Origin of the sequence: Paenibacillus hodogayensis (assembly GCF_039536325.1) — a bacterium.
Lineage (GTDB): Bacteria > Bacillota > Bacilli > Paenibacillales > NBRC-103111 > Paenibacillus_AB > Paenibacillus_AB hodogayensis.
Genome location: NZ_BAAAYO010000008.1, coordinates 345,631 through 403,301 on the forward strand (window position 1 = coordinate 345,631; position 57,671 = coordinate 403,301).

Annotated in this window: 47 protein-coding genes (2 of these 47 only partly in view); 9 read left to right on the forward strand and 38 right to left on the reverse strand. The window is 56.1% G+C overall.

Annotated features, from left to right (window positions below):
• The 20 genes from ABD796_RS17385 to ABD796_RS17480 all read right to left on the reverse strand — a co-directional run.
• A protein-coding gene (locus tag ABD796_RS17385; protein WP_344910303.1) for an ABC transporter ATP-binding protein crosses the window boundary here: on the reverse strand, positions 1–975 show its 5' portion. It extends 756 nt beyond the left edge of the window; only the first 975 of its 1,731 coding nucleotides appear in the window; the start codon lies at positions 973–975; the stop codon falls past the left edge of the window.
• Positions 976–1,259: 284 nt separating this feature from the next.
• Positions 1,260–2,579, reverse strand: coding sequence for an ABC transporter substrate-binding protein (locus tag ABD796_RS17390; protein ID WP_344909791.1), 1,320 nt, complete (start codon positions 2,577–2,579; stop codon positions 1,260–1,262).
• Positions 2,580–2,674: 95 nt separating this feature from the next.
• The gene (locus ABD796_RS17395; protein WP_344909794.1) at positions 2,675–3,769 is read right to left on the reverse strand and encodes a sialidase family protein; all 1,095 of its coding nucleotides are present in this window, start codon (positions 3,767–3,769) and stop codon (positions 2,675–2,677) included.
• A 181-nt stretch (positions 3,770–3,950) separates the two neighbouring features.
• Positions 3,951–4,199: a hypothetical protein gene (locus ABD796_RS17400; RefSeq protein ID WP_344909798.1), complete on the reverse strand. Its 249-nt coding sequence runs from the start codon at positions 4,197–4,199 to the stop codon at positions 3,951–3,953.
• A 23-nt stretch (positions 4,200–4,222) separates the two neighbouring features.
• Positions 4,223–5,803 (reverse strand): exo-alpha-sialidase, encoded by a 1,581-nt coding sequence (locus ABD796_RS17405; RefSeq protein ID WP_344909801.1) that lies wholly within the window; start codon positions 5,801–5,803, stop codon positions 4,223–4,225.
• Positions 5,804–6,143: 340 nt separating this feature from the next.
• Complete coding sequence (locus ABD796_RS17410; RefSeq protein ID WP_344909804.1) at positions 6,144–9,137, reverse strand: transglycosylase domain-containing protein; 2,994 nt, start codon at positions 9,135–9,137, stop codon at positions 6,144–6,146.
• Between the two features lie 146 nt (positions 9,138–9,283).
• Positions 9,284–9,526: an RNA chaperone Hfq gene (hfq, locus tag ABD796_RS17415; protein ID WP_344909807.1), complete on the reverse strand. Its 243-nt coding sequence runs from the start codon at positions 9,524–9,526 to the stop codon at positions 9,284–9,286.
• Positions 9,527–9,594: 68 nt separating this feature from the next.
• Positions 9,595–10,554 (reverse strand): tRNA (adenosine(37)-N6)-dimethylallyltransferase MiaA, encoded by a 960-nt coding sequence (gene miaA, locus ABD796_RS17420; protein ID WP_344909809.1) that lies wholly within the window; start codon positions 10,552–10,554, stop codon positions 9,595–9,597.
• A complete protein-coding gene (locus ABD796_RS17425) occupies positions 10,551–11,324 on the reverse strand; it encodes a class I SAM-dependent methyltransferase (protein WP_344909812.1) in 774 nt (257 codons plus the stop codon). The genes miaA and ABD796_RS17425 overlap by 4 nt, the downstream gene beginning before the upstream one ends.
• Positions 11,324–13,471 carry a DNA mismatch repair endonuclease MutL gene (mutL, locus tag ABD796_RS17430; protein WP_344909814.1) on the reverse strand — a complete coding sequence of 716 codons (2,148 nt, stop codon included), beginning with the start codon at positions 13,469–13,471 and terminating at the stop codon, positions 11,324–11,326. The genes ABD796_RS17425 and mutL overlap by 1 nt, the downstream gene beginning before the upstream one ends.
• Positions 13,471–14,943 carry a S41 family peptidase gene (locus ABD796_RS17435; protein WP_344909816.1) on the reverse strand — a complete coding sequence of 491 codons (1,473 nt, stop codon included), beginning with the start codon at positions 14,941–14,943 and terminating at the stop codon, positions 13,471–13,473. The genes mutL and ABD796_RS17435 overlap by 1 nt, the downstream gene beginning before the upstream one ends.
• The gene (mutS, locus tag ABD796_RS17440; RefSeq protein WP_344909819.1) at positions 14,940–17,693 is read right to left on the reverse strand and encodes a DNA mismatch repair protein MutS; all 2,754 of its coding nucleotides are present in this window, start codon (positions 17,691–17,693) and stop codon (positions 14,940–14,942) included. The genes ABD796_RS17435 and mutS overlap by 4 nt, the downstream gene beginning before the upstream one ends.
• A gap of 233 nt (positions 17,694–17,926) precedes the next feature.
• On the reverse strand, positions 17,927–19,264 hold the full coding sequence (locus ABD796_RS17445) for a putative amidoligase domain-containing protein (protein ID WP_344909821.1): 1,338 nt from the start codon (positions 19,262–19,264) through the stop codon (positions 17,927–17,929).
• Positions 19,265–19,357: 93 nt separating this feature from the next.
• The gene (locus ABD796_RS17450; RefSeq protein ID WP_344909823.1) at positions 19,358–19,924 is read right to left on the reverse strand and encodes an outer spore coat protein CotE; all 567 of its coding nucleotides are present in this window, start codon (positions 19,922–19,924) and stop codon (positions 19,358–19,360) included.
• Between the two features lie 435 nt (positions 19,925–20,359).
• A complete protein-coding gene (locus ABD796_RS17455; protein ID WP_344909825.1) occupies positions 20,360–20,608 on the reverse strand; it encodes a glycine zipper domain-containing protein in 249 nt (82 codons plus the stop codon).
• Between the two features lie 159 nt (positions 20,609–20,767).
• The gene (locus ABD796_RS17460) at positions 20,768–21,724 is read right to left on the reverse strand and encodes an aromatic acid exporter family protein (RefSeq protein WP_344909827.1); all 957 of its coding nucleotides are present in this window, start codon (positions 21,722–21,724) and stop codon (positions 20,768–20,770) included.
• Positions 21,725–21,921: 197 nt separating this feature from the next.
• Positions 21,922–22,761 (reverse strand): ABC transporter permease, encoded by an 840-nt coding sequence (locus ABD796_RS17465; protein WP_344909830.1) that lies wholly within the window; start codon positions 22,759–22,761, stop codon positions 21,922–21,924.
• The gene (locus ABD796_RS17470; protein ID WP_344909831.1) at positions 22,758–23,552 is read right to left on the reverse strand and encodes an ABC transporter ATP-binding protein; all 795 of its coding nucleotides are present in this window, start codon (positions 23,550–23,552) and stop codon (positions 22,758–22,760) included. Before ABD796_RS17470 ends, ABD796_RS17465 begins: the two co-directional genes overlap by 4 nt.
• Positions 23,553–23,574: 22 nt before the next feature.
• Positions 23,575–24,585, reverse strand: coding sequence for an ABC transporter substrate-binding protein (locus tag ABD796_RS17475; protein WP_344909833.1), 1,011 nt, complete (start codon positions 24,583–24,585; stop codon positions 23,575–23,577).
• A gap of 179 nt (positions 24,586–24,764) precedes the next feature.
• The gene (locus ABD796_RS17480) at positions 24,765–26,282 is read right to left on the reverse strand and encodes a carboxypeptidase M32 (protein ID WP_344909835.1); all 1,518 of its coding nucleotides are present in this window, start codon (positions 26,280–26,282) and stop codon (positions 24,765–24,767) included.
• A gap of 128 nt (positions 26,283–26,410) precedes the next feature.
• On the opposite strand from ABD796_RS17480, the gene ABD796_RS17485 reads away from it, so the two are divergent.
• On the forward strand, positions 26,411–26,776 hold the full coding sequence (locus ABD796_RS17485; protein WP_344909837.1) for an iron-sulfur cluster biosynthesis family protein: 366 nt from the start codon (positions 26,411–26,413) through the stop codon (positions 26,774–26,776).
• A gap of 92 nt (positions 26,777–26,868) precedes the next feature.
• Here the strand turns inward: ABD796_RS17485 and ABD796_RS17490 are convergent, their stop codons facing one another.
• The 3 genes from ABD796_RS17490 to ABD796_RS17500 are packed head-to-tail and all read right to left on the reverse strand — an operon-like array spanning position 26,869 to position 28,632.
• Positions 26,869–27,432, reverse strand: coding sequence for a beta-class carbonic anhydrase (locus ABD796_RS17490; RefSeq protein WP_344909839.1), 564 nt, complete (start codon positions 27,430–27,432; stop codon positions 26,869–26,871).
• A gap of 4 nt (positions 27,433–27,436) precedes the next feature.
• Entirely contained in the window at positions 27,437–28,036 is a 600-nt protein-coding gene (locus tag ABD796_RS17495; protein ID WP_344909841.1) for an HD domain-containing protein, read from the reverse strand.
• 35 nt (positions 28,037–28,071) lie between these two features.
• Positions 28,072–28,632, reverse strand: coding sequence for a DUF309 domain-containing protein (locus tag ABD796_RS17500; protein WP_379119680.1), 561 nt, complete (start codon positions 28,630–28,632; stop codon positions 28,072–28,074).
• Between the two features lie 231 nt (positions 28,633–28,863).
• On the opposite strand from ABD796_RS17500, the gene ABD796_RS17505 reads away from it, so the two are divergent.
• Positions 28,864–29,286 (forward strand): hypothetical protein, encoded by a 423-nt coding sequence (locus tag ABD796_RS17505; protein WP_344909845.1) that lies wholly within the window; start codon positions 28,864–28,866, stop codon positions 29,284–29,286.
• Positions 29,283–29,564 (forward strand): DUF2653 family protein, encoded by a 282-nt coding sequence (locus ABD796_RS17510; protein WP_344909848.1) that lies wholly within the window; start codon positions 29,283–29,285, stop codon positions 29,562–29,564. The genes ABD796_RS17505 and ABD796_RS17510 overlap by 4 nt, the downstream gene beginning before the upstream one ends.
• Before the next feature lie 117 nt (positions 29,565–29,681).
• Here the strand turns inward: ABD796_RS17510 and ABD796_RS17515 are convergent, their stop codons facing one another.
• Positions 29,682–30,797 (reverse strand): Gfo/Idh/MocA family protein, encoded by a 1,116-nt coding sequence (locus ABD796_RS17515; RefSeq protein WP_344909850.1) that lies wholly within the window; start codon positions 30,795–30,797, stop codon positions 29,682–29,684.
• A 15-nt stretch (positions 30,798–30,812) separates the two neighbouring features.
• Positions 30,813–32,009: a purple acid phosphatase family protein gene (locus tag ABD796_RS17520; protein WP_344909852.1), complete on the reverse strand. Its 1,197-nt coding sequence runs from the start codon at positions 32,007–32,009 to the stop codon at positions 30,813–30,815.
• A 216-nt stretch (positions 32,010–32,225) separates the two neighbouring features.
• On the opposite strand from ABD796_RS17520, the gene ABD796_RS17525 reads away from it, so the two are divergent.
• Together ABD796_RS17525 and ABD796_RS17530 are read left to right on the forward strand one after the other, a co-directional pair.
• A complete protein-coding gene (locus ABD796_RS17525) occupies positions 32,226–34,136 on the forward strand; it encodes a glycosyl hydrolase family 18 protein (RefSeq protein WP_344909855.1) in 1,911 nt (636 codons plus the stop codon).
• A 12-nt stretch (positions 34,137–34,148) separates the two neighbouring features.
• Complete coding sequence (locus ABD796_RS17530; protein ID WP_344909858.1) at positions 34,149–34,622, forward strand: GNAT family N-acetyltransferase; 474 nt, start codon at positions 34,149–34,151, stop codon at positions 34,620–34,622.
• Between the two features lie 84 nt (positions 34,623–34,706).
• Here the strand turns inward: ABD796_RS17530 and ABD796_RS17535 are convergent, their stop codons facing one another.
• The 9 genes from ABD796_RS17535 to ABD796_RS17575 form a co-directional block, all read right to left on the reverse strand.
• On the reverse strand, positions 34,707–35,243 hold the full coding sequence (locus ABD796_RS17535) for a GNAT family N-acetyltransferase (RefSeq protein WP_344909860.1): 537 nt from the start codon (positions 35,241–35,243) through the stop codon (positions 34,707–34,709).
• 54 nt (positions 35,244–35,297) lie between these two features.
• Complete coding sequence (gene nikE, locus ABD796_RS17540; protein ID WP_344909862.1) at positions 35,298–36,953, reverse strand: nickel ABC transporter ATP-binding protein NikE; 1,656 nt, start codon at positions 36,951–36,953, stop codon at positions 35,298–35,300.
• A 16-nt stretch (positions 36,954–36,969) separates the two neighbouring features.
• Positions 36,970–37,806 (reverse strand): ABC transporter permease, encoded by an 837-nt coding sequence (locus ABD796_RS17545; RefSeq protein ID WP_344909864.1) that lies wholly within the window; start codon positions 37,804–37,806, stop codon positions 36,970–36,972.
• On the reverse strand, positions 37,790–38,761 hold the full coding sequence (locus ABD796_RS17550; RefSeq protein WP_344909866.1) for an ABC transporter permease: 972 nt from the start codon (positions 38,759–38,761) through the stop codon (positions 37,790–37,792). Before ABD796_RS17550 ends, ABD796_RS17545 begins: the two co-directional genes overlap by 17 nt.
• Before the next feature lie 9 nt (positions 38,762–38,770).
• A complete protein-coding gene (locus tag ABD796_RS17555; protein WP_344909868.1) occupies positions 38,771–40,336 on the reverse strand; it encodes an ABC transporter substrate-binding protein in 1,566 nt (521 codons plus the stop codon).
• Positions 40,337–41,069: 733 nt separating this feature from the next.
• The gene (locus ABD796_RS17560) at positions 41,070–43,154 is read right to left on the reverse strand and encodes a thioredoxin domain-containing protein (protein WP_344909870.1); all 2,085 of its coding nucleotides are present in this window, start codon (positions 43,152–43,154) and stop codon (positions 41,070–41,072) included.
• A gap of 256 nt (positions 43,155–43,410) precedes the next feature.
• Complete coding sequence (locus ABD796_RS17565) at positions 43,411–45,234, reverse strand: cyclic nucleotide-binding domain-containing protein (RefSeq protein ID WP_344909872.1); 1,824 nt, start codon at positions 45,232–45,234, stop codon at positions 43,411–43,413.
• Between the two features lie 367 nt (positions 45,235–45,601).
• On the reverse strand, positions 45,602–46,036 hold the full coding sequence (locus tag ABD796_RS17570) for an RNA recognition motif domain-containing protein (RefSeq protein ID WP_344909875.1): 435 nt from the start codon (positions 46,034–46,036) through the stop codon (positions 45,602–45,604).
• A 157-nt stretch (positions 46,037–46,193) separates the two neighbouring features.
• Positions 46,194–46,442, reverse strand: a complete 249-nt coding sequence (locus ABD796_RS17575; RefSeq protein ID WP_344909877.1) for a DUF5071 domain-containing protein — start codon at positions 46,440–46,442, stop codon at positions 46,194–46,196.
• 193 nt (positions 46,443–46,635) lie between these two features.
• On the opposite strand from ABD796_RS17575, the gene ABD796_RS17580 reads away from it, so the two are divergent.
• Positions 46,636–47,082, forward strand: a complete 447-nt coding sequence (locus tag ABD796_RS17580) for an oxidoreductase (RefSeq protein WP_344909879.1) — start codon at positions 46,636–46,638, stop codon at positions 47,080–47,082.
• A 32-nt stretch (positions 47,083–47,114) separates the two neighbouring features.
• On the forward strand, positions 47,115–47,657 hold the full coding sequence (locus ABD796_RS17585) for a hypothetical protein (RefSeq protein ID WP_344909881.1): 543 nt from the start codon (positions 47,115–47,117) through the stop codon (positions 47,655–47,657).
• A gap of 68 nt (positions 47,658–47,725) precedes the next feature.
• Here ABD796_RS17585 and ABD796_RS17590 read toward each other — a convergent pair whose 3' ends face one another.
• Together ABD796_RS17590 and ABD796_RS17595 are read right to left on the reverse strand one after the other, a co-directional pair.
• On the reverse strand, positions 47,726–48,514 hold the full coding sequence (locus ABD796_RS17590) for an alpha/beta hydrolase (RefSeq protein WP_344909884.1): 789 nt from the start codon (positions 48,512–48,514) through the stop codon (positions 47,726–47,728).
• A 152-nt stretch (positions 48,515–48,666) separates the two neighbouring features.
• On the reverse strand, positions 48,667–49,683 hold the full coding sequence (locus ABD796_RS17595; RefSeq protein WP_344909886.1) for a phosphotransferase enzyme family protein: 1,017 nt from the start codon (positions 49,681–49,683) through the stop codon (positions 48,667–48,669).
• A gap of 472 nt (positions 49,684–50,155) precedes the next feature.
• Here ABD796_RS17595 and ABD796_RS17600 point away from each other — a divergent pair, with 472 nt between their 5' ends.
• Entirely contained in the window at positions 50,156–50,755 is a 600-nt protein-coding gene (locus tag ABD796_RS17600; protein ID WP_344909888.1) for an Imm50 family immunity protein, read from the forward strand.
• A 78-nt stretch (positions 50,756–50,833) separates the two neighbouring features.
• Here the strand turns inward: ABD796_RS17600 and ABD796_RS17605 are convergent, their stop codons facing one another.
• The gene (locus ABD796_RS17605; RefSeq protein ID WP_344909890.1) at positions 50,834–52,144 is read right to left on the reverse strand and encodes a type 2 periplasmic-binding domain-containing protein; all 1,311 of its coding nucleotides are present in this window, start codon (positions 52,142–52,144) and stop codon (positions 50,834–50,836) included.
• Positions 52,145–52,173: 29 nt separating this feature from the next.
• Complete coding sequence (locus ABD796_RS17610; protein ID WP_344909892.1) at positions 52,174–57,138, reverse strand: Ig-like domain-containing protein; 4,965 nt, start codon at positions 57,136–57,138, stop codon at positions 52,174–52,176.
• A 260-nt stretch (positions 57,139–57,398) separates the two neighbouring features.
• On the opposite strand from ABD796_RS17610, the gene ABD796_RS17615 reads away from it, so the two are divergent.
• A protein-coding gene (locus ABD796_RS17615; RefSeq protein ID WP_344909894.1) for a nucleotide sugar dehydrogenase crosses the window boundary here: on the forward strand, positions 57,399–57,671 show its beginning. 1,017 nt of this gene lie beyond the right edge of the window; only the first 273 of its 1,290 coding nucleotides appear in the window; it begins with the start codon at positions 57,399–57,401; its stop codon lies off the right edge, out of view.

A 57,671-nucleotide genomic window follows, 5' to 3' on the forward strand; every position in this document is an offset into this window, starting at 1 on the left:
CGGTTCGCGGGTTTCCGGAGCGTCGACGATGGACGGCGAGGCATCCAGAACTTCATTGATCCGTACGGCGGATGCCGACGCGCGCGGAATCATGATGAACATCATGGAAACCATCGTCAGCGAGAACAAAATTTGCGACGCATACTGGGTGAAAGCGATCAGATCGCCCACCTGCATATGGTTGTTGTCAATGCGAATGCCGCCGAACCACATGATGGCGACGAGGGACAGGTTAAGCAGCAGCAGCATAACCGGAAAAACGACCGACATGATCCGCGTCACCCGGATCGCGGTATCCGTCAGGTCGGTATTGGCCGAGCCGAAACGTTCCCGTTCCCGCTCCGTGCGGTTGAAGGCGCGGACGACGCGAATGCCGATCAAGTTTTCGCGCAGCACGAGATTGAGTCTGTCCAGCTTCTTCTGCATCGCGCGAAACAGCGGAACGCCCTTCGAAGCGACCAGCGTAATGACGCCGGCCAGCAGCGGAATGACCGCCACGAGCACGAGCGACAGCTTCGCGTCCTTGGAGACGGCCATCACGATGCCGCCGACAATCATTAACGGGGCGTTCAGAAACATGCGCAGGAGCATAAACAGCACCTGCTGAACTTGGGTAATATCGTTCGTGGTACGGGTAATCAGCGAAGCGGTGCCGAACTTATCGAACTCCTGCAGCGAGAAACGTTCCACGTGGCCGAATACGTTGCCGCGAACGATTTGGCCAAAGCCTGCGGCCGTTCTGGACGAGTAATAGGCAGCCGCCACGTTGCACAGCGTCCCGACTGCGGCGATCAGCAGCATAAGCCCGCCAATGCGCAAAATGTAGCCGGTGTTGCCCTCCATAACGCCAACGTTGACGATATCCGCCATCAGAGTCGGCAAGTAAAGCTGCGAAATCGATTGCAAAAACATGAGTACGACGACCACGGCAATCCACGCGCGGTAAGGCTTCAAAAAGCGAAACAGCTTAAGCAAACCCATTCACACTCCTATTCGTTATCCGAAAAACGCGGAAACAAGCCCTATACGATACTCGCCAAATCGTCGGCAAAGGCTGCGGTCGGAATCCATATGCAATTCAAGCATATCAGGCCGGAAAACGGGACATCCCCCTTCTTTTCTTTATAACACTTTACCGCTTACTATAAACCGTCGATAACAAAAAAAAATCGGTCGACGGACCGATTCCTTTTGCCAGCTTTTTTGCTTTTTTTGTTCGGCTCGAGCGGATTCCGCTTCGCTGCCTGTTCAAGATCGGATTATTTCGTTTTTTCCTCGGCTATTTTCTTGTTGGCCGTTTCTTCCGCCAAGCGCAGCGCCGTATTGATGTCGACCTTCTTGTTTACGACTTCCCAGAAGGCGGCATCCAGCTGCTGGGCGGCGATGACGTCATACTTGGAGACGAACGGCGGAGACGGGGCGATATCGTTCGCCAGAAACGCTCCTACGTTTTTCCCCTTCAAATAGTTGCGGTCCGCGCCGAACTGCTGCTTGATGTCCGTATTGGTCAACACCGGAGGCTCTCCTCCCCGGGCCCGCTGAAGCTGCACTTCGTCGGACAGAAACTGGGCGATGACGGAGAACGCCTCTTCCTTATGCTTGCTCGTGGAGGATACGTACAAAATCGGGCCGAAAACCTGCATGCCTTTGCGCGGAGCTTGCGAAAATGTCGGCATCGTCACCATATCCCAATTCATATCCAAAGTTCCCAAGGTACTCATAATATTCGTCACCGAATACATGGCCAGCGTTCTATCCTTCAGGAAGGCATCGGAGGCGTTGCTCTTCAAGTTCTGCATGCCTTCGAGCTCGTAAAACCGCTTCATCGTATCGAACCAGTTTTTCCAGCCATCCGTATTGAAGACGGCCTGATCGTTTTTCACTAGCGGCAGCGACAGCTGATTGTACTGCAGCTGGATGCCGGAGGCGAACTCGAATCCGCGATATTGCACGCCGCCCTCTTCCCGGGTCAGTTTTCTGGCCAATTCGTATACTTCATCGTAGGTGATGCCGTCTTTCGGATAAGCGACCCCGAACTTGTCGAAAATGTCTTTGTTGTAATAAAGCGAGGCGTTATTCATCGTAATCGGCAGACCGTATATTTTGTTATTGTTGAAATAAGGCTTGAGTCCTTCCATAGCAAGCGGAGCGATCCGGTTCAGGTCGAACTTCCGGCTCTGGATCAGCGGCGCCATATCGTACAGCAGGCCCAGCTGTTCCAAATCGAACGTAAACTTTGCCCCAGAACCTTGAATGAGGTCGGGGGCGTTCCCCGAGGCGACCAGTTCCTTGAGCGTGGAGCCTTTTTCGTTCTTCACATTCACGAGCGTAATGTGGGGAAACTTTTTTTTCATCGGCGCGACCCACAGATCGTTCCATAAAATGTCCGCATAGTTATTCGGATTGAATACCCGGAGCGTGACCGGCTCGGGCTCTTTTTGCACATTCGCGCCCTGCTCGGGCCTCGTCTCCTTGACCTCGCCGGTCTTCTGTCCGCACGCTCCCGCCAGTAGGGCCAGCGTGACGAGACCGACTGCGGCCAAATGTCTCCGGCGCCCTTTTCCCCTTGCATGCTTCATTTGCAATCCCCCCATATATGTAAGTCCGTATCAAAAGCGCACGACGACCTCCCGACGCTTGCAGGCAGCGCAAAGGCCGACGGCATGCGGTTTGGCTATGCGCCGCCCTTGTCCACGGCAACCTTCAATCGGGCACCGGGAGTCACGCATCGCCCGGCGAGTACGTCCTCTTCCTTAAACACCGCCATCAAAATGTCCATATCCAGCTTTCTTTCGCGATCATAGATGATGTAAATCGTACCGTCCGCGGCTTCCGTACCGTCCGGGTAGGATACATTCTCCCGTTCGTCCAGCAGCAGCCCTTCGGTCCAGGTCATCCCATCGTCCTCGGATACTTGCGCCGTCAAGTGGCTTCGTCCGTTAAAACCGTAATGGTTGACGAGCAGCAATCGTCCGGAGCGGAGACGACGTATATAGAAGCGCGAATTCGGTCCGCCCAGCCGGGTCGGCTTTCCCCGGCTCCAGGTTAAGCCCTTATCCGTCGAGTGGCTCTCCCCGATGCCGTACGTGGTGCGGACGAGCATCCGCAAGCTCTCGTCTTCATGCTCGACGATCATATGCTCGTCGAAGAAACGGTTGGGAACGTTCGCTTGGCCCCGCAATGCGAAGCTCTCCCCCTGGTCTGTCGATACGTATACGTTGGAAAAGCGCTCCTCGGGCAAGCTGTCCATGCCCGAAAGACGGATAGCCCATTGGACCGCCCATACCGCCGTCGGGAACAGCCACTCCCCAGAGCGGAGCACAGTCGGCTTATTCATCATAATGCCGTTGGCGATTCGTCGGGGCGCGCTCCAGATGCCGTCCGGCTCGTCCGGGTCGTCAAGCAGGGAAGCCCACACGCCGCACCGCCCGTCGTACATCTCGAAGCTTTGCGCCCAACACAGCCAAAGCCGGCCGAGCGGGTCGATCCATAGACAAGGATCGAAAGCGCGCACTTTTCCAGGCGGATCGATCACGAGCCAGGGAACGGACCAGGTGCGTCCATCGTCGCCGCTGTGGACGAGCACCACATAATTGTCCGGGCCCTCCCCGTCGCCTCCGCTGTAATAGGCGGCCCAGAGCCTCCCCCCGGGAGCGCGTTCTATCGTAGGAATTCCCTGAAACTTGCGGGATTTCGCTGCATACTTTTCCCCGGGCGCCAGATTCGGCTCCACAGGCTGCAGCGCAAGCTCCCGTTCCTGCAATTGCATATTCGATACATCCTTCCCGATTTGATCGATGCGCTCATCAGGGCAATCGCAGTAGAAAAACGGCGGCAAATCGAGGCTGCCCACCCGCTGCCTTCACTCGCTAGCTCCGAGCGCTCCAGCCGGTTCGTTTCCGTTCCGGCCTTTTGCAGCTTTAGTATAGCAACTGTTTCGCCGGCCGTATTTAATCGGTTCGAGCAATCTGGTGTGCAGTATCGCGCATCCTTTTTCGAACCCCCTCATAAACGGACTGGCACATCGTCACGACCGAATAGCCGATTTCGACGAACGGCCCATCGAACAGGGCCGTGCGGAAATCGACTGTCGTCGGGAAGGCGGGCTTGTCCCAGCTTTTCCATGAAGATCCGATCTGTCGGCAATCCAAGCAGCGCGACGAACTGCCTGCTGCGGCAAGGGACATGCGGCTGTTCACTACAACCCAAAACGTCCAGCTCCTTAATCGTGAACAGGCAGTGCGGCTGCGGACGCCTCGCAAGTTTCTTTATGCTTGCGGACGTATTGTAGGGGAGACAGACCTGTGGCCTTGCGGAACGCCCGGCTGAACGTGTGAATCGACTCGTATTGCATCATTGAAGCGACCTTCGTTACCGTTCCGGACCCTTCCTCCAGCAGTTCCATCGCTTTCAGCCATTTGCGCTTCGTGTAAAAACCGCGTAGATTATCGCCGAGCTCCTTCACGAACAGTCTGGACAGATGGGGCAGACTGTAGCCCGACACTTCGGAAACCTCCTTGAGGTCCTGAATGTACAGCAGCCGCTCGTCGATATAGCGGACAGCGAGGTATACCGCTTTCTTCGCGCTGTCCTCGCCCGTTTCGCGATCCGGGTGTCTCTCCAGATCCTCGATCTTTTTAAGCAGCGCATGCTGGTTCCACTTGCTGCCGAGATAGAAATCGCTGGGCGCCGCCGCAGGCAAACCCGGGGTACCTCCCGATTCCAGTCCCGCTTTGTCCACGATGACCCTGAACCGCGCTGCGGCCGTAACACCGCGTTCGGCCAGTACATCCTCCTCCGTGAAGACGGCCATCACGATTTCCATATCCCGGTTGCGCTCGCGGTCATAAATGACATAAATCGTTCCGTCCGCCGCTTCCGTCCCGTCGGGATACGATACGTCGCTTCGCCCGTCGAGCAGCAGGCCGTCCGTCCATGTAGCCCCGTCGTCCTCCGACAATTGCGCCGTCAGGTGGCTGCGGCCGTGGAAGCCGTAATGATTGACGAGCAGCAATCGTCCCGAGCGCAGCCGGCGAATGAAAAAGCGCGAGTTCGGTCCGCCGAGCCGCGTCGGTCTGCCGGGACTCCAGGTGCGACCTCGATCCAGGGAGAAGCTTTCTCCGATGCCGTAAGTCGTTCGGACGAGCATCCACAGGCTGCCGTCGCAGCGCTCGACAATCATATGCTCGTCATAGTGGCGCTGGGGCACGTCGGCCCGACCGCGAAGCTCGAAGGTTTCTCCTTGATCCGCGGTAGCCAGCACGTTGGAAAAGCGCTCCTCCGGCAAATGATTCAGGTACGAATTTTTGTTTTCCCATAATGCGACCGGAAACAGCCATTCTCCCGTCGACAGCACGGTCGGCTTGTTCAGCATGACGCCGTTGCCCAGCCGTCTCGGCTTCGACCAGCGCGGCCGCGCTTCCTCCGGATTGTCGCATAACGCCGCCCATACCCCGCATCTGCCGTCGTAAAGGCCGTAGCTTTGCGCCCAGCACAGCCACAGTCTGCCCAACGGATCGATCCAGAGGCAAGGATCGAAAGCGCGCACTTTCCCGACCGGGTCTACCGCCAGACAAGGGCTATCCCAGGTCGTTCCGTCATCGCCGCTCGTAGCGAGCAGCACGTAATTGTCCGGGCCTTCGCCCTTGCCGCCGCTGTAAAAAGCCGCCCACAACCGACCGCCCGGGGTACGCTCGATCGCGGGTATTCCCTGAAACATGCGATGGGCGGCCGAATATCGCTCCGCCGGGCCGGTTTCCAGCTCCACAGGCTGAAGTGCAAGTTCCTTCATATCGATATCCATGTCTCAAGCTTCAGCCCCTTTTTGATAACGCTTTCCTTTATTGGTGACGTGGAAGCCGGCGCGGCTGGCCTCCTGTAAGCGCGTCTTTTTTGCAACAGTATACCATATCCGGGGCTCCGCGTATTTGACCGTATCGTTCAACTCATTGTGCAGCAAGCGGCAGGCTTGCGCTTTGCGAGCTCCCGACATCACGGGTATGGAAGTCCGATCATTCGATTCGCCTGAGGTTCGCAGGAACTTCAGGCAAAACGGGCCTGCAGCGTTGCGGCAAGCAAAAAGAACCGGTCCGTGGGACCGATTCATTTGCAAAGCCATTTAGTTCCTATGGAAGTGGACCATGTTACCGTATGGCAGGTGTGCCAGAGCCTGCCGGAGCCGGATTGCCAGTGCCTCCGGAACCCGGCCCAGCTCCGGTGCCCGGGCCGTTCACGCTTCCGCTGCCTGAACGCGCTCCACCGGCTCCGCTCTCTGTTCCGTTACCGGTTCCTGCGCCGCTGCCGGTTCCAGTCCCGGAGCCTGCACCGTTTCCGGTTCCAGTGCCTGAGCCGTTCCCGGCCGGGGTACCGTTGCCTGCTCCGGCGCCGGTGCCATTGCTTGTTCCGGTACCCGCGCCCGAGCCGTTAGTGGAACCGGCACCCGTTCCGCCACCGGTACCGGTGGCTCCTGTTCCGGTCCCGCTTCCATTGCCCGTTCCGCCGCCGGCGCCCGATCCGGCTCCGTTATTTCCGCTGCCGTTGGTACCATTACCGCTGTTTCCGCCGCCCGGAGTATTTCCGCCTCCGGTTCCAGCTCCCGTACTGCCATTGCCGGTTCCGTTATTCCCGGTTCCGGTTCCGTTATTACCCGTTCCATTATTTCCATTATTTCCATTATTTCCATTATTTCCGTTATTTCCGTTATTTCCGTTACTACCGTTGCCATTGTGGCCATTTCCATTGCCGTTACTGCCATTGCCATTGTTTCCATTATTCCCGTTGTTGCCGTTACCGTTGTTGCCATTTCCGTTTCCATTGTTGCTGTTGCCGTTGTTCCCGTTTCCGTTTTGGTTGCCATTTTGGTTGCCGTTGCCTTGCCCGTTGCCGGTCGGCAAACCGCCGCCTGCAGGCACCTCTACGGAAGCGGTGTTGGACTTCTGCCCTTCGGAGTTGGTCGACGAATTGTATGGGACTACGTAATAATCGAATTTATCTCCGGATGGCGCGGATATATCGGTCATTTCCGGCGACGTCGTTCGCAATATCTCCATAAATTCCTTGTCTTGCGCACCTTTGCGGAAAACCTTGTAAATGACGTTATCGCCTTTGATCGCCGTCCACGTAAGCCGGACTCCGTTCTTCTCGGGCAAATAAGTGGCGCTCAAATCGGTGACCGACTGAACGGGTTCGACCAGATCCTCTACATCCTTCGGCTTCTGGAATTGCGTCACCTTCTGGTTGGCCAGCGCCTTCGACATGACCTCCTTGAACATGACGGCCGGTCCGGCGCTGCCGTTGGATACGAAATGCTGCGTGTCTGTCGTATCGAAGCCCATCCAGATCGCCGCCGTCCATTCCGGCGTGTAGCCGGCGAACCAGACGTCGCGGTTGTATTTCTCCAGCCCTTTAAGGTCAAGCTGCGTCGTGCCCGTCTTGCCCGCAACCGGACGGTTCATCTTGGCGCTTGTGCCGGTACCGTTGTCGACGGCATTTTTCAGCATGACCGTCATATACCAGGCGGTTCTGGCGCTCATCACCTGCTCGGGCTTTTTCGCCTTAAACGTATACACTTCCTTATCGGTCGAGTCGACTACTCTCGCGACGGAATGGCTTTCGTTCAGTTGTCCATTATTGGCGAACGCCCCATAGGCCGTAGCGAGCTGCAAAGGCGACACGCCTTTGGTCAATCCCCCCAACGCGATCGCCAGATTGTTATCTTTGCTGTCGTCCAGCTTAATACCGAGCTTGCTTGCGAAATCCATCCCGCGTTTGACCCCGATTTCATTCAGCAGCCAGACGCTGGCCACGTTCGCCGATTTTTGCAGCGCTTGCGTCATGCTGATTTGACCGAGATAGACATTGTCCCAGTTGTTCGGGGAGTAACCGTTGAACGACATTTTCTCGTCCTTCAGCATCGTATACGGATTCCATTTCTTAAAGTCCAGCTCCATCGCCGGCGCATACTCGGCAATCGGCTTGAACGAGGAGCCCGGCGCGCGTTGCTGTACCGCCCTGTTCAATTCTTTCGTTTTGTAGTCGCGCCCGCCGATCATCCCGACGATGCCGCCGTCCTTATGGTTGACGATGACCATGGCGCTCTGCATTTTTTGCTTCGGCCCATCCTTCTGGAACAGCTTTTCGTTCTTGTAGGCTGTCTCCATCGCTTTCTGCGCCGTCGCATCCATCGTCGTATAGATGCTGTATCCGCCGCGCAGCAGCTCATCCTCCGATAAGCCCGACTTGGCCACCGCTTCGTTAAGCGCATAATCGATAAAGGTCGTATAGTCCTTCGTCTCGGTAGGCGGTTTATACGTGTATTCCGCGGCCGCTGCTTCGGCGCGCTCTGCTTCGGTAATATAGCCTTGATCCTTCAGCAGTTGGAGAACGACGCCCCGGCGCTCCTTCGAGCGGTCCGGATGATCGATCGGGTTGAAATAGGCCGGCGCCTTCGGAATGGCGGCAAGCGTAGCCATCTCCCACAACTGAAGCGAATTAAGATCGGACTTGCCAAAATACTTTTTGGCCGCCGCCTTGACCCCGTAAGCCCGGTTGCCGAAATAAATCCGGTTCAGGTACAGCTCCAGGATTTGTTCCTTCCCCAGATTGTTTTCCAAAGCGAGCGCTATCGACGCTTCCGTCGCTTTACGGAACACTGTTTTATCGGCGTTCAAAAACAAGTTTTTGGCCAATTGCTGCGTAATCGTGCTGCCGCCCTCCACCGCGCTGCGGTGAATGACGTCCTTGACGAGCGCCCGGCCGATCGACCAGAAATCGATGCCGCCGTGCTCGGCGAACCGTTTGTCCTCGGTGGCGATGAACGCCTGGCCGAGCCGCTCGGGAATTTCCTTCATGGTGACCAGCTCGCGGTTTTCCCCCGGCAAGTACAGCGTGGCAATTTCCTGGTTGTTGACATCGTACAGTTTGGCCGACTCGGCCAGGTCCAGCTTATCTTTATTCTCTTTATACAGCTTCTCTCCGTTCAGCATGATGAAGACGTATCCCCCCATGGCGCAAAACAAGCCCAGAGCGCAGGTGACCAGAAGCCAGATGAGCAGTTGGCGGGTGCGGAACCGCTTCTTCTTTTTCTTCTTGGCCGGTTGCTTTGGCGGATTGGCATTGGGGTTTCTGGTTGTGCTCATCCTCCGACTCCCTCCTACCCGATTGAAGCAAAAGAACAACCCGTTAGGGTTGCTCTGCTTCTTTTCTTTCTACTGCTTAAACGTTGCTTCGCGGCAAAAAGTTTCAAAAACGCTGCCGCAAAAAACGAAAAATCGGCTTGCGCCGATTAAGATTCGTTGGCCGGCTCCTGCGGCATCAGCGATACGGGACGCTGCGGGGTGAACGTGGAGATGGCGTGCTTGTACACCATTTGCTGCCGTCCGTCGCTGTCGATGATGATCGTGAAGTTATCGAATGCTTTAATGTGTCCGCGAATCTGGAATCCGTTCGTCAGGTACACGGTAACCGGAATGCTTTCCTTGCGCAGCTGATTCAGGAATGTATCCTGAATGTTGATCGACTTGTTCATCAAAGTACCCCCTGATATGGTGATTTCCACGGACCGTTCTGGAATTGTTGTTCGAGTGGCTCCCCATTTTATTCGGGATCGGGGATAAACTTTCCTGCTAGTATATCACGAATTGTGTGTAAATTGGCAGAAAAATTTGCCTCGGTAACGTCGATCCAATGAATGTCCTGCATCCGCCTGAACCAAGACAACTGGCGTTTGGCGAACCTTCGCGTGTTCCGTTTCAGCAGCTCGATCGCCTCCGGCAATCCGTAGTCTCCCTGGATGTAGCCTACGATTTCCTTGTACCCGAGCCCTTGCATCGAGAACAGCCCGGGCGCGTAGCCCCGTTCGAGCAAACCGCGCACCTCGTCGACCAGACCTTGTCCGATCATCAGATCAATTCGCGCTTCAATACGTTTATATAAAATTTTGCGCTCCATTGTCAAGCCGACGATACATAGTTCGTAAGGCGACTGCTTTTTTTGTCCGGCCACCTGCTCGGATAACGGCGACCCCGTAGCCTCATACACTTCGAGCGCCCGGATCGTGCGGCGTCTGTCGTTCGGATGAATGCGGCGGGCCGATTCGGGATCGACTCGCACGAGCCGTTCGTGCAGCTCCGCCTCGCCATGCGCGTCCGCGAAAGCGTTCAGTTCGGCCCGGTAAGCTTCATCCATGCCGATCTCGCTGAAGCGGTAATCGTAGCAGAGCGATTCGATATACAAGCCGGTGCCGCCGACGATAAAAGGCAGCTTGCCCCGCCCGTGAATATCCGCAATCAGGGCTCGGGCCCGCTCCTGAAATTCGGCGGCGGAGAACGGGTAATCCGGGTCGTGAATATCGATCATGTGGTGAGGCACGCCCCCCCGTTCCTCCATCGTGGCCTTGGCCGTGCCGATATCCATGCCCCGGTACACTTGCATCGAATCGCCCGAAATAATCTCGCAGCCGTACCGGGCGGCCATCTCGATGCTCAAGTTCGTCTTGCCTACGGCCGTCGGCCCCAGCAGGACGAGAAGGCGCGGTTTCGTTTCCGCTTCATTCACGGATGTATCACTCCATATGCAATTTTCGTTCGTGTGCGGGACAGCTCGCGGAAGCCGAGCCGTTCAAATTCCCCGCTCTCTTTATGTTCTTTCAGTACGACGCTTTTGCGCGCCACCCGGACCGCTTCGCGGATCGACCGCTCGTCCAGCGGGGCGTGATTCGCCAGTTGCCGCAGCGGCCCGATCCCGCTTGACTGCTCGATAGGCTGACGGAACATCGGATCGAAATAGACGATATCGACGCTCTTGTCCGGAAGGGCTCGCAGCTCGTCCAGATGGCAGCCGAGCTTCATGCGCACCCGCCGCATCGCCGCATCGAACGGCGGCAAGTGGGTTTCGTAGACGCGCAGCCCTTCCCGCACGACGGTATACAACGCGGGCTGGCTCTCGACGGCGGTTACTTGCCCTTCCGGACCGACTGCATACGCGAACACGATCGAATCGGCGCCAAGTCCGGCCGTACAGTCGAGCACGCGGTCTCCCGGAGCAGCACCGGTCATGGCGATCATCCCGTCGCCCTCGCCGTTCATCATCCGCTTTACACGGACAAGCGAGAGCGAAGGATGAAAGAAAAGCGGAGCGTCTCCGCTCCCGTGTACTTGCAGCTCCCTCTCTGTGACGAGCAGAAAATGCGGATCGCCGTATCGTTCGGCCAGCCGGCGGACCGAAGAGGAGCCGCGCGGTACGCAGCGGATGCCCAACTCGCCGGCCAGCTGGCTGGCGCGCAATTCCGTCTCCCGCGACGGCGAATAGGAAGTCGTTACCAGCATTACATCACCCGCTTGAACATTTTTTCCAGCTCGTAGGTCGAGAAGCTGACGACGATCGGCCGGCCGTGCGGACACGTGTACGGATTGCGGCAGCGGGCCAGCCTATCGAGCAGCGCTTCGATTTCCGCGGTGCTCAAATGCTGGTTCGCCTTGATCGAGGCTTTGCAGGAGCACATGATCGCCGCTTTCTCGCGCAGCTTCGTCAGATCGATCGATTTTTTCTCAGCCAACAGCCAATCCGCCATCTCCTCGACAAGCGTCTTTTCTTCCCCGGGAGGAAACCAGTGCGGCAAGCCGCGCACGAGGAACGCTCCGCCGCCGAATGGCTCCAGGTCGACGCCGACCTGCTCGAGCAGCGGCAGCTTCGCGGATAACGCCTCCGCTTCCGCCGTCGTAAATTCCAGCGTCAGCGGCACGAGCAACTGCTGGCTGGCCTCTGCCGGCTTGCCGAATTTTTCATAGTAATATTCGTAATTGATCCGCTCGTGCGCCGCATGCTGGTCGATCAGGTACAACCCCGTTTCGCTCTGGGCAACGACATAAGTGCCGTGCATTTGACCGATCGGATCGAGCCTGGGAAAAGGCGGCGCCTCCGGCTTGCCCGCACCGTCCGCAGCCGGCATCATATCGACAAGCTTCTCGTACGGCAGACCGGTTGCTTTGCCCGCATCGGGGCGGTCCATTCCCGTCCGCGCGGGGCGCGAATACGACGGCGCGGGAGAAGCGTAACCCCCAGCTTGCCCCGCGAACGCCGAAGCGCCGCGACCTGGCTGCGTCTGGAACGGCCCCGCCCTGCTGCCGGCCGGCTCTGCGCTGCCCTTGCCGGTGAATGCCCGGTCGGACCGGCCGGAGCGCTCCCGGACATCCTCGAGCCCGGGAGCGGCAGGCGAGCCGGATATGTACGAATCGGACGAAACGGCCGCACGGCCCGTTTGTCCGCCGTCAAGCGCGTTCTCCTCCGAGCCGGCGGAAAGTTCTTCCTCCGCTGCGGCGGCAAAACCGCCGCCGACAGGCGCCCTGTCAGGCGGAGGCTCCGGAAGCGGGACTCCTGCGTACGGTTCGCTTGCCGCCGCCGGCTCCTCCATCGTCCGGTAAAGCTCCATCCTCTCTTGAACGACGGCCGCTTTCGGCGTCGGTCTGCCGGGCTGCGGAATAAGCACCTCTCCGCGCAGGACGGCGCGAAGCTGCTCCTCGACGAGACGCACCAGCTCCTGCTCCTTGCTGAACCGCACCTCCAGCTTGGCCGGATGGACGTTCACGTCAACCAGCTCCGGGTCCATGCCGATATGCAGCGCTACGACCGGAAAACGGTTGATAGGAAGCAGCGTGTGGTAAGCGTTAAGGATGGCGTTCGATACCGCATAGTTGCGGATTGTCCGTCCGTTCATTACGATCGTGATGCCTTGGCGGTTCGATCTCGTCATATCCGGACGGGATATGTATCCGCCGAGCGTATAATCGGCGTCCTCGGCCTTCACCGGCAGCATCGCCTTCGCCACCGTCGTGCCGTATACCGCCGCGACGACCTGCCGCAGATCGCCGTTGCCGAGCGTCTGCAGCAGCACGTTGCCGTTATGCTTCAAGGTGAACGCGACGTGCGGGTGGGCCATTGCCGAACGATACAAGTAATCGGATATGTGACCGAGCTCGGTCTGAATCGTCTTCATATACTTTAACCGGGCCGGCGTATTGTAAAACAGCTCCTTGACCGCCATATCCGTGCCGCGGGAGGCCGCCGTTTCCTGAAACGATCTGACGGTGCCGCCCTCGATGACGAGCTTTCGGCCGAGGCCGTCCGCCGACGAAGCGGTGACGCAGTTGACCTTGGCCACGGCCGCGATACTCGGCAGCGCCTCCCCACGGAAGCCTAGCGTACGAATCTGGAACAAATCTTTGCCGCTGCCGATCTTGCTCGTCGCGTGGCGGTAGAAGGCGACCTCGCAGTCGTCCGTCTCGATGCCGGAACCATTGTCCGTCACCCGGATCAGCTGCAGTCCGCCCTCCTCCACCGTAACGGCAATTCTGGAGCTGCCGGCGTCGAGCGAATTTTCCACGAGCTCCTTGACGACCGACGACGGCCGCTCGATCACTTCGCCCGCCGCGATCTGGTTCGCTACATGTTCGTCCAGCACCTTGATTTTTCCCATTACGATTCGGTTCCTTTCACAGTCAGCACCGTCTTGTCCGCACCGGCCGTCCACGACATTTGCGGATACTGCTCCTTGAAGCGATCCAGCTCGATGAAGCCCGTGCCGCTTTCGTTCACAAACCCCGACGACGCGTCGAACAGATGCTTGGCGCCGGCGGCGCCCCCAATCTCGACGCCTTGACTGGTCTCGTTCCATTCCAGCCCTTCCCCTACGGCCGCAGCGAGCACGCGGGCCGGCAAGTACACCCCGCCGTTTTTCTCCAGACTCGGCAGAGCCGCATCGAAAAATTCGAATCCGTTCAGCCGGTACAGATGCTTTTCGACCTCCAGCGTCACGTTTTGCAGTCCGGCCGTGCGCAGCCCCGTGAGCAGTTGCGGAACGACGCCCTCCATCGGAATGTCCGGCGTAAGCCCGACTTTGTTGACCGTGCGCTTCGTCGGCGACAAGTATTCTTGCACCGTCACCTTCAGTACGCCGCCCGACTGGAGCGGATACAGCGCCTGAACGCTGCCTTTACCGTACGTCTTGGCGCCTACCGCGACCGCCTTCTTGTAATCCTGCAGCGCGGCGGTCAGCACCTCGGAGGCGCTGGCGCTATTCTCGTTGACCAGCAGCACGACCGGGAACGCCACCGTCTGGCCGTTCTCGATGCGTAAAGGCTCGTCGATATTGTTGCGATCCCGCGTATGGATCAAAATCCCCCGTTCGATGAACTGCTCGGCAATATTCTTGGCCGTGTCCAGCAGACCGCCGGGATTGTTGCGCAGGTCGACGACGAGTCCGCGGATACCGCTCGACTTCAGTACGTCCAACATCGCCGCGAACTGCTCGTCCGCCTCCTCGGAGAAGCTGGCCACATTCAAATACCCGATGCCTCCAGCCATCATGCCGCCGCTAACGACCGGCATATGAATTTGCCCGCGCTTCGGCTTTACGTCCAGCTCTTTGTCGCCCCGTTGTACGCGGATCGTCACCTCGGTACCCTCGATGCCGCGGATCAGCCCGGTGACGTCGCCGATTTGCATCCCGGCGGTAGGCTTGCCGTCCACTCCGATAATATAATCGCCCCGCTGCAGCCCGACGGCCAAAGCCGGCGAGTCCTGGAACACTTCCACCGCCATAAAGCGGCCCTCTTCCTCGCCGATTCTCATGCCGATGCCCGCATAGTTCAGATCGAGCGAGTTTTGAAAAGACTTCCATTCCTCTTCGTCAAAAAAGTCCGTATACGGATCGTTCAGCGTCTTGATCAGGCCGTCGATCGTCTTTTCCTTGGAATCCTCGACCGTCTTGCCGCTGATATGCATAATGCCGAGCAGTTGCTGCACTTCCTTGTATTGCTCCGGCGTCTCCTGCTTCGCGGCTCCCGCATAAGCGGCGGGCAGCGTCAGCATGCCGAATAGGGCTAGCGCGGCCGAGAGCGTTTTGAGCTTCCGGAATCGGCCCTGAAAGCGATTAGGCTGCTTGTTCATCCAATGTGTCCTCCCTGCTTCGTATCGGCAACCGCCTTTTGTTTCAGCTCGAATAAAAAATTCATCGCCGCAAGCGGCGTCATATTGATCAAGTCCGCCGCACGCAGCTGCTCGATCAGCTTCTCCGCGGCCTGCTCCGCCTTGGATTTGACCCGGGGGGCTTGCTTGTCCGGTTTTTCGCTTTCGCCGAACAGGCTGAGCTGAACGAGCGGCCCCGCTTCCTTCACGATCTCCGGCTGCTCCGCAGCCTGGATGTTCGGAACGGCGGGTTGCTGCCATGGCGTGGCCGGGGAATCTGCCGGCACGGCTGCGCGTTCTTCGCGAGCGGCAGCCGCTTCGCCCGCTCCCTGCACGACGGACGACGCCGTATCGAACCGGTGAAGCAGGTCGTAAGCCCGGTCGATGATCGAATCCGGCAGGCCGGCGATGCGGGCGCAATAAATGCCGTAGCTCGTGCTGGCGGCGCCGCGGATCATTTTGCGCAGGAACGTGACGTCCTGCCCGCTTTCCTTCACCGCCATGCAATGGTTGCGCAGCGCGGACTGCGTCTCCTCCAGATGGGCCAGCTCGTGAAAATGCGTGGAAACGAGCGTCTTGCAGCCGATCCGGTCGTGCAAATATTCGATGACCGCCTGCGCGATCGCCATCCCTTCCCCGGTGGACGTGCCGCGCCCCAGCTCGTCGATGATCACGAGACTGCGCGAAGTCGCTTTGGCCGTCATCGTGCGGATGTCCATCATCTCGACCATAAAGGTGCTCTGACCGCCGACGAGGTCGTCGGCTGCGCCGATCCTCGTGAAGATCCGATCCACGATCGGGATCTGGGCCGCTTCCGCCGGCACGAAGCTGCCGATCTGGGCCATGATGCAGATCATCGCCACCTGGCGCATATACGTGCTTTTGCCCGCCATGTTTGGGCCGGTAATCAGAAGGACCCGACCGTCCTCTTCTGTCATATACGTATCGTTGGCAATAAACGGACTGTCCTTCAATATCGCTTCGACGACCGGATGCCGGCCTTCCGCAATATTCAGCTCGTACCCGTCGCCTACCGCCGGACGCCGGTACCGGTAAGCGGCGCCTACGGTCGCGAACGATTGCAGCACGTCGGCCGCGGCGATCGTCTCCGCCAGCTGCTGCAGTCGTTTCACCTGCTCGGACAGCTTATCACGTAACTGCATGAACAGCTCGTATTCGATACCCACCATCTTCTCCTCGGCCTCGAGGATAAGCGCCTCCTTCTCCTTCAGCTCCGGCGTCACGAAGCGTTCGGCGTTCGCCAGCGTCTGCTTCCGTTCGTACCGCTGCTCGGGCAAGGAGGCGAGGTTGCTGCGGGTTATTTCGATATAGTAACCGAACACTTTATTATACCCGATTTTGAGCGAGCGAATCCCGGTCTGCTCGCGTTCGCGCCGCTCCAGCTCGGCGATCCATTGCTTGCCGTTCGCGCTCGCCTCGCGCAGCCGGTCGAGATGGTCACTGCAGCCCGCTTTGATGATCCCGCCCTCGCGCACCGACACCGGCGGCTCGTCGACGATCGTATCCTCGATCCATTGCCGGATATCTACGCACTCGTCCATCGCTTCCGCCAGTTGACGCAGCGTTGAGGAGCCCGATGTCGCGCAAATATGTTTGACATGGGGAATTTGCGCAAGCGACAGCTTCAGGGCAAGCAGATCGCGCCCGTTCGCATTGCCGTACGAGATCCGGCTGACGAGCCGCTGCAAATCGTACACTTCCTTCAGCTGCTGGCGCAGCTCCTCCCGTACGATAAGTCCGTTGTAGAGGCAGTCGACCGCCTCCAGCCGCTTCTCGATCTCGGCCCGATTCGTCAGCGGCTTGTCGATCCAACGGCGCAGCAGCCGGCCTCCCATCGAGGTCGCCGTACGGTCCAGGAGCCAGAGCAGCGAGCCTTTCTTCGAACGCTCCCGCACCGTCTCCGTCAGCTCCAGGTTGCGCCGCGTGAACGGGTCCATCGTCATATGCTGCTGTCGGTCGTACAGGTCCATCGCCGTAATGTGCGACAACGACCGCTTCTGGGTTTCTTTTAAATAGGCGATCAGCAGAGCGACGGCTTGACGGCTGACCGGCGCTGCGGCGCGGACCTGCTCGTGCGGAAATTGGCCGAAGAGCAGTTGCTCGCCCTCCTCCTCCCTGTCGGTCAGCAGCTTCGTCGGGAGCAGGTCGGCCATATCCGAGCGCATCCGGTCGAGCAGCTGCGGCTGGCCGATCAGCTCAGACGGCCCGTACAGGTTGATTTCGTCGACCAGTTGTTCCAGGGAAGGCTCCATGGCGGTCACGAACAGCTCGCCTGTGGACAAGTCGCAGGCCGCCAGACCGAATTGAGCGTCGTCCGATGCTACGCAGACGAGGAAATTGTTCTGGCTGTCCCCGACCGCTTTGCCGTCCATCACCGTCCCCGGCGTGACGATCCGCACGATTTCGCGCCTGACGACCCCTTTGGCTTCGGCCGGGTCTTCGACCTGCTCGCATATCGCGACTTTGAAGCCTTTTTCGATCAGCCTGCCGATATACGATTCTGCCGAATGGTAAGGAACGCCGCACATCGGAATCCGTTCCTCCATGCCGCCTTCGCGGCCAGTCAGCGTAATTTCCAGCTCCTGCGACGCCTTGATCGCGTCCTCGAAAAACATTTCATAAAAATCGCCCAGACGGAAAAACAAAATCGCGTCTTCCGCCTGCGCTTTGATCGACAAATACTGCTCGATCATCGGCGTATATTTGGTCATGTCCATCCCCCAACCGCGAATCGTGTACAATTGCTGTTTTCAGCTATTATATCATAAATCGCGTCGCTCACCTCGACTGGGAACGAACGGTTGGAAGACGCAGGGCAAAATGCGAGAATAGCGGCTCGAAAACCGCAGAAGTCCCCCTGCCCAAACCGACGTCGACTTGGTATACTGCGGAAGAGTACCGAGAAGGGAACGGCGCTCCGCTAAATAACGCCGATTGGCCGTCTTCATCTCGCCGCCCCGGCGGGCGTCCCGATTTGCCAAGCGCGGCGAAAATCTTTCCCTTCGTCCCAGCACTCGCCCTTTTCGATCATGGTCAGCAAAGGTTCGGTCATACCGGCGAATTCGGCATAATCCGGGAGCTCGCGGATTTGTCCGAGCAGCGCCAGCGCAACGGGGCGCAGCTCTTTTTTGTCGCCGGCCAAATAATGCCTCAGCACGTCCGGCCGATCGAGCGGTTTGTCGCCCAGCTCTCTGTAATGCCGCGCAATAAGCGCCGTCAAGGCCAACACCCCTTTGGCGACCCTCGGGGAAACGAGCCAGCTCGGCAGCGTGCGGTACTCGAAGCCGCCGTGGGGCTGACGCCGAAAGTCCCCGGGCATGCCGTAGCGCGGCCGACGTGCTTTGGAGCGCTCGTCTTCGATAAGAAGCAGCGGCAGCGCCAAATAGTTGTCCAATGCCTTCAAGAGCGGCACATTCAGCGCCGTCCGGCTTATATGAATGTGGCCGCCCAAAGCGAACCCTTTGGCCGGCATCCCACCGGCCAACCACCTCGCTCCGGGCGTATCGGGAATAAGCTCGGCGGCCGTCAGCAGGGTACGGCGGACGTTGGATACCAACCGTCTCGGATCGGCGCTCGGCTGCGGCCGCAGCTCGGCGAGCGGGTACAGCACCCTGCCGCCGATGCGCACGCGATCGCAGCCCGCTTGCCCTTCGCGAGGCAAGAAGGCGGAGGCTGGCATCACTTGTCCGTCCGCATTCATCAGCAGAAACTCGGGATCCGCTCCGAGCAGCGCGACGGGCGCCGTCAACGGGTCCGTCTCTGCCGCGTGTTCCCCGTCCCGGAACAGCTTGAGCGACTCCGCGAACGTTGCGGTAAGCCGTGCGTCCAGCTTCGGGAACGGCTCCAGCCGTAGCAGCGTAGGCGGACCGTCCGCCGACATGCCCATATCGATCATACCGAAGTCAAGCCCGCACAAATACAGCAGCCGGACGGCCGCCCGTCCGGTCTGCCGCCGTTTCCGCTCCGGGACGTCGTCCGGCTCGACGCGCCGCCATACGCCGTCAGGCTTTCCATCCCCGGTAGAGCCGCCCGGCCCGTACAGCAAGCCGACGCGGGCTCCGTTCGCGGCATAAACCGCATTGGCCGCGAAGCTGTATTCGGCCATGATTTCCAGCCGGAACACGTAAAACCGGTAACGGTGCGTCATGTCCCGTTCCTTCCCGTCCTCGCCCGCCCCGTAGCCGAGCATGCGGGCAACCGCGCGTCCGCGCTGCGCCGCCTGTGCCGATCCCGCCGCAGCATTCAGTCCAAGCCTTTCCGCTTCCGCATACAAGCCGTCCATGGCGCCGTCGCTCCCTTCCGCGTTTTTTTCAACAAAAAAGAGGGCGAATGCCCTCTGGCGAAACGTATTCTCCGACATAGTATAAGGTAAGTATTAATTCACGTCGTCGTCGAGCAAGTCGGGGTCCAGATCCTCGAACTCGTTCTCGTCGCCGGAATCGAAATCCACTTCCTTGTCGAGATCGTTGCAGCCACCCTCGCATACGAGCACACATACCTTCGTCTCGGCAACCAGCTCCACTTGGAATTCCCGCTCCACCCGGATCACGACTCCGTTACCGGTGGACGAAACGTTCGCCTCCACACAATTCGGGTCCTGCGTTGCGACCGCAGACACCTCGACCGTGGACACCCTGTGTTTCGCGTCGAGATACGATAGCGGAACCAGCTCTACATACGAGACCGTTTCTTTCGCTACCTCCGTGCTCTTGTTTTTGTCGTAAGAATACCAAATGTTGATATCGTAAGTACCTACCACTTCCACGCCGTCGTTGGAATTCACTGCTTCATATTCGTGGTTAATGACCCAGGCCCCAAGAATACTGGACGGTGCGTGCGGCGGAGTTACGGTATGCGTCACTTGCGAAAACTTACGACCTTTGCCGCATACGGCTTTGGTGATGATTTCTCGGCAATGCGCATCTCTATGTGCAGTCGACATCCTGCAAACCTCCTCCATGACAATCATTCCATACATGTGTATGCAGGACATAGGCGAATGTTGATTAATTGAGCGCAAACGAATTTAAATAATTCGGAAAACCCCTGTTGTCGATTTGTAAATCCACTCCCTACAGCATATGAATACAGGGCATGGCATATGTTTCAGGGCCGCAATGCAGCCGCATTTTAATGAAGAAGAAGCAAGCCGAATCTTTGCAACCAAGCTGCACTCTATTGCAAGGGCCGTTCTATACATTAGCCTCTTGAATCGGATAATAGGCACTGTGCGCTCATTTCCGTTTGATAAGGTCAGAGACTGCTCGACATGTTCCTGATAGCCAAAATCCAAAAATAAAAGCAGGGCGCAGGGGTTATTTCCCCGCACCCTGCTTTTTAATTAGCAGATGGCGCAAAGCCGTTTTAGCAGCCGTCGTTATTCTACGGCATCTTCGTCTTCTTCGGCACCTTCGCCCTCGCCGGCACTTTCGCCTACCTTATTGCCTAAAGCTGCGCCTACAATGCCGCCCACGACTGTGCCGACAGGACCCAATGCGGAACCTACGACAGCGCCTACTGCGCCGCCGCCTACGGTTCCCATTGCTTCTCCGGTGTCGACGCCAGCCGCAAGAGTCTCGTTGCCGCCATCGCGATCGTTCCGATTGCGGTCGTTGTTTTTAGCCATCCATCTCACTCCCTCATTTTGTGATAGGAAACGCTGTTACTGTACATAGCGCAGCAGTCCCAAACCCTATGGTGCCCCAACCGGTCGGAAAGGATTCTTAATTATATAAGTTGAACGAATGATTGAAGCCCGTTGCATTCCGAAAAGGATGGCCTTGCTTTATTGTCGAGAAGTCGACTGCTTCTTTTCCCGTTTGGCGATGTTCAGATAATAGGTCAGCTCGTGGCACATTTGCAAAATGGCCGAGCGCACTTCGAACTCCTCGCGCGTCTGCGGCAGGGACATGTCGCGGAAGCCCGCTTCCAGCGCCGAAAGCCGACTCTCGACGTTGCCCGTATACGTATCGCTTTTCACATCGACGCTGAGCTCCTCGAACAGCTCCGCCACGAGCTGGCCGTGCGGCAAATTGCTATACACCTGGGCCACAATATGGATCATATCCTGAATCGATTCGAGCTGGCTGTCGCGCATGCGGAAATAACCGTTCCAATAAGGATCGCCGGCGAACAGCCGGTTCTCCGCGGCCCGGACCGCCTCCTGCTTGCCGCGCTCGATCGCCTCGTGGGCTTCAAGCACCTCGCTGCCGCTCCAGACGTAATCCACATCGCGCAGATGGCGGGCCAATTGGATGAAAATGACGGAGAACAGATGCTCCACGCGCTCCCGCTGCCGCTTCAGCTTGCGTTCCGTATCGGGCATATAGATGACGTTGACGATCGTCGCCGTGCCAAGGCCGATGCCGAGCAGCGCCAGCTCGTTCAGCACGATCGGAACCGTCGCCTGGCCGACAGAGAAAATATGAAAGACGGTAACGCAGCAGGTGGCCAAGCCGTTCTGCAGCCGTAGCTTGAGCAGGACGGGGATGGCGATCAGGATAAAGGCTGCCAGTACATATAGATGAAAGCCGAATAGCACAAGCATGATCGTGGCGATCGCCAATCCCATAACCGAAGCTCCGATACGGGTAAGCGACGTGACGATACCTTTGCGGATTGTCGATTCCACGCCCATAATAGCCAGCAGCCCGGCGGACATCGGGTATTGTACGGATAAAAGCATGGCCAAGTAAACGGCCGCCACGGTGGCAATGGCGGTTTTCAAAGTACGAATGCCCATAGGTGGTCGTCTCCCCTTTTTCTCCAATCGTACCCGAACGGTGCGGGGATTACAATCGCGGGAAAACGCAAAAGCCGCGCGCAAACTCCGTAGAGTTTCGCGCGCGGCCATAGCTTCGCCTGCTTATCGTTTCTTCAGTGCTTTCAGGGACCTTACACGGAGAAAGGCAACGACACGCATTTGACGCGCCGGCCGGCTTAAGATCGCCTCTGGAACTTCCGCTCCGCATAAGCGACCGCCTGGTACATCACCGTCGCCACGATCGCGATGATGAAGAGGCTGCCCAGCACAAGCGTGAAATTGAACACCTGAAAGCCGTATATGATCAAATAACCGAGGCCTTGCTTGGATACGAGAAATTCCCCGACGATCACGCCAACCCAGGCTAGGCCGACATTGACCTTCAAGGTGGAGACGATCGCCGGAACCGAAGCGGGCAATATGACTTTGCGGAACGACTGTCCTCTCGTCCCGCCGAACATGCGCACCACTTTAATCAGATTGCCGTCCACTTCTTTGAAGCTCGTAAAGACGACAAGCGTCGTAATGACCACGGTGACGGCCAGCGTCGTCGCGATAATCGACATGACGTTCGGGCCGAGTCCGACGATAAACAAAGGACCAAGCGCCACCTTCGGCATGCTGTTGGCCACGACGATATACGGATCGAGCACCCTGGCGAGAAAAGGCGACCACCAGATCAGCGTCGCAAGCCCGGTCCCCAGCAGCGTGCCCAGCAAGAACCCCGCCCCCGTTTCCAGTACAGTCGTCCATACGTGCGGCATCAGGGAACCGTCGGCCAGCTTGCCCGCCAGAAGCTTGACGATTTTGCTCGGATAGCTGAAAAGCAGCACATCGATCCACTTGTTCCGCCCGGCGATCTCCCACAGGGCGAGAAAAGCCGCCAGGATGGCGGCTTGCGTCAGGAGAACGAGCGCCGCCGTCCGGCGAAGCTGCTTGCGATGGGCACCCAGCACCCGTCTGGGCAAATCGGCCGCCGGTCCGCCTCCGCCGGCTACTCCGGTTATGTCGCTCATGACGGCTCCTCCTTCGCTTCCATCTCTTCGAATTCGTTCCATATTTCGTTGAAAAGCTTGTGAAAACCGGGCATCTCGCGCGCCTTCAGCGGCCCGGCCGCGCGAATCGAATCAGGCACGGCGATATCCCGCCTCACCCGGCCGGGCCCGCGGTCCAGCACGATGACCCGGTCGCTCATGGCGATCGCCTCGGCGATGTCGTGGGTGACGAGCAGCGCGGACTTGCGCCAAGCCTTGAGCGTTCCGGACACTTGCTCCTCCAGCGTCAGCTTCGTCTGGTAATCCAGCGCGGAGAAGGGCTCGTCGAGCAGCAGCAGCTCGGGCGACGTCATCAGCGTCCGGACGAGCGCGACCCTTTGGCGCATGCCTCCCGACAACTGATGCGGGTATTTGCCGGCTACGTCATTCAGCCCCATCTCCCCGAGCAGCCGGACGGCCTCGCTTCTGTGCGCGTCGGTTACCCGGCCGCTCACTTCCAAACCGATAACGCAGTTGTCGAGAATGGTCCGCCATGGGAATAAGTAATCGGACTGCAGCATGTAGCCGACTTGGCGGGACGGGCCTGTCACCCGCTTCCCGCCGATCTCCACCGTTCCTGCGGTCGGTTCAATCAGACCGGCGATAATGGACAGGAGCGTCGTCTTGCCGCAGCCGCTCGGGCCGACCAGACTGGCGAACTGGCCGGCAGCGAGCGTAAAGCCGACATGCTCCAGCGCCAGAAAGGCGCTTTTCCCCGATACGTAAACGTGGGAGATATGCTCCACACGGACTGCCGGATCCCTCTCCCGCATGACGCTCACCGTCCTTCCCGCGCTACTTTCCGACCGCCTCGATCGCTCTTTGCGCGAATGTATTGTCGACCAGCTTCTTGTAATCGGCCCGCTGGCTCAGCTCGCCCGCCGTCTGCATGACGTCCTGCAAGTTGTTCCATTCCTTCTCGTCCACGATCGGATCGGAGGCGAACGATTGCTGCTCCTTGTACCGTTTCACGACCGCTTTTACGATTTCTTTGTCCGTGTCGGCGAAGAACGGAGTAAGCGCGTCGGTTATTTCGTCCACCGGCTTCGCGGCCACCCAGCGCTGCGCTTTGTAGACCGCGTTCGTAAACTTCTGGATCGTTTTCGGATTGCGCTCGATAAAGCTCTTTTTGGACATGAACACGGTGTACGGCAGCTGTCCGCTCTCTACGCCGAAGGAAGCGACGACGAACCCTTTGCCTTCCTTCTCGATCAAGGTCGCCTGCGGCTCGAACATTTGCACGTAGTCGCCGGTGCCCGAGGAGAAAGCGGCCGGGATGTTGGCAAAATCGACGTTCTGGATCAGCTTCAAATCTTTTTGCGGATCGATCCCCTTCTTCTTCAGCGTAAATTCGCCCGCCATCTGCGGCATGCCGCCCTTGCGCTGACCGAGGAAGGTACTGCCCTTCAGCATCGACCAGTCGAACTTGTCGAGTTTTTTGCGCGATACGAGAAACGTCCCGTCCGACTGGGTCACCTGAGCGAAGTTGATCACCGGATCGTCCGAGCCTTGCTGGTTGACGTAAATCGACGTTTCCGAGCCGACCAGCGCGACGTCGATCGCTCCGGACAGCAGCGCGGTCATCGTCTTGTCGCCGCCCGCCGTCGTCGAAAGCTCGACCGTAAGCCCCTCCTCCTTGAAAAAGCCTTGACTGATCGCCACGTACTGGGGAGCGTAAAAGATCGACCGGGTCACTTCCCCGATCCGGATCTTGGTCTGGTCCGTGGCGGAGCCTGTGCATGCGGCTAACACGACCGGAACGGCGGCGACGATTGCGAGCAGCAGCGTCTTCATCGTTTTTCCCATGAAGCGGTTCCTCCCTTGTTCTCTTTGCCATCATCATATGCAGGAGCCCAGTTCGGGGTGAGAAGCCGGAACCCGTGAGAAAAGAAGCCGTGCTGCTCCTTGATCACGTGCGAGCGGAAAGCGGCGGGACAACGCAAAAAAGCAGAGAGGGCGGGCTCTCTGCTTCCTTGCTTATGCGATTACAAGCCGTACAGCTCGCCGTATTTGCCTTTCAGGTAATCGATCAAATAATCGGGATCGAGCGGCTCCCCGGTCACGCTCGTCACGATATCGTGAGGCGTGCGCAGCTTGCCGTAACGGTAAATGCGCTCGACGAGCCATTCCTTCACCGCCGCGAACTTGCCTTCCGCCGTCAAAGCGTCCAGCGCGCCGAGCTCCTGCTCCAGCGTGCGGCGGATTTGCGCCGAATACATATTGCCGAGCGAGTAGGACGGGAAGTAACCGAAGGCGCCGCCGGCCCAATGTACGTCCTGCAGCACGCCTTCTCCGTCGTGGCTTGGAACGACGCCCAAATACTCCTCGTACTTGGCGTTCCAGTAGGCGGGCAGATCGGCGACCTGGAGAGAGCCGTCGAACAGCGCTTTCTCGATTTCGTAGCGGATCATAATATGTAAGTTGTACGTCAGCTCATCGGCCTCGATGCGAATCAACGAAGGCTCCACCCGGTTGATCGCCGCGTAAAAATCGTCGACGCTTACGTCCCGGAACCGGTCCGGATACAGCTCCTGCAGCTTCGGATAGTAGCGGTGCCAGAAAGTGCGGCTCCGGCCGATCATATTTTCCCAGAAGCGCGACTGCGACTCGTGAATGCCCATCGACGTTCCCGTGCAGAGCGGCGTGCCGATCAGTTCGGGGGAGATGTTCTGTTCATAGAGCGCGTGGCCGCATTCGTGGATCGTGCCGAACAAGGCGCTGGTCACATCGTCCGCCAAATACCGCGTCGTGATCCGCACGTCGCCCGGGTTCAGCCCGGTAGCGAACGGGTGAACGCTCTCGTCGAGCCGGCCCGCTTCGAAATCGTAGCCGAGTTCCTTCAATATATAGAGGCTGAACTTCTTCTGCGCGGCAATGTCGAACGTCTGCTTCAGGAACGACGTATCCGGCTGGCGCGAAGACTGCCGGATCGCGGCGACTAGCGGTACCAGCTTCTCCCGCACGTCGGCGAACAGCCGGTCCAGCTTCTCGACCGTCATGCCCGGCTCGTACATATCGAGCAGCGTGTTGTACCGGTGTCCTTCGTAGCCCCACAGCTCGACGAATTCGAGGTTGGCCGCGACGATCTTCTCCAGATACGGCTGGAACATGGCGAAATCCGCCTTCTCCTTCGCTTCTTCCCATATGGATTCGGCCTGGGACGTCAGGACGACATAAGCCTGGTATTTATCCGGCGGAATTTTTTTGCTGCGGTCGTATTCTTTTTTGCACTCATCCACCAGCTTGCGGTTCACCTCATCGAGCTGGCCGAAGACGGAGGGTTCCGACAGTTCCTCTACATAACGGCCCATCTCCTCGGAAATGGACAGCCTGAACATCTCCGCAGACAGTTCTCCGATCACCTCGGAGCGCGCTTCCACGCCTTTCCGCGGCGCGCCGGTGCGCAAATCCCAATACATCACATCCAGCGCTTCCCCGTAGCTTTTCATTTTCTTGACATAGCTCCGAAAAGACTGCACTTTCGCGTCCAGCAATTCGCTCATCCTCGACTCGTCCTCCCTTATATGCGAAACGGATGGTATCATCATACTTGGAAATGAAAGGCGAATCAACAAGGGCGGCAAAGTGTGGTACAATCAAAGTCACACGACGGAATCCGGGAGGTTGACCCATGTATATCGAATTTACCGACTCGGCGGCCGAATGGATTCGCAGCCGCTTCTTCACGGCCAACGCCTCCGGAGCGATCCGGCTCGCCTACGATACCGAAGGCTGCGGCTGCGCGGTCAACGGCGTAGCGGCGCTGTGGCTCGTCGCCAGCCCGGTCGAGGACGACCAGTTGGCCAGAACCAACTGGTTCACTGTGTTTTACGACCCGCGCCAGCAGCTGTTTTTCGAGGACAAGCTGGTCGTCGACCGCAAAGCCGACCAGCAGGCGCTGGTGCTGAAAAGCAGCCAGCAGACGTATAATGCTTCGATGCGCGTCATCGATTACCGGGAATCGGGGCCGGCCTGCGAGGCGAAGACGCCCGGCTGAGAACAAAAAAAGCTTTTCCGGTGCATGGACGCCGGAAAAGCTTTTTTTGTCTTGCGGGGCTTTCGATGCTGCGCGTGGTGCGGCTGCTGCGGTTAGTCCCGGTAGCCTTCATCCACGACGTCGAGCTTGCCCGTCTTCGGATCGATGACCAGGCCATGAATCGGGATGCTGGGCACAAGCGGATGGTGGCGAATCAGATTGACGCTGCTCCGGATGCTTTCGGTGACGTCGTTGAACCCGCGCAGCCAATGCTCGATATTGAGCCCGGAGTTTTGCAAAATTTGCAGCGTATCCTCGGGAATGCCGCGCTCCAGAAATTTGGCCTTCATGTGCTGCGGATTGATATGGTTCATGCCGCAGTCGTGGTGGCCAATGACGAGCACTTCCTCCGCTCCAAGCTCGTAGATCGCCACGATAATGCTGCGCATAATGCCGCCGAACGCCGTGGAGACGACCCCGCCCGCCGATTTGATCATTTTCACGTCGCCGTTCTTGATGTTCATGCTGGCCGGCAGAAGCTCGATCAGGCGCGTATCCATACACGTCAGTATGACGAACTTCTTATCCGGAAATTTCGAGGTCAAGTAAGGCTCGTATTTTTGCTGCTCTACAAAGGTGCGGTTAAATCCGATGATTTCGTCCAATAGTCTGGTCATGATCTCATTCCCCTTTTTCGTTGAAAAATCCTTGCTTGACCGCCTGTTCGATCAGCCGCTCGACGTACCGCCACAGCTCGGTCGATCCTTCGGCGATCTGCGCGTTGCGCGCCAGCACACGGTCGCTCGTAATGCCGTGCTCCCGCCACGATTGGCCCTTGTTCTCGTAGTTGAACAGCACCGGCTGCAGCCGGTCGATGGCTGCCGCGAACTTTGCTTCATCCGTCTGCCGCTCCTCGAACTGCTCCCACAAACGGTGGAATTCGTCGCCTTGATCGTCCGGCAGCATGCCGAACAGCCGGATGGCCGCCGCCTGCTCGCGCTCGTATTTGTCCTCGAGCCCTTTGTCGTCGTAGGCAAACGTATCGCCGGCATCGATCTCCACGAGATCGTGAATCAGCAGCATCTTCAGCACCGTCAGCATATCGAGCTGTGCCGACTCGGCGTGCTCGGCCAGCAGTACCGCCATAATCGTCAGATGCCACGTATGCTCGGCGTCGTTCTCGAACCGCTCGCTGCCAATCAATCGGCTCTGGCGGAAAATGTGCTTGAGCTTATCGATCTCCAAAATGAATGCGATTTGTCTTTCCAGCCGCGATTGCATCGGCCGCTCACCCCCTGCTTCGCTGTTTTGTCCCGTTAAGGCCGCTCGGGTTCGGCCGCCGCCCCATGACCTGCCCCGAGACGTTCCCGCCTTCTCTCCGCCTCGATACTACGCGCCTCGATGACGTCCGATCGGTCGCGCAGCGTATGCTTATGCCAAAGAAACCCGTCTGCGGGATCGCTCGGAGCGAGCCAGCGCCAGCCCCGTTCCCCGCACCGGCTTGTGCACGCGGCGACTAGCGCTTCATCCGCAAGCGGCAGGTTCATATCGGCGAAAGGCGCCGCCTCGTCCTCCGCCAACGAAGCGATCCGCCGTTCCATCTCCAAACGGAGCTCCCTGGCCAGGATGCCGAGCTCTGCGAGATGGGCGTCGTCCATATTGCGCAGCGAGGCGGCGGCCATCTTCATCGCCCCGGCTCGGTTGCCTCGCCGTTGGTGATAGAGCGAGACCGCAATCTGGATGAGCGCCACCCATGTCCGGCTTTTCGGGTCACCGGGATGCTCCTTCCAGTATTCCTCCAAAATTTCATGGCATTCGAACCAGTCGCGGCTCCCATGAAACTCCACCAAATAATCGATATACGCGTCGGGATACAAGGTGTTCTCAGCCCCCTTCTGTATCGAATTCGCATGTTCGGTCAATAGCCTATCTCTTGATTATATCACTTTTTGCCGAGATGGGGCAGTCTTGGCTTGCCGGGCATACGAAATCGGCTGGGCCGCGAAAAAAATAGGCAAAAACCGATAAAAAAGTGAAACCGTTGTCCATACTATACGTATTACCGCTTGTTGGGCCAATTGCATTTACATTGTACAGGAGGGTTTGACATGAGAAAATGGGTGCTGGTATTGATGGCCTGCTTCGTCGTCGTGGCCTTGAGCGCACCTCAGTACGCAGATGCCAAGCCTAAGGGCGGAAGCTTCAGTTCGGGCAAGAAATCGTACACCCCGACCAAGCCTGCGGACAACGTCTCCAAGACGGATCCGGGCAAAGCGAAAACGAATCCGACTACACCGGCAACGGCTTCCAAGCCCGGATTTTTCGGAGGCGGCGGATTTATGAAAGGCCTGATGATCGGCGGTTTGGCCGGTATGCTGTTCGGCGGCATGTTCGGCGGCATGGGCTTCTTGGGCGATATGCTCGGACTCCTCGTGAACGTGATGGCGATCGTCATGTTGATCGTGCTGATTCGTGTGGCGTACGTTTACTTCCGCGATCGCAATAAGACCAAGAAGAGATTCCAAGAATGACGCTGGATCAAGAGGGAATCATAAACGCCATATGCGAGCATATGGCCGAGCGCAAGCAGCTGGACCCGAGCAAGATCGAAGTCGATTTGCAATGGGAAGAGCATTTGGGCTTCTCCGCCGAGGTAGCCGTCGACGGACGCACGCAAATTTTAGTGGAAGCGAATATGTTGGAAGCGATCGAACGGTATCTGTTTAAACACTTCGACCGCCGCGTATTCCGCAGCCAACTGGAGCTCGATGTCGAGGACGAAATGTTCTGCATCGTGAAAGACGAATAGCGTCACACCGCTTGCGGCGTTGACCTCTAAAGACTGCAAATGACGGCCGTGCGGCCGAAGGGAAGAACGTTCCGAATCGAATCGGAACGTTCTTTTTGTTGCCCGTGTCGGAATCATTCAAATAAATTCGCTGCGCGTATCGAACAACCCCGAACGGCGAACCGGATGGAACGGCTCGAAATCGGTAGTCAGCACGTAGCGGCTACCGGTTTCGGCGGAACGGTAGGCGCCGAACATCGCCTCATGGACGTGGAGCTGCTGCCTGGCCGACTGGCGAGGCTGCTCCCCGGTGCGGAGGCAATGGACGAAATGGCTCAGGATATCTCTCTCCGACTCTACGGGCGCCGGCAAATCCGGGGCATAACAGTGCTCCAGCCCCCGCCAGACGACCGGCTTGGCCCCCTCGATCGGCTTTTCCGGCGAATGGATGACAAGCGGAAACCCGCTGTCGTTCAGCGCGATCGTTCCTTTGCGGCCATAGATCAGCGTGCTGTTCTGGCGGAAGGACGTTCCCCACAGCGTCCGCACCACCGCATGCTGGCCGCCGGCAAATTCCACGATAGCGGTGGCGTTGTCGTCCACGTCGCTCTGAACCCGCTTGCCTCCGCCGACGATCCGCTGCGGAATAAGCGTGTTTACTTCGGCAACGATGCTTCGCGCCGGGCCGAGCAGCGTCATCAGCCGGGAGAGCGGGTATACCATGCAGTCGAGAATCGCTCCACCGTGGGAGATCGCCCGATTGTAGTACCAGTTATCGCGCGGCGGACCGGGAATGTTCAGCTGCACCTCGGCTCCGGTCAGCTTGCCGATCGTGTCCTCGTTGAGGTAACGGAGGGCCGTCGTCAAGGCCGGCTGAAGATCGAACGGCAGGTTCATTAATATCAGCCCTTTGCGCTCCGCCAGCTCGACCATGCGCCGACAATCTTCGAACGTCGTCGCCATCGGCTTCTCGTTCAGAACCGGCAGCCCCTTCTCCAAAGCAGCCATAACCGCCTCCGCGTGAACGGAATGAGGCGTCGTTACAAAGACCGCATCCAATCGCTCCGTCTCGAGCATGGCGTTATAGTCATCATACCAGCGAGGCACCCCATACTGCTTCGCTTTTCGTTCCGCGTTCTCCATACGTCTCGCGCTCGTGGCGGCGAAACGCACCTGCTCCGCCTTGGCCGCCTGCTCAAAATACCGATTGCTGACATCCCCGCTGCCGATCATCCCGAGCGTAATTGGCTTCATCCTCATCGCCCTCCTCTAATGAACGATCACAAACTCGTCCAGCTTATTGCCGTCGGCCTCATAGGCCCGGTACGTGAGCGTCCCGCCGTCAATCGTGATGGCGGCGAATACTTGCTTCCCGTTCTGGACGTGAACCTTGTGGTAAAACAGATCTTCCTTCTTCTTGTTGAACTTCGGTCCGGCCGTGTTCGCGACCACGTACACCGTCCCTTCACGGCCGCGCACGGGCCTTACGCCGTCGCCGGCGATGCTGCCGCCGCGCAGCGGATAAGAGCGCGAATATTCATGGTTATGGCCCTGCAAAACGAGATCGACGGCAAATTCGTCAAATACGGATGTCCACTCCTCAACCTTCTCGTTCCGGTTTCCGCCGTACGGCCCTCGATGCAGCGCGATAATTTTCCAGGGCTTGCCGGTACGGGCCAGATCGTCCCGCAGCCACTTCGTCTGGGCCTTCAGATTGGACTCCGTATTCAAGACGACCACGTGCGCGGTTCCGTAATCGAACGAATAGGTCGTTCCGGGAATCGAGCCTTCCGCTCCGTTGTCCGGCACGTTGAAATGCGACACGAACCGATCCGCCTTGCCACCCTCCTCATCGTGGTTGCCCGTGACCGGCATAAGCGGAATCGACGTCAAATAGCGTCGGGCTTGCCGAAAAAACGCGTCCCACGCTTTCTCGTCCTGCGGATTTTCCGTCAAATCGCCGTTGTGCACGATAAACCGGGCATCCGGGTAAGTAGCGAACGCCCGGTCGAGCGTCGCTCCCCATAGGGCGAAATCGCCCTCCGTCTCTCCTTGCGAGTCGGTCACGTTAATAAAGGTAAACCGCGAGGCGTCTGCTTCCTCCGTCGTGAAGGAAGCCGGCTCGCTCCATGCTCCGCCTTCCCCGCTGCCGACCCGGTACGTGTAAGTCGTGCCCGGCGACAGGCCGGTAACCTCCACTTGATGCGCTCCTTGCTCGCGGCCACCCCCGGTTCGGATCGCGCGGGAAGTTCCCTTCACTACCAGAACGTTCGATCCCTCAAACGAACCGTTCCCCGCTCCCTTCGCCACCTGTACGATCGCATCCGCCTGCGGACTATCCGAATACCAGGCGAACGCACGTGTCGTGCGGGCATCTCCTTTTATCGTCGTGACGAGCGATTTGGGCGACGCCGAGGTCGGTTGTTTTCTTTTCCATACGTTTACTCCGACAAGTCCTCCTACCATGACCGTAACCAGCACTCCTAACGCGATATACCCCTGCAGCCGCTCCGTATCCGCTCCTCCTTTCCTCCGGAAGTCCGTCTAGAAGCTCTTCTATGGATACCTTATCGTTTCCTTGTAGAGAAATCAATTTTATCGGCGGATTTTGGCCGAATCTCGCAACTAATCCGATTCTAGCACGTCTGAACATAAGAGACTGCTAGAGAAAGAGGTTGAGAGATGAAGGGAACGAGATGGATCGCCGCCCTGCTCGTTGCGGTAACGCTATTTGCCGCTCCAGCCGCGGTTTTCGCCGCGAACAAGACGACGAAATATCGGGTGTATCAGAACGAAACGGCTCTCTCCGAGTTTTCCGATCTGAAGCAAGCCATCGCTTATGCAGGCTGGTTCAAGGAAAGCTATGTGGAGGAAATCGGCACGAGAAAATGGGTGTGGAACAACTACCCCCGCTACAAGCTGTACCAATACGACGTGTCTTTGCCGGGCTGGGAATTCGCCACGCTCGAGGAAGCTAAGGCCGTTGCCCGCTATTACGGCCATGCCGCAATCCGCGATATGCAGTCGACCGGATGGGTGTGGAACAACTACCCTCGCTATAAGCTGTACCAGGGCGGTATCACGCTCGATCAGTGGGAGTTCGCCGATCTGAAATCGGCCATCGCCGCCAGTTCCGGATATCTGGGCACGCATATTATCGACTTGAAAACGAACCAGTGGGTATGGGACAACATTCCCGCCGCGGACAAACAATCGGCTCGGCAGGGAACGGCGATTTATCAAGTGCGGCAGGACGGCAAGACGAGCGAACAAGGGCCGTTCGCCTATCTGGAGGATGCCGTCAACGAAGCTTTGAAAGGTCCCAACTCCGTCGTTATCGATACGTCCAGTAGCAATAAAGTCATTTATTCCAATGAGAACAAATACAAGGTGTACCAGAACGACAACCTGATCGCCTCCTTCGTCGACATCGACGAGGCTATCGCCTATTCGCAATGGTTTTTGTCGATCACGATCAAGCTGGACGGCAAGGAAATATGGACGAACCACCCGTACTACCAAGTCTATCAGAACGACAACAAAGCGGCAGAGTTTCTAACGATCCCGGAGGCGCTGAGCTACGCCCAATGGTACACGAACATCTCCATCCGTACCTATCACGACAGCCGCATCTGGAACAATTTCCACAAGCTGCTCTATTGGGGCTGGAACGGCTCCTCGGCGGCGGATACGATCAAGAAACAGGTGCAGACGACCGTCGGTCTGGATATCGACTCTCCGACCTGGTTTCAACTGGGAGACGCCTCCGGCACGATGAAGGACATGTCCAACAAGGAATCGGTCGCCTGGCTGAAAAGTCAAGGTTACGCGATCCATCCGCTGGTCAACAATCAGTTCGATTCGGCGATGACCTCGCAGTTTCTCGCCAACCCGGCGGCGCAGCAGAAGTTTATCCGCGCCCTCGTTGACAAGTCGTACGACCTCGGAGTGGACGGAATCAATATCGACTTCGAGAACCTGGCCGGCAAAGACCGCGCCGCCTTCACCGCGTTTATGCAGACGCTGACGCAAGCGGCCCATGAGAAAAAGCTGCTCGTCTCCGTCGATTTGCCGCGAGGCAGCGTCAAATGGAACCATCTGAGCGCCTTCGACCACGAGAAGCTGGCCGGCATCGTCGACTACGTCGTCACCATGACGTACGACCAGCACTACTCGGGCAGCGACAAGCCGGGCTCCGTGTCCGGATTGCCCTGGGCCGAGGAAGGCGTGAAGGAATTTCTGGAATACGGCATTCCCCGGGACAAGCTCGTGATGGGCATCCCCTACTATGTACGCGAATGGAAAATCAATGAGGCAACCGGCGCGCTGGAAAGCAACCGGGCCATTTACATGAAGGATGCACCCGCGCTGATCGAGTCGAAGAAAGCCGTCTCTACCTGGGACGCCACCTTCCAGCAATACAAGGTGGAGTATGCCGAGGGCGGCTACCGGTACGTCTTCTGGCTGGAAAATGAAGACACCGTCAAAGCCCGCGTCGACATCGCCAAGAAATACGACCTCGCTGGCATCGCGGTCTGGCGGCTCGGCTACGAGACGACGGACGTCTGGAAAGCGATTTTGCAGCAAAAATAAAGGAGTGAGGCCGTGTATACGTGCAGACCGGCGCAAACCGCCGATTTCCCCGTCATTAGCCAATTCCCGCAAACGGAAGAAGAAGCATACTTCATGTTTCCTTCCGGAACGTATCCGCTTTCGGCCTCGCAATTGGAGGAACGGGCGCGCGAACGGCTCCATCCGACCGTCGTCGTCGACGGCGACGAGGTGGCCGGGTACGCCAACATTTACGATTACGTGGAAGGCAAGCACTGCTACCTGGGTAATGTCATTATCGCCCCGGCGCATCGCGGCCGCGGAGCCGCCCGCTTCCTGCTCGAATCGATGATCGGGAACGCCCGCGACGAGCTGCGCGTCCCCCGGCTGCTGCTCCTCTGCCACCATACGAACCCGCGGGCGATGCTGTTCTACCGCAAGCTCGGCTTCAAGCCGTTCGATCTCGAACGGAAGACGAACCGCCGCGACGAAGTCATCGTCGGCATTCGGATGGAGCTGTCCTTGTAACACGAACCAAGGCATGTGCCCGGACGACAAAACGAAGAAGCGTGCCCCTCGCCATCAGCGAAGAGCGCGCTTCTGTTCGTTAACCTAACCCCGATAGCATAAACCCGATTCTCCGCCCCATCTCTTGCTCATGTGCACGATCTGCTCCGACTCCCAATGGCGTTCGATGTAGGCTTGAGATTGCCAGAACGGGTAACCTCCAGGCAAGTATAAGGAAGTATGCAAATAGCTTTCCTTATATCCGGCCGCTCTGGCAAATCGTTCGGCTTCTCGATACAGCCGGCTGCCGATGCCCCTTCTTCGGCAATCCGGGTGAATGTAGCACTTCACGATTTCGCAAACCGGACCGCTTCCGATAGCGTGCTCCACCTCGGGAAAACGTCTGTCGTACGATCTGACGGCCGCCGTGCCGACGATACGGCCATCGGCATCTTCGGCTATCCAAAAACCGGCATCGGCCGGTTGAATATACACCTCTTCGAAGCAAGCCAAATCATGCGGATTTTCATGATACGATCCCGGCGGATACAGGTCGCGCATCATCGCCAATACAAACGCTTGAATAGCCGCCCCTCTATGCCCGGCTGCCGGCAAAATGCGATACGCCGCTTCATGATTCATAGACACTTCTCCCCTGCTACATACTCTTCCATCCGCGCTCCCGGAAAAAGCTGGCTATGCTTTGTTTTGGAGCATGAACGAGAAACCCTCCGTCTCCTGCTGGAGACCTTCTTCCAGATCGCCCGCGCATTGGAGAAGCTGCCGCGTATGCGGATGATCGCTTAGATGCAGCAAAGCGCTTGACTGTTTCCCTTCGCTGAAGCTTCCATGGTTCATAACGGCAATATGATGGCAGAAGGAGCGGAGAACCCGAATGTCGTGCGAAATCATCACGATAGAGAACCCCAGCTGCTTATGCAGGCGTTGCAGCAGCTCCAAGATTTGCGCTTGCACGCTCATATCCAAAGCCGAAACCGCTTCGTCGCAGACGAGCACTTCCGGCCGGAGAGCCAGCGCTCTGGCAATCGCGATGCGCTGACACTGCCCGGTGCTCAGCTGCGGGGGTCTTCTCTGCTGCGCTTCGCCGGTTATTCCTACTTCATGGAGACATTGTACGGCCAACGCCTCTCGTTCTTTTTTGCTCCCGATCTGTAAATAGTGAAGCGGCTCTTGTACCAATTGCAGCGCTGTACGCCCCGGATTCAGGCTGGCTCTGGCGTTTTGGAATACAATCTGGATCTGCTTGCAAACTTCGCGTTTTGGTTTCCCCTTTAAGCGGCTAATGTCCGTACCGCGATACATGACGCGGCCTCCGCTCGGAGACTCCAGCCCTACTATACACTTGGCCAAAGTCGATTTGCCGCAGCCGCTTTGCCCTAAAATCCCTACTATTTCCATCTTGTTCAAGGTAAGATTGACATTATGCAACACGCGCTTTTGCGGATGAAACGTTTTTTCCAGCTCAATCATTTCGAGCAGAGGCTCGTTAGAATGCTTCAGCTCGCGCTCCCCCGCAGGCATCGTCCGTTGAGAGCGGGAAGAGAGCAGTTGGCGCGTGTAGGCTGCCTGGGGCCGGGAGAAAACGCGTCCGACCTCTCCCTCTTCTTCAATCCTCCCTTGATGTAACACAACCACGCGGTTCCCGACCGCATTCGCTACAGCAATATCATGGGTAATCAAGAGTACCGTTAAACCGAGCTCCGTCTGCATGCTTTTCAGCACATCCAACACTTCTTTTTGATTGACGGTATCCAGGGCCGAAGTTGGCTCATCCGCAACAAACACCTCCGGCTCCAAACATAGCGCAAGAGCGAGACAGATCCGTTGACACATGCCGCCGCTAAGTTGAAACGGATAGCTGTTCAAGATGCGGTGCGGGTCCGTAAAGTTGAGCCTGCTCAGCCAACCTGCGCTGATCGTCATGACTTCTTCCGCAGAAGACGCTATGCGGTGAAAGAGCAGCGTTTCTTTAAAATGCTCCTTGATTTTCAGTACGGGATTCAGCGCTTGCTGGGCGTCCTGAAAGAGCATCGCAATCCCTCTCCCCCGGATCTGCTCCCATCGGATACTCGTGTCGGATACATCTCCTATCCAGGCGGAGCCTATTTGAAGGGTACCGCCGCCTATATGCGCCGAAGGAGGGAGCAGACCCGTAATGGCCTTTGCGATCGTCGATTTCCCCGACCCGCTCTCTCCTAACAGCACAACGATCTCGCCTTTTTTTAGCTCCAATGAAAGGTTGTCCACTATGCGGATGACTTTACGGTTTTGCTCATAGCCAACTTGCAGGTTTTGGAGCCGCAGAACTGTCCGGCTTTCCGGATTCGACATATTCGATTCGATCCTCCTATAGCTTTACTTGTTCGTAAGGATCGAGCCGGTCCCGCAGACCCTCGCCGATTAAGTTGAATGCCAGCACCGTAAGAACAATGAAGCAAGCGGGACCGAGCAGGATGTGCGTAGCCTGCATAAAATGGTCGCGCCCGTCCGCCAGCATGCTGCCCCATTCGGGAGACGGGGGTTGGGAGCCCAGACCCAGAAACGATAGAGCCGCTATCGAGAGGATAAGGCTGCCCAGCTCGAAAGTAGCCAAGATCAGCACGGGACTGAGCGCTTTTGGAAGCAATTCCTTGACGATGAGGGCCCCGCTCGTCGCTCCAAGCACCTTGGCGGCCGCAAAGGAAGTCTCGTTCTTGGCATGCAACACGACGCTGCGCGTCAAACGGGCGAAGGAGACCCACCATACCGCGACGACGGCAAGGAGCAGATGAACGAGGCCGGTGCCGAATAGAGCGGCAACAACCATGGCCAGCACCATAAAAGGAAAAGCCAGCAGTACATCGATCAGACGCATGAGCACGGTATCGAGCAGCGAACCGTGAAACAAACCGGCTATCAGGCCGACCGCCAAGCCGATCAACAAGGCTGTGCAAAGCGCAAAGAGCGAGGACAACAAGGTCGTCTTCCCCCCATAAAGCGTGCGGGACAGAACATCTCTGCCGAAACGATCCGTACCCAGCAGATGCCGGCTGCTCGGCTTCTCCAGACGTTCCTCGGCATTCTGCTTTACGGGATCGTAAGGAGCGAAAAATGGCGCGCCTACAATGAGCACCGCCAATATACACAGCATCACTGCGCCCGACACCAGACTGAGCGGATTTTTGGAGTTAAAGATTTTGTTCAACTCCTCCTTCTCCTTTACGATGAATTCGAGGATCGACGAGCGAATAAAGGACGTCAACGAGCAGATGAATAAGGATCACCAACGATACCATGACCAAAGCGTACCCTTGAATGACCGGATAATCTTTAAGCATTATGCTGTCGAGCGCATACTTCCCCATTCCGGGCCAAGAGAAAATGCTTTCGATAACAAAGGCGCCGCTGATCAATCCCGTTAGGGAAAGTCCAATCATGGTTATAACGGGGAGCAGAGCGTTTCTGACCGCATGCCCTACGACCCGTCTGCGATCCAGCCCTCGGGAAAGGGCTGCAAGCACGTAAATTTGACCGAACTCCGCCAGCATATTCGCCCTCACGATGCGTATCCATTGCGGAGCCCCGATAAGACCGAGCGTAACGGCGGGAAGCCACAGCCTGGCCAGGCTGGCTTCGCTGCTAATTTTGAACATGCCCAGCTTTACGGCAAAAAACGACAATAAGAAAAGTCCGATGACGAACGCGGGCGTGGAAGCGAGAAGGACGCACACAAGTCGGATGACATTGTCGTAAAGCTTGCCTGCCTTTAGAGAAGCCATGACTCCGAAACATAGTCCGAGCGCCACTTGAATGAAGAGCGCCGCTACGGCAAGAGCCGCCGTTGCCGGAAATCTGGCCGCGATTTCCGCACGGACCTGCTCTCCCGTCTGAAGGGAAGTGCCCAAATCCAAATGCAGCAACCGTCCGACCCAGGTTGTATACTGTACCATCATGCTTTGATCGAGCCCCAGTTGGGCGCGCAGTTCGGCCGCTCTCTCGTCATAGGCCTGGGTATTGCTCATGGCCGCTTCTGTCGAACGGCCCAGAACCAGTTGAACCGGATCGCCCGGAGCCAGACGAACGAGTGCAAACAGGATAATTGTGGCGCAAAATAAGGTTATACAAGCTTCCGACCCTTTTCGCAAAAACCGTTTATACATGGGAATTTCCTATTTCGCACGGAATGACAGGTTTGCATTCACGACGTTCTCGAATTGCCGGAAATGATCTTCAAACCCGTTAAGCGATTGGCTTACCGCCGTAATTTGCGGACGCGGGAATAAGCTGATGACAGGCGCCTGCTCCGCGACTCGCTGATTGATCTTCAACGCCAGTTCGTGGCGAGACGCCTGATTCGTCGCTTCCGCTAATTGGGCAAGCAAAAGTTTCGTCGGCTCATCCTTGAAGCCGCCGTAATTGGCGCTACCTTCAGGTCCGTACTGTCCGGTCAATAAGGTGAGTTCGTCCCCGAACGTATTCCACGCTTCGATCGAAGCATCCCAATTGCCGGACTTGCGCGCCGTTTCGATCAAGCTGTAATCCCCGTGCTGGACTTCGGCTTTAATACCGATCTTGCTCCACTGGTTTTGTAACGCTTCGCCCAAAGCTTTATCGCCTCCCCAAGTCATCAAACGCAAGGTTAAAGGGGTGCCGTCCTTGGACCTGATGCCATCCGCGCCTTTTTTCCAGCCGGCCTCATCCAGCAGCTGTGCGGCTTTGTCGGGGTCATGCTTGGTATATACCGAGTTGCGCGTTTCCGCATAGGCGGGATTGGAACTTAGCCATGTCGTGATCGGAAAGCTTTGTCCTTCCGTGGCAAAAACGACCAGCTCCTTTCGATCCAGCGCCCAAGACAGCGCTTGTCTGACCTTAACGTCTTGAAACTGCGGCTTGTTCAGATTGATGTATATCGTCTGCGTGTTGGCCGCCGGAGTGGCCGACAACCGGATTTCTTTATGACCGGCGAAGCGGGCCATGCTGGACGCGGCTATATTGAGCGCTACATCGCTGCGTCCGCTCAAAGCGGAAAGCACCCTCGTCTGTTCGTCGCCTATTTCCTCGAACACGATCCTCGGAATCACGGGGGCTTTGCCCCAATAGGTTTTGTTCGCTTCCAGAACCATTTTTTGTTTCGGGGTAAACTCCACGACTTTATACATGCCCGTCATATCCATCGTATCGACCGCATCATGCTTGGCTTCTGCGTTATGAATAACGGTCTGGTAATAAGACAGATTCAGCGGGACCTGCACATGATTGCGCTTCGTCCTGACCTGTACGGTGTAGTCGTCCACCTTGGAGAACGTCAATTCATCGAGGAACGGCTTTGCCTGCAAATCAAGTGCCTTCGAGCGTTCCAAAGAGGCAATGACTGCGTTCGCGTCGACGGGCTTCCCGCTCCAGAAACGCGCATGAGGCCGTAATTTGATCTCCCACGCAGTCGGCTCCGTTTCTTTTGCGCTGTCTGCAAGAGCAGGCTCGATTTCTCCCTTCGCATTCACTTTAAACAATGCCTCTGCCGCGCCAATATTGCGCAAGTAGGGCGAAGTGAGCGGCTTCACCGGGTCCAGGCTGGCTGCAATCTCTTGTCCGGCCACCACGAACTCTTGTTTTGCCGATTTATCGGCTTCGCCGCTTGCTTTGTCCGACTCGCCGCTGGTCGGAACGGCTTTGTTACTGCAGCCTAAAACAGTAATTATTACGATTATAAAACAAACAAGAACTATTTTTTTCATGATAGCCTCCGCTCCACAATGCTGTGGATGTATATATGTATTCTTGCACCGCTCTATTTCATGAGAACGTTATGCAGCCAAGCTGACAATCGTTGCGGCGAGTTGCTGTCTGTCGCCACGGTTACGCTTTTTCTTGCATTTGTCGTACGGGACGGCCTGCTCCGTCTCATTTCCTAGAAGTCCGCCGCATCCTCTGCGAGCGGTTTCCCTTCTGTCGTTTCCGTAACCCTCTCGTGATTCGGTCGCTGCGGAATCAACTGAAGCGGACTACTGGCTTGGACTCCGCCGCCTCCCGACCCGACAATTTGGCAGACCGGTTTTTTGTTCCTCTGCAGTCGGAGTCGGCTGCCGTCATACCCTGAAACGGGCCGACGAGCCGAAAAACCCGGCGTTGCGCCGATTTGCCGGGAGAATGTTCGCCATTTCTTCGATGTCTCTATACCCTTATGGGTAGACATTGTACCCCTTTCTTTAAGCGTAATAATTACATTTTGAAGTATACTACAAATGATGGAAGCTGTCATCCGATGGATCGAGTTTTTTTTCAATTTGCTGGCTTCCTCTACATCCTTAACCAAAGATAACCGCGCGCTCGCATACTTAGCCGCTTCGTCGCTTCTTTTTGCGGGGACGACCCTTCCAAACAAAATCGGCGGACGCCGTTTGATTCAACGACGCCCGACTGCTTGATTGATTATCGAACATCCAATTCGTGATCCACATCCGCATAGGACTAATGCTCGTTCAGCAAATCCTCCAGCTCCTCCACGTCGCCGGTCGGAGCCAGGCAGGCGAAGTCCCGGCACACATAAGCCGTAGCCCGGCCGCCGAGCAGCCTTTTGTCCTGCACGAGAGGAAGGAGCGAGCGCACTTCTTCCCCGGCTTCTCCAGGGGGGTGAAGAATAACGAGCGAATTCGGCAGGAATACGCTCCTCACGGCCCGAAGCATCTCCTGCGTATGCTCGTCGGCAAGGTCGCCGGCCAGCACAATTTCGCTGCTTTCGCCGAAAGCGAAATCGAGCGCCATCAGGAACAGCGCATGCCCTGTCGGGTAGTGGGCGACCGCTCCGGCGAACGCCTGGAGCTGCTCGTCCGCTTTTTGCGCCAGCTTCGCGTCATAGGTCAGGCGGGACAGCCGAAGCAAATTCAGCGCAGCCGCGGAATTCCCCGAAGGCATCGCGCCGTCGTAAATTTCCTTCGAACGGGTAGGCAGCTGTTCGGCATCGCTGCCATAGAAGAACAGCCCGCCTTTATCATCGTCCCAGAAATAACGCAGCATGTCGGCATTCAGCTTCACCGCTTCCTGCAAGTAACGGAGCTCGAAGGTCGCCTCGTACAGCTCGATCAGCCCCCAGACGAGAAAGGCGTAATCGTCGACATAGCCGGGGTAGGCTGCCTCTCCGTCCCGGTATCGCGCAAGCAGCCGTCCGTCCTCCCGGCGCAGATGCACGAGCAGAAAATCCGCCGCCCGGGCCGCCGCCTCGGCATAAGCCGGTTGATCGAGCGCTTTGGCCGCCTTCGACAAGGCCGCGATCATCAGACCGTTCCACGAGGTCAAGATTTTATCGTCCTTGCCCGGATGAATGCGCTGCTCCCGTTCGGCGAAGAGCTTTGTCCGGGATACTTCGAACCGCCGCTTCAACGCATCGAGCGGCATTTGCTTGCGTTCGGCCACCTGCTCGAGCGTCGGACCGATGCGGTTGGGAATATTACGGCCCTCGAAATTGCCCTGCTCCGTAATATCGTACACCTCGTTATACCAATCGCCTTCCTCGGCGCCGAGAATATGCACGACCTCGTCGGGCTGCCATACGTAAAATTTGCCTTCCACGCCTTCCGAATCGGCGTCCTCCGCCGAATAGAACGCTCCGCCCGCATCCGTCATATCCCGCAGCACGTAAGTGAAGATCTGCTCGGCCACCTCGGCGTACCGTTCCTTGGCGGTCACCTGGTAAGCTTCGATATACGTCATGGCCAACAAGGCGTTATCGTACAGCATCTTCTCAAAATGCGGCACCAGCCACTTCGCATCCACCGAATATCGGGCAAACCCGAATCCGATATGATCGTAGATGCCCCCGCGATGCATCGTATCGAGCGTTTGTTCCACCATCTCCAGCGCCTGCACGTTTCCGGTCCGGTGGTAGTAGCGCAGCAGGAACGACAAGTTGTGCGAAGTCGGAAATTTCGGCTGACTGCCGAAGCCCCCGTTTTCCGGATCGAACTGCTTCTTGTACTGGTCAAACGCTTGATCGAGTAGTTGCTCCGACACCTCTCCGCCTTGCCGATGTTCGATGAGGCGGCCGGTCGTGTCCTCCATCACCTGGTCGCCGATCTCGCGAATCCGGTCCGCGTCCTCCTGCCACTTCTCGGCAAGCTGGGGCAGCACATCCATCAGCCCGTACCGGCCGTACTTGCGGTTCTTGGGGTAATACGTGCCGGCAAAAAACGGCTTCTTGTCCGGCGTCATCACGACCGTCAGCGGCCATCCGCCTTGCCCCGTCATCGCTTGGCAGACCGCCATGTACAGATGATCGACATCGGGCCGCTCCTCCCGGTCGACCTTGATCGCGATGTAATGCTCGTTCAAAATCGCCGCCACTTCATCGTCCTCAAACGACTCGCGCTCCATCACGTGGCACCAATGGCAGGTGGAATAGCCGATGGATAAGAAGATCGGCTTATTGTTGCGCTTAGCGATGTCAAAAGCTTCGTCGGACCAAGGGAACCAGTCGACGGGGTTATACGCATGTTGTAGTAAATATGGCGACTTTTCATTTATCAAACGGTTATGCTTTGGCCCCTCTTTTATCTCCATATATATGTACCTCTCCTCTTGTAGTCGGTCTATGTTAATATTACCCATATGGGCAGAAAAAAGACACTAACAAAATGTTAGCGTCGCTTATCGGTATTCAATTTCCAATGTGTTCATCTATACATGTGATGATTATAATCATGCTTAGCTGTGTTTAATGTTGATGACACCATGGCAGGTGGAATAGCCCATAGATAAGAGGATGGGTTGTTGTCCATTAGGCTTTGGAGTTGAGCGCTTGAGCACTACTTAATTCCTAACCGCGTCGCAGAGCTTGTCCGCAACGCGCGCAATAACTCGTGTCTGGTGGAGACTGCGTACCGCAGGCATCACAAATTAACTGCGGCCAAGCTTCATTTCCCTCGTTTTCCGTAGACAGGTTCGTCTCTGTTGACGGATTCAGTATGCGTAAGGCGCGGTGTTCCTCCATAGCACCGTTACGAATCAACCAGCCGAGCAGCAGTAAGCCGATGATTCCAACAATGATCATCCCTGCCGCTTTCCAGACTCCCTCCCATATATGAAAATCCCAAAGAGTATGAAGAGCAATAGCCGATAAAAGCAGCCCCGCCGGCCGGAACAGTGCATATCGCCCCTGTCCGGCAGCCCGACTTGCCATTGCGTACCAAAGACTTGCTGCGGCGATCGCTGTCCAAGTCCCGTGTCCGAAGGGGGACAGCAGCGCCCGTACCCATAATACGGCAATCATCCCCCATGCCGAATCGGGAGTGAGATGCGTCCACCCGTATAGTACACTTTCTAACGCGGAGAAACCCATCCCGGCAGCAGCGCCGAATACTAACGCATCCATCAGGAAGCGAGTTCCCTTCGTTCTGACAAGACTGACACATATGAGCAGTTTCAACGTTTCTTCAATTATTGCTATCGTGAGAGGCACCTTGAAGCTTGTATACGCAGGCGGGTTCACCCCTCCGTCAAAGAGCCAATCCCGTTCAAGCAGCCATGCCAACGGGGCGGCTATCACAGCCGAAGAAACAAATACAATCACCAGACGAGCCGGGCGAAATATCAGTAGCTGAGCGCTCCTCATATACGAAACAAAGGTGACGGGCCCAACCAGGCCACCCGTCAGCAATGCGGCAATCACCCATACCTGATCCTTGAGCCAGATAGCCAGCAAGGAAAACACCAAGAAAAGTCCACCCAGCCCAAAAAGGACATTGATCCAACTATCGTGTCGCGAGTGTTTCGCTTTGCTCCATTTCCCAGCGGTAGACGAACTCAACTCCGTTTCCGTAAAAAGAGCGGTCCCAGCGGCAGTGCGCGACAAATCCGGCCTGCGAATGCGCAGAACTTCGAGAAAGTGTCGCCGAACCGGGTCATAATGCTGCAAAATGAAATGGAATTCATCTTTTCCCATCACCAGCAGCTCACTATCTTCCATCGAAGTTAAGGAGTCGGCATGAGGAACGCCAGTCAATAAAGCAATTTCGCCGAAATAATCTCCCCCGCCCAAAACCCCTGTTCTTTTATCTCCGGCGCGCTTTTCAAATCGGCCTTTGCTGATCATAAAAAAACGGTCGGCTGCCCCTCCCTCTTTTACAATCGTTTCACCGCGCTGAACCCGTCGTCTTACAGTAATCTCTGCCAAACCGCGCAGCTCGGAGTCCGGGATAGCCGACCAAATTGATGCTTTGCGGAGCAATCCGTGCCTGATCCGAATTTCAGCCGAATACGATAAGCTCTCATGAAAATAAGGACTTGCCTCGGCCAATCGTTGAAATGAGGCACGATCCAAACGTAAAGCATCGACATCCCCTAGAGCTTTCACGCTGGCGGTACGCTTTTCCTGTTGGAGAAGCGCGATCTCCCCGATCAACGAACCCGGACCAAGCTCAGCAAGTAATACGGGTTTACCGATCAACGTTTTGGATAAAACTTGAACCTGGCCGCTTAAAATAAAATAACATTCATTCCCGGCCGCCCCCTCGGCAATCAATTGATCGTTGGCCTTGTAACAAACTTTTTCCATCGCCAACGCAACAACTTCCAGGTCACTGTCCGGCACACCGTGTAAAAGGGTATGATTCCTTAAAAAATCAATAATTTCAGTGTACATGTTGAACCTCTCTCAGCTTCAAGCACTTACTATACCAGCAATTCCTTCGATGAAAAAAAACACTATGCGAGGGTCAATCTCATTGTGGTCATACTATTAATCATATTGTAAGGGATAATAGGGGCAATTGGCACACACAATTTCCATTTCTTTGTTAGGATATTTTCAGGATAGACTAGCCTTAAAATGAAGCAGCGGCAGCCTTGGACGAGAAAAATAGGTCCTAGACTGCCACTGCCGCCGTCACTTTTCAACTATTGTAACCTTCGTAGCTTGGTGATTTTCCCCTCGCAAAAAATCTAATCGTCCATTTTGATCGTAAGCGATAAACACGCTTGCCTGATGCCTGTCCGATATAACACAGTATTTATCTCCCTGCACGTTGCGGGATATCCGTACGCCTGGTGGCCTCTTCGACCGTTACGTTTCGACCGCCCCATCCGGCACCGTTTAGCGCATTGATTACGGTTTGCATTTTATCACGTGGTACCTCTACGAAACCATAACCGGCCGAACGCCCTGACTCACGGTCCGTAGCGATTCGAGCGCTCAGGACTTCGGAGTACGGTTTAACCGCATTATAAAGATCTACTATGGTAAAAGCCCAAGGAAGATTTCTAAATTCAAGTGTGGCCGTCATCGAGGTCGTCTGGATTGTTGCTCCCCCTATCGCATTGTTTGTGCCTATACTCAGCGCTTGCTTAATTGCTCCATTTGCATCGTCATTGACCATCACAAGCACTCCTGCCAATGCCCCAATTATAAAAGTACCACAAGCCGTTAAAATCATTCTGCGATCCATTATGTATTCCCCCTACAATAAATTGGTAACTCCAATATAACGTATCTGTCTTAAACAATCAGTGACTAATACCACAATTTGCGATATTTTCAGCTACTATCCCCTTGAGATATCCAATAGATGATGTACGCTGTGGTCATATCAGGGAAAAAATCAATCATGTTGCAAATGTCGGAGTATTGCTAACGTCTCTCTTGCCAAAATATGAATTTCTATGTGGCAACAGCACATCACCATATTGGGGGAGTATCCTTGTTAGTTCTTTGGCGACAGGCCAATTTATGTCTTGCAACCATTCAAATAATTCAGGGAGTGTTTCTATAATTTCCACTGCGCTATATTGTTCTATTTTCCTTACATTCTCCAGATCATGTTTATGTTTTGGAATTAGGTCCCGAATGCTCATATATCGTTCCTTCTATTGGAGTGACTCTATTTTACCATTAAACTCCAAAATCCAGTAGCTTGTCGTTCAATCGCAATGCCCCCACCGATGATCCAACCTTTTGGACAACAAGGAATATGAGAACACGACGTCGAACAAGAAAAATATGGTAGTTAATGCTCATATTATAGCCTAATTTTTTAAGGAGAGACCTATGAAAAAAATCAATTACCTGGAAACAAAACCTTCAAGTCGATATGATCAATTTGATCCCGATCAAGAAGGAAATAAGAATACAAAATTTGCTGACTTGATTATAGATGGAAAATCACTATATCAAATGCTTAGAACGTATGACATGGTTCCTTCTCTAGGTTGGGGAAGCGATGAATATCAGAGAGAAATGATTGACTATTTTTTACTTCGAAAACCACATAAATACATGTACTATAGATATCCGATTATGGTGTGCCCTTGGTGTGGGGATGAAGAGTGTGGATTTATCTCGGTTAAGATAGACAGGGAAGACGATTTTATTATTTGGAAGGATTTCTATGTGGAAAGTGAGAAGAAAAAAATTAATATCGGACCATATCATTTCCAATGGGATAACTATGAAAAAGAAATTAATAATTCTTTTGGTACTGCAGGAATTCAATAATAAAAAAATCATAGAAAGAAAGGAAAGATCACATGATTGTATTCCTTTGGTGTGTCGGCGGAATCGTTACGGCGGTCGGTCTTCTTTCCGCATTCGGAGGGGGTGAGCCTTCATTAGGAGCAGTAGAAATACTGGGGGGCGCCTTACTCCTGGGCGTTGCAAAACTGATCGAGCTGCTTCGGAACATCTACCATCATATGCTGGGTATGCCTTTAAGCGATAGCCAAATTCGGCACATCGTCAAAACCTCCAAAACCTACGAAATGGAGTCGCCAGGGATATCCCTTTATCCTGATCACGGAACCGAAGATTTGCTTCTTGTCTTAGAAGGGGAGCATTATGTTCGAGTAGAATTGTTTACCTCCTATGTCACACAAGAAGAATATGAATATCGTTTTTCTTTTCCGAACAGCGACTCCATCACCCTGGAACTGTCGGATCGTTATTACACGGGAGTCGATTTGTTCCGAGTCCATAAACAGGTTTATGTGAAAGTAGCCGCTCTTCATTTGGTTTCCATTCTGAATAAAGGCCGAGTCATCCTAAAACCGGATCTCCCGGATTATAAGGAATAGCTCCCCGATCGAGAATCTCCCCCGAGGGGGAGATGGCTCTCACGGTACATGCTGCTGGATGCCGGATATCACCCATATCTCTCAAGAAAAGGCTCCAGCACGGCAAGCCCCTCCAATTGATGGGGACCGCTGACTCCATAAAAGAAGCCATGCTCCGCCTCAGGCAGCAAAACGACCTTGGCGTATTTGCCGGCCTGCAGAAGCCGCTCGCCCATTTCGTATATAAACGAATGCGGAAAAAATTGTTCCTTGCCGACAATGATGAACAGAAAATCGGCGGCCGTCTCGTCCACATGCGCGATAGGCGAAGCGATGCGAAAAAGCGGACTTTCCTGCTCATAGGGAACACCGATAACATCCTCGATATCGCGCTTAATATCCGCTTGCATCGGCTCCCACTTCTCCAACGTCCCCGGCCCATTTATGGACACGCAGGCCGCGGGTCTCCTCCACTCCTGCCTCAGCGCTAGGTCCGGATTGAAGATACGGGGGTCCGTCAAGGCCAGCAAGGACGCCAAATGCGCTCCCGCCGAGCTTCCCAGCACGATAATATGTTCAATATCCAAGCCCTGCTCGGCGATATACGCCAGGAACCGATCATACCCGATAGCAACGTCCTCCATCTGTTGCGACAGGCGAACGGCCGGAGCAAGGCGATACCCGACAGAGGCGCACAAATACCCTTTTCGTGTAAAATATTGCAAATGTTGATGGAAGCTGTCCCTGCTTCCCGCTTTCCACCCGCCCCCGTGAACGTAAAACAAAGCGGTCCGACGAGTGACGATGGCCGGGCTGGCGATATCGACCGCTCTTTTTAAAACGATCTCTTCATCATAATAATGGGTGCCGATTTGCATGGAAGACCTCTCCCCTGTTTCGTTTGATCCTTCAACTGTGTTGCGAAACCGCTGATACGGGTTCAACTCTGCCAAAAAGCGAGCTGTACGCTCCGTCCGATGCAGTCCGGCCAGGATCGCGTAACGAGCTATTTCCTCTGTAGTAATCCATGTCAACCCCGTGCCGTCAGCTGCGCTCGATTCGCCTCGATCCATGCCAAAGGATTGTCCATTCCGGCAGTCAACATCTCCAGATGCCGATTCGCCGGGATTTTGGTCAGCGCCTGAACGCGGCTGTTAATCAGTCTGGCGGAAATCAGATACGGGATGGCGGATGCTTCTTCCCGTTGCAGGGGCTGAGCGGCATTGCTGTTATAAGCGGTCAGAAAATCATCGATTCTTCCCCATTCGAACGAACAGCTCTGGGTCAAGGAGAAAATATCCGTCCCGTCAATGCCGCCTGGCCGAACACCGGAGAAATAAATGATCCCGTCCGCAACATCCCGGACCCGAGGCTGCAGGCTAATCCAATCAAAATCAAAGAGCGCACAAACTCCGTTCTCCTTGAAGGCCGTGTTGGCCGGATGATAATCGCCATGAATGACAACCTTCGGCAAAGCGTGATACGTGGAATCGGGAACTTGCAGCAAAATTTCACTTGCATGAGATCGGATTCGAACAAGCTGTTCCCACTCGGACTTAGGGGCCTGCTGTTTATGTTCTTCCATATACCGATCCAGTTGAGCGAGCATGACCGCCGGGTCGTCATAGCGGGGAAGCCGTTTCTCCACAGTCGGGGCGAACTCGGCAAGCGCATTGTGCAGCTTGGCCAAAAAACTCCCAGCGCCTGCGACCTGTTCCCTAATCTCCGGCTGAAAAGCGTCGCCATCCATATACGGGGCCAGTTGATAAACCTGGTCCTCTATACTCGTATGCAGCTCTCCTCTGCGATTCGGAAAAGGAGCGGGAACTGGAATGCCCCGTTGCTGCAAATAGTACAAATATTGCTCTTCGTAAGCGATCCAAGGCTCCGTGCTATATTTCTTATTTCTCATGCGCAAAATCCGCTTCTCTTCCTTGCGGCGCATCAGATAGTTGCGATTGGCGGTACCGCCGTGAAGAAGCGTAAGCTCGGTGTCCTCGGGAATACCGTATTCCTTCATTATCAACTGTGCAATTTCCGGTTTCATGGCTTCGCCCCACTCCAAAGATCGACAAACTGCTGTACATAATCACAATTTTAACAAGAGACAACCCTATCTGCTGTATGAATTGCTGTACGGATATGCCTCTAGTTTAGTCGCGCACTATATCCGTGTCAACAACAATGCATGATGAGAACGAAATTTTTTTGAGACAAATCAGTTTGAAATTTAATACCTTTTCCACGATTTCCTCCGGCCAAAAAATTAGACTGGCATACCTGTAGGAAAAGAAAAACCCATCTCCAACTAAATCACCATGTCGACAATGCTAAAAAAGGCTGCTATTTTATAATAGTCAATAACGTGACACTAAATCGAAAAGGATCTCGATAAAATGGACTGTTCCCAGGCGCCGAGAGAGCTGCACGAAAATAAGTACGGGGGTGCAGATGTGGGAGAGGAACGATTCAGATCGACAGGCTGGGATATTCGTGTCCTATCCGCGGAGCGGGAGACGGTGAAATTCCCCAAGGAGCAGGAATCTCTAGCCTTTCGCTTAAGCTTTCTTGCGGCTCCATCGTTGAAGCTCCAACGGCATGACCGGATTCTGGTCATTGCAGGGCAGTCGGGAACCCCTACATGGGCAGCATTTACAGCCATCGTGATCCGGCATGAACCGGGTTCGTTGTTACTATTTGCAAGCCTTCAATACGAATCGCGGTTAAAGGACGTTGTACGATTGGAGCTTCTATTTTCTCCGCTAACCTCGATTACAGGGATAGCCGGGGTTATAGAGACCATCGGTTTTCTTCCTCCGTTTCATTATGCCGAGATTACCCATGCTGACTTGAAGGCTGAGGACGAAAGCCTAGAGAAGATGCTGAGCATCACAATAAACGACACGACGGGAGATTTCTCCCGGTATACCGTATCCTTTCGGTTCGAAGGGATTGACGAGGCGAACCTATCGCCTTTCGAGAAACAAAATGTGTTATTTCAATTGGAGTTTAGCTATGCGGGTGAAAAGATACGTGTCGTATTGGATGCGCAAACGGGATTCGAGGGATCTTTTCTATGCCGGAAAGTCAGTGTGCGGATGTCGTCCGCGCTTGTTTGAGCAAAGAGGACTCCCCAGCCCAATTCACGACTGCGGAGTCCTCTTTGCTCATCTCGTATAGGAGTAAGGTAGCCGTTCTTAACGCGCCTTCACTTCTTGTATCGCTTTATCCGCGACGTCCTGCGCATCCCGCAGGGCGGTGTTGATATCTTTCCGGCCCATGCCTACGTCCTGCATCATTTGGGTAAACGGCTGGAAGGCCGCGCTCTGATACTCCCCTTTAACGGCAGGCTGAACGGTCGGTTTGTTGTAGAACACCGCCTTCATGTTGAGCGATTGCATGCCCGGAAGATCGGCGCCGAACTGGTCCTTCGCCGCTTGCAGCTTGATCGCCGGCGGAAAGCCGATCCGGCTGTTGGCTGTCTCCACTTCGTCGGAAGCGAGAAACTTCAAGATCTCCCAGCCTTGTTCCTTGTATTTGGATAACGGACTGATCAGGAGAATCGAAGCAGCGGGTGAAATCCCTTGTCCCTTGGCATCTGGCGGCGTAGGGACCGAAACCATATCAAAGTTGAGTCCGGTGTCTTTGGCTGCAAGGAATGGCTGGAAATAAGCCGCCCAAGGCAGCATGGCCACCGTTTTATCGACCATGAACGGATTGCGGTTCTCTTGAATCTTAGCAGGGATCGTGCCTTGCGACGTATACGCATCTTGGAAAAATTGCATAATCGTTCTCCATTTGGGATCGGACATATAGGTCGCTTTCCCTGTAACCGGATCGTACATGTTGACTCCATATTGCTGATAATAATAGCTCCATCTTCCCGGATCGAAGCCTTTGTACTCTACGCCGTTCTCGGTGCGGCTCATTTTCTTGCCCAGCTCGATCGCTTCCTGCCAAGTCATGCCGTCCTTCGGGTATGGCACGGCAAATTTATCGAACAAATCTTTATTATAGAACATCACCGCAGAGGCGGTCTGCCAAGGCAAGGCGAACAGTTCTCCTTTGTCCCCCTGATTCTTGACCATTTGCAGAGCGATGTCTTCGAATCGGTTCAAATCGTACTTGTCCCGCTTGATCAATTCCGCCAAATCGAAGGACAACCCCAATTGCTTGATATCCGATATGTTTTCCTGAAAACCGATCCAGAACAAGTCCGGCACTTCGCCGGCTGCCACCAGCTTCTCCATATTCGTTCTGGTAAACCCGTTCCCGACCGGTTCGATTTTGATGTTAGGAAACTTCGCCCTTACCCGTTTTCCGATTTCTTCTTCGAAGATTTCATTGGACGCATTGTTGAAAAACTTGATCGTAATCGGCTGCGTCATGTCCACGGCCGGTTTGGCCGGTTCTACCTCGACCGGCTGGCTTGCGGTCCCGCAACCGGCAACCACGGACAGCATTGTCATGAATGCCAATTTCCCCAGTGCGCTGATGTTTGATTTCACGTTCAAAGCCCTCCGTTACGGTTCATGAGTCAATTTCTTAAAATGTGATATCCGGTTTTTCGAACCTTATCCCTACTTCCGCCCAGTTCGTCCGTTGCCTTCATCAAAGCCAAACCCATCCCGTTGACGCTCTTCCCGGACACGAGCGTATTCGCGGATACGGACGGGTAGGCCAGACCCGCCGGCAGCAAGGCGACGGCTTCGGTTGTCACGGCGATGGTCGGACTTGCATCCGAGACAAACCCCTTAGCGTTCGTGCTTTTGACATAGAACGTATATCCGGTAGCAGGCTGCAAACCGGCGATGGATAACGAGTACCCGTAGGTGCTCCCGACAACGGTGCCGTCCCCTCCATACACGGTATATTGGACCGTCCCCGTATTGGACGGGGAGGCGTCCCACGCCAGCTCGATGGAATTCGCGGACTTGGCGGCCGCGCGGAGGTGAATGGGAGGCTCGGGCCGGTAATCGCTCAGCGTAATCGAACCGGTCCTGGCATACAGTCCCGCAAAGCCCGGCGCGGTAATCCGGCCCTCGAACGAATCGACGCAATCGATAACCCGATGCCCGTCTACTTCCAGAATAATGCGTACGCCGTTGGCTGTGTTCAGGGCTCCATACTCTACCAAATGGGTCGTTCCATAGCTCATGTACGCATTCGGAAGCGTACCGCCGAACTTGGGCGTGAACCCGGCAATAGTGCCGTACAATACCGTTCTCGTCCCTTTATTGAACCGGTGAAGCTCCACGCCCGTCGGCGAGAAAACGATCATATACGCATCATTAGTCGGCTCGCTGTAGCTCTGATCCCCTTTGGCGGATCTGAAGGAGAGAGCGTGCCAGCCCGCCGTATCATTGATGCTCATATTCATTTTCAGCAGCTCGTCTCCGTACCGCTTCCCTTGAAAGGCAGCGAAGCCGGATGGCGTGTTCATGGTTAAGGCGCCGTTGCTGACCGTCTTCTTCCCGGTGTCGCTGATATACCAGTAGTTCGTATCCTTCACGATGTTGCTGGCCGGCTCGTTGACGACCTGTATCGAGACGGTGCCCGATTCGGTCGTGCCCTCAATCACCGCCGTAATGCGGATCGCTGCGGTGCCGAGCGATACTGCCGACACTTTGCCGTTGACATCCACGGTCGCCACCTCCGGAGCGGCGCTTTCGAACGTCAAGGCAGAAATCTGACGCTGCCTGCCGAGCTTCGTGATGCTGCTGACCTCCAGCTTGGACGTTTGGTCGACCATCAAGGCCGGTCTCTCATTGCTCACCGTCAACCCGTCATATACGTCATTGACATAGATCGCTTGAACGACAGGGATGGTGCTGCCGTTCGACTGTGCGGTCAACGTAGCTATTCCGGTCCCTACCGCCGTAACGACGCCCGAGCCGTCGATCGTAGCTACGTCAGGGTTATTGCTCGTGAACGAAAGGGACGAACCGCTCGGATCGACTACCGCGCCGCTGCCGCCCAGTGCCGCTTCGATCTGCAACGGTGCCGTTTGGCCGCTGGCAAGCGACGTTTCCCGGATGAACACCTTGGCGATAGGCTCGCTTGGACGAAGGTGCTTGTAAGCGGCTTCCAAACCGGCATTTTTAATAATGCTCAACGCAGCCGAAGGCCAATCCGCCGCCTCAAACAGCCGGGTATTCGTTAAAGTCGTGGTGGCGCTGTTATTGACGAACTTTGGCGTATTCGTATACGTGCGATCGACCGCAATATTTTGAGCCGTTGGCGTCCACACATGCAAGAAATTTGGCGCCGTTTCGATCACATTATCCGTCGCGTTCCAATAGTTGCTGCCCTCGTCGAAATAAATCGCTCCCTGGCCGACATCATGGTCTCTGACCAAATAGTTGCCGGATATAAGGCTCGGCTGCCCGGCCGATCCGCCTGTCGTGCCTAACGTATAAATGTTGCCGCCATCGTTCAATTTTTGCATCACGTCATAGATCAGGTTGTTCTGGATTCGCATGTTGCGCAAATTGGACGACGGACTGATCGACCAGCCGTATCCGGCGTGTATGCCCGAATAAGGGATATTGCCGATCTCGTTGTGCGAGATATCCATATCTATCGCATATCCGGCGGAAATACCGGCAGACGAATAATACTCCACGCCGATGTTATGGATATAGTTGTTCAGCACGTCGTTGTTCCGGTTCAGTTTCCTCGGGTCGGTCGTCTGTTTCTGATCGTTGCTGACGTCCCCGACGGCGATCGCGCTTCCGGATATGTCCGTAAACGTATTGCCTGCGATCAAACTGTCCTGCGTGCCATCGGCCGTCCGGAGTCCGATCGAACCGAGCCGCGTGAATTGGTTTCCTTCAAACGTAACGAAATGGGCATTCTGTACATTGACCGCGCCCCGGATCAAATAATCCGCAGAAACGCCCCATTCGCGGATGTAATTGTTTTGCGCGTCCGAAAGTCCGTTCTTCGTGCTCGGTCTCAGCCAGGTTGCATACTGGAAGCTGATCCCCGAAAACGTCAGATGGCTCACGACGTCGTCCAGACTGCTTCCCTGAATATTGACCAGCTCTTCCAGCTCGGGCGCGATGACCTCGGCGGTTGCGAGATTTTCCCCGGCCCTCGGCTTGTAATAGAAGTCGCCCGTGGTACGGTCGTAGTACCATTCGCCTTCCTCGTCCAGCAGTTCATAGGCGTTCTCGTAATACCAGGGGTTCGTCGCGCTCGTGCCCCCTTTGTTTCTCGCGAAATACCAACCCGGCTGCTGCATCACGATGTTGGCAATCCCGTTCTTGACGGTGATGGAATCGACCTTGCTTCGCGGACTTGTCCACTTCTCCTTGTAAACCATTTCGATGTCCTTGATATTGTTCCAGCCGGCGAGGAACGTATCGGTCGTCGTATGTCCCGTTGCGCTGTTCGTCGCTTGCGCCAAACCGCCTGCACTTCTGGCCCGGACCGCGCGGACGCCGTTCACGTAAAGCTGCCTCGTGTCCAGGTTTCCGCCGCCGTTCGCTTTATAGATGTTTTTGGACGCATCGTGCAAGGTCCAGCCGGTAATCGCTCTTCCTCCGCTAATGACGGGCTTCTCGCCCGGGAACGCTTTGTAATGAACCGTAAACCCGTTGTGCCCCGAATCCCGTTCGTCGAACGTCAGCGTGCCTGCTTTGATCGTTCTTGTCTCGCTGACCGTTTTATCCCGGTTATAGAGCACTTCGTCGCGGAATTCGTAAGGTTGCCTGTAGGTGCCCCCTCTCAGGAAGACCGTAATGTCCGACGTCATCGCGCCGCTCAGCGTACGCACCTTGTCTCTGGCCCTTTGGATCGTGCGGAAAGGATGCTCCAGATTTCCGCTGTTCTCATCGTCTCCGCGGACCGGATCGACATAATACACCCAGTATGGACCGGCGTCGATTCGTTCCGAAGGGGCGCTGGAGTAAGCGTTTCCCCGGTCAAAGGCATCCGCGGGCGTCACTTCGAACTTCACGAACTTCCCCTCCATATCGGGCGCAAGAGACAGCTTCTTCGCGGTCGAACCGGCTATCGGAACGTAACTGCCCTCCTTCGAGTCGGAGATAAGCCATCGGAATGTCGAGCCCGCTTCGGGGTCGCGATCCGATTCGGCGTACTCGTACAGGCCGGTCAGCGTATGCCCGATGGAGGCCGCTCCGCTTATGCGCACATTCCCCGCGGCGGGCGCTGCGCTCGGCACGACCAGCATAGGTTCGCTGTACATCGTATCCCCGGTTGTCGGGGCCGCTGCCGTGCGAGGAGTGACGGCGAATTTCAGATATTTGCCCAGATCATCGCCGCTTACCGTATACTGCCGGCTTGCGCTATCGGGGATCAGGGTAAAAGCTCCGTTCGCTGCAAGGCCTGCGTACCAAGACAACGTGGTACCCGCTTCCCGGTCTCCGTTCGTGTCCTCATAATCGTAGCTTGCGGTCAACGTCCGGCCCGGCTGCACGAGTCCGCCAACAAGCACGTTCGAAGCGGTTGGCGCCTTCGGCACCGAATCGGGTGTGCTTGCGGCGAGGGTCACGGCCATCTGACCGGCTGCCGAAGAATTCGTATCCGATACCGCATTTACCGCAATGCTCCCTGCCGAAGCGGAGTCGTTCACGGTAAGCAAGCCGGTCTGCCGGTCTATGCTCACTCCGCCAGGCGTGCCGGCCAGCGACCAAACGACCTGTTCGGCAGTTACCGCTTCGGTCGTGCCCAACTGGTTTTTCACCGTCTTCACATATGCGTATGTTTTGGCTGCATTGCCGGGCAGCGGAATTGCAACGGAAGCGCTTCCGGTAACAACAACGGTTGTCGGCTGTACCGGTTCCACCACAACGTCGTCCACATAAAAATCGGAATAGCGCCCCGCTGCGTTTTTCGGCTCATTGCTGTCTGCATGCTGCACGTAAAATCTCGCATTGTCGTATACGTATCCGTCGCCTGCGTTGTTGGGTTGCGTCGGGAACGTTTGGATGCCTCTGAGTTGCGTCCACGCAGTCACTACCGTCCCGGTAACCATGGCCGGATAAGTCGAAGGCCCCCATTTGTTTCCAGTCTGCGTAAGGTAAAGACCTACCGTTCCCGTGCCCTCGGTCCGCTTGACCGCGGCTGAGAAGTAGTAAGCTTTGCCCGGTTCGAACGACAGGCCGTTTTGCCCGACACTCCCCGAGTACGCGCCGGGTCTTCCGATTTTGACCGATGCATTCCCGGCGAACCTCTCCGTCGTATCCCTAGTCAATGTGCCGGAGACGGTTGTCGTCCATCCGGACAAATCTTCCTCGAACCCGGGATTGCGGATCATGTTCGTTGCCGCATGCGCGGTAGTTGCTCCGAACGAACCCGCCGTCACCAGCACGGCGAGCATGCACGGGAGAAGGAACGAAGCGGACTTGATTGCTGGCTTCACTTTGGTTTCACTCCTTTGTTCGATCGTCAAAAGACCCTGAACCGTCTGCAACCCGAGCGCTTCCATTCCTTCTTGCGCAAGTAGCCGTACGTTGGTCCAATCCCTGTTGGACATACGTTCCTCCTTTCAGCTTTCAAGCAGGATGCGACGGTTCTCCCTAACGATAGCAGAATGGGCTGCGGAGCGCCCCGGAACGAATCGACTTCGGATAGCACGATTTCGACTTCGCACGGATAAAGTACGCATAATCCGTTCCCTTGGGGAACGACCCGTACATTTCGCCAAACAAGGGTCAATGCCCTTAGCGGGAATATCCCGCCGTACATATTGTTATAGGGAGCACTTCCGTCTTTCGCAATCGGGGAGGGGAAAGTATGAAAGCATGCGTAGTCGGTCTGGGCTATATCGGCCTTCCTACGGCCATCGTCATGGCGCAAGCCGGTATTCGGGTGCACGGAGTGGACAGGAGCGCCGATATCGTCGATACGCTCCTTAGCCGCGGAATCCATGTAGCCGAACCCGGTTTGCAAGACGCGATGCTGCAGGCGATGGACAAAAGAACTTTGACGTTTTCCACCAAGCCGGAATTCGCCGATACGTTCATTATAGCCGTTCAAACGCCGCTCGGTCCCGGGCGCTCGCCGAAC

What these genes read in the sequence shown, in the direction of transcription:
- ABD796_RS17390 (WP_344909791.1), bottom strand. Translation starts at nt 2,579, where the DNA reads ATGAAGCATGCAAGGGGAAAAGGGCGCCGGAGACATTTGGCCGCAGTC.
- ABD796_RS17395 (WP_344909794.1), bottom strand. Translation starts at nt 3,769, where the DNA reads ATGCAATTGCAGGAACGGGAGCTTGCGCTGCAGCCTGTGGAGCCGAAT.
- ABD796_RS17405 (WP_344909801.1), bottom strand. Translation starts at nt 5,803, where the DNA reads ATGGATATCGATATGAAGGAACTTGCACTTCAGCCTGTGGAGCTGGAA.
- ABD796_RS17410 (WP_344909804.1), bottom strand. Translation starts at nt 9,137, where the DNA reads ATGAGCACAACCAGAAACCCCAATGCCAATCCGCCAAAGCAACCGGCC.
- hfq (WP_344909807.1), bottom strand. Translation starts at nt 9,526, where the DNA reads ATGAACAAGTCGATCAACATTCAGGATACATTCCTGAATCAGCTGCGC.
- ABD796_RS17425 (WP_344909812.1), bottom strand. Translation starts at nt 11,324, where the DNA reads ATGCTGGTAACGACTTCCTATTCGCCGTCGCGGGAGACGGAATTGCGC.
- mutL (WP_344909814.1), bottom strand. Translation starts at nt 13,471, where the DNA reads ATGGGAAAAATCAAGGTGCTGGACGAACATGTAGCGAACCAGATCGCG.
- ABD796_RS17435 (WP_344909816.1), bottom strand. Translation starts at nt 14,943, where the DNA reads ATGAACAAGCAGCCTAATCGCTTTCAGGGCCGATTCCGGAAGCTCAAA.
- mutS (WP_344909819.1), bottom strand. Translation starts at nt 17,693, where the DNA reads ATGACCAAATATACGCCGATGATCGAGCAGTATTTGTCGATCAAAGCG.
- ABD796_RS17445 (WP_344909821.1), bottom strand. Translation starts at nt 19,264, where the DNA reads ATGGACGGCTTGTATGCGGAAGCGGAAAGGCTTGGACTGAATGCTGCG.
- ABD796_RS17450 (WP_344909823.1), bottom strand. Translation starts at nt 19,924, where the DNA reads ATGTCGACTGCACATAGAGATGCGCATTGCCGAGAAATCATCACCAAA.
- ABD796_RS17455 (WP_344909825.1), bottom strand. Translation starts at nt 20,608, where the DNA reads ATGGCTAAAAACAACGACCGCAATCGGAACGATCGCGATGGCGGCAAC.
- ABD796_RS17460 (WP_344909827.1), bottom strand. Translation starts at nt 21,724, where the DNA reads ATGGGCATTCGTACTTTGAAAACCGCCATTGCCACCGTGGCGGCCGTT.
- ABD796_RS17465 (WP_344909830.1), bottom strand. Translation starts at nt 22,761, where the DNA reads ATGAGCGACATAACCGGAGTAGCCGGCGGAGGCGGACCGGCGGCCGAT.
- ABD796_RS17470 (WP_344909831.1), bottom strand. Translation starts at nt 23,552, where the DNA reads ATGCGGGAGAGGGATCCGGCAGTCCGTGTGGAGCATATCTCCCACGTT.
- ABD796_RS17475 (WP_344909833.1), bottom strand. Translation starts at nt 24,585, where the DNA reads ATGGGAAAAACGATGAAGACGCTGCTGCTCGCAATCGTCGCCGCCGTT.
- ABD796_RS17480 (WP_344909835.1), bottom strand. Translation starts at nt 26,282, where the DNA reads ATGAGCGAATTGCTGGACGCGAAAGTGCAGTCTTTTCGGAGCTATGTC.
- ABD796_RS17485 (WP_344909837.1), top strand. Translation starts at nt 26,411, where the DNA reads ATGTATATCGAATTTACCGACTCGGCGGCCGAATGGATTCGCAGCCGC.
- ABD796_RS17490 (WP_344909839.1), bottom strand. Translation starts at nt 27,432, where the DNA reads ATGACCAGACTATTGGACGAAATCATCGGATTTAACCGCACCTTTGTA.
- ABD796_RS17495 (WP_344909841.1), bottom strand. Translation starts at nt 28,036, where the DNA reads ATGCAATCGCGGCTGGAAAGACAAATCGCATTCATTTTGGAGATCGAT.
- ABD796_RS17505 (WP_344909845.1), top strand. Translation starts at nt 28,864, where the DNA reads ATGAGAAAATGGGTGCTGGTATTGATGGCCTGCTTCGTCGTCGTGGCC.
- ABD796_RS17510 (WP_344909848.1), top strand. Translation starts at nt 29,283, where the DNA reads ATGACGCTGGATCAAGAGGGAATCATAAACGCCATATGCGAGCATATG.
- ABD796_RS17515 (WP_344909850.1), bottom strand. Translation starts at nt 30,797, where the DNA reads ATGAAGCCAATTACGCTCGGGATGATCGGCAGCGGGGATGTCAGCAAT.
- ABD796_RS17520 (WP_344909852.1), bottom strand. Translation starts at nt 32,009, where the DNA reads ATGGTAGGAGGACTTGTCGGAGTAAACGTATGGAAAAGAAAACAACCG.
- ABD796_RS17525 (WP_344909855.1), top strand. Translation starts at nt 32,226, where the DNA reads ATGAAGGGAACGAGATGGATCGCCGCCCTGCTCGTTGCGGTAACGCTA.
- ABD796_RS17535 (WP_344909860.1), bottom strand. Translation starts at nt 35,243, where the DNA reads ATGAATCATGAAGCGGCGTATCGCATTTTGCCGGCAGCCGGGCATAGA.
- nikE (WP_344909862.1), bottom strand. Translation starts at nt 36,953, where the DNA reads ATGTCGAATCCGGAAAGCCGGACAGTTCTGCGGCTCCAAAACCTGCAA.
- ABD796_RS17550 (WP_344909866.1), bottom strand. Translation starts at nt 38,761, where the DNA reads ATGTATAAACGGTTTTTGCGAAAAGGGTCGGAAGCTTGTATAACCTTA.
- ABD796_RS17555 (WP_344909868.1), bottom strand. Translation starts at nt 40,336, where the DNA reads ATGAAAAAAATAGTTCTTGTTTGTTTTATAATCGTAATAATTACTGTT.
- ABD796_RS17560 (WP_344909870.1), bottom strand. Translation starts at nt 43,154, where the DNA reads ATGGAGATAAAAGAGGGGCCAAAGCATAACCGTTTGATAAATGAAAAG.
- ABD796_RS17565 (WP_344909872.1), bottom strand. Translation starts at nt 45,234, where the DNA reads ATGTACACTGAAATTATTGATTTTTTAAGGAATCATACCCTTTTACAC.
- ABD796_RS17570 (WP_344909875.1), bottom strand. Translation starts at nt 46,036, where the DNA reads ATGGATCGCAGAATGATTTTAACGGCTTGTGGTACTTTTATAATTGGG.
- ABD796_RS17575 (WP_344909877.1), bottom strand. Translation starts at nt 46,442, where the DNA reads ATGAGCATTCGGGACCTAATTCCAAAACATAAACATGATCTGGAGAAT.
- ABD796_RS17580 (WP_344909879.1), top strand. Translation starts at nt 46,636, where the DNA reads ATGAAAAAAATCAATTACCTGGAAACAAAACCTTCAAGTCGATATGAT.
- ABD796_RS17585 (WP_344909881.1), top strand. Translation starts at nt 47,115, where the DNA reads ATGATTGTATTCCTTTGGTGTGTCGGCGGAATCGTTACGGCGGTCGGT.
- ABD796_RS17590 (WP_344909884.1), bottom strand. Translation starts at nt 48,514, where the DNA reads ATGCAAATCGGCACCCATTATTATGATGAAGAGATCGTTTTAAAAAGA.
- ABD796_RS17595 (WP_344909886.1), bottom strand. Translation starts at nt 49,683, where the DNA reads ATGAAACCGGAAATTGCACAGTTGATAATGAAGGAATACGGTATTCCC.
- ABD796_RS17610 (WP_344909892.1), bottom strand. Translation starts at nt 57,138, where the DNA reads ATGTCCAACAGGGATTGGACCAACGTACGGCTACTTGCGCAAGAAGGA.